Source organism: Paenibacillus sp. Soil787 (assembly GCF_001429545.1).
Lineage (GTDB): Bacteria > Bacillota > Bacilli > Paenibacillales > NBRC-103111 > Paenibacillus_E.
This window is the reverse complement of sequence record NZ_LMSP01000046.1, coordinates 170,992-228,662: the sequence shown is the minus strand read 5'-3', so window position 1 is coordinate 228,662 and position 57,671 is coordinate 170,992. Positions and strand designations below refer to the sequence as shown.

Below are 57,671 nucleotides of genomic sequence, written 5' to 3'. Positions count from 1 at the left end.
TGTGGAGCAAGCGCCGAATATGCCGAGAAACGGCATATTCAGCGTACGAACAGCGAAGGTATTGGAGATGATCTGATTCATCAGATCGCCTCCAATATAGAACTGTATGCTGCCGCTCACCAGCCCGGCCTTATCAAGTGCTCGCTGCGCAGCTTCCTCTAGCAGCGCCTTTTCGGCTTTTTCCCACGTTTTCTGACCAACGGTCAAATCACCGTGAACGATATCGAAATCTTCACTAATCGGCCCCTGTCCTTCATCAGGTCCTACCACCGTCCCCGTTGATACTATCACGGGGCGATTCTCAAAGACCCAGCTTTGATGTCCCTTCAGCATAAGGTCAACCCCCACCCGAGATGATAAGATGTACGATACCGACTAAGAAGGCAGCGACTGTTCCGAATACAATGACGGAGCCAGCTAACTTGAACATATTACCGCCTACCCCAAGCACGAGCCCTTCCGCCCGGTGCTCAATAGCCGCTGAGCATAGCGAATTTGCGAATCCAGTTACAGGAACGGCGCTACCCGCTCCGGCCCATTGGGCGATTTTATCGTATACACCAAAGCTCGTCAGGATGACGGATATGATAATCATCACGGCAACCGTTGGATTGCCTGCCGTTTTTTCGGTAAAACCAAACCAATTAACGAACATCTCCATGAAACATTCACCGATTAAACAGATTATCCCTCCAACGAGAAAGGCTCGCAAGCAATTTATTAGAACAGGTCTTTTTGGCTCTTGCCTCTTCGCTAATTTCTGATATTCTTGCTGCGTCATTGTCAAGTTCTTCTTCTTGTTGTTAGCCATGTTTTCCCTCCTGCTTCCTTTAACTTAGCATCATACGCAGATCCTGAATGACCTATCATATAGATCGACCGTTAATTCGCCATGCTTGTCTACTTGTTTGAGGATCACATTCTCTTTCGTTACTCCTAGCTTAACCAGTTCTTTATGTAGCCATCCTCTTCCTCTACCCGCTGCGGCCAAGGGTTCATCTTGAATGACGCCGTCCATGATGACCGATTGCGCCGGTTTCTCAATATTCAGCTTCATGCCCAAATGATTAGGTATCAGAGGCGAAAAACACTTCAAACCAAAGTCGTAGCGTCTTACTTTTGAGCGTTAAAATATGCGATATTTTTTTTACCAATGTCAGTACAAACAAAAAGACTAGTGCAAAAAACGATCTGACTACGATACTCACCCAATCTGCCGCAAGCTTTTCCTCCCCTTAAAGCTCGAAACAACCTCATTATGTGCTATTTAGGCAGCAAGTATGATCAATCTCATTTGGATTAAATTGTTATATATGTAAGTGAAAAGTTAGGGCATATTAAAGATCGCAATCAATTGAAAACGATCAATTTGTTTGCTATCCTACACAAATCTTAAAGAAGAGGTGCACAACATGACAGTTGCTTCTCAGGTAAAAACAACATTGGCCTCGCTTAAAAGCGCGCAAGCAAGCTTAGAAACATTTGCGCTTGGCACGCAGAATCAAGAAGCCAAACAGCTCTATGAAACGGCAGCCCTTTCTACGCAAGACATCGTGAATCAAATCGCCTCCCGTGTGCAGCAATTAGAAAATGAAGAACCCCAGTACAAAGGCTTCTAGTTAATAAACCAAAAAAGAGGCCGACTGCAAACTTATGCAGCCGACCTCTTTTTGCATTAGAACAAGCAAACGAAAATCAGAGTAAGTAAAACGAACAGAATTAATATGAGCAGTATCAGCTTTTCTTTTGGCATTTAAGCCGCCCTCGTTTCGGATGAGATTCCAAATTTACTCCAATGGTTGACCGGATGATTTCCTTAGCTCGTTGGCCAATCGATGAAATTCTTCTCTTGCCTCTGCATCCTCAGTTGCCAAATAAGCCGCAGACAAGAACGCAATGATTTTATTTGCATCTTCCACACTTAACATAGATTCAGCACCTCCCTGAAGTCGGTTTATTTACCGGTCCAATAGTCGAAGGTCATCACGTTATTTTTGAAAAAGGAATAGGGCATGTAACAATAGCCTTGATCTCCCCATGCTTTCCCCCATGAATTCCGTACGATGACTATTCCCTGGCCCTTCTGCTTACCATCCTTATATCCGACGGCCAATAAGGCATGACCGCCTAACATTTGCTCTTTTTTTCGATTCGGGTAAGGAATCCTCCCTGTTTTTGCCGCTAATGGACTTTCGAAGGATTGATAAATCCAGATTCCGAAGACAACAGGCTGGCCATCCGCTAATGCAGCTTTGATTCCTGCCAAATCATGGATCCGATGATATCCTTCGATACGGTAGGCTCCTGCAGAGGTTTCCGCCTCAGCATCAGGCTTTTCTTTAAATTTGGCTATACGATATGGCCATTCGGCTTCCGGACATACCCCTATTTGATGAAGCACCTTCATGCCATCACGTACAGTTGCTCCAGAGTCCCAATTGACCGTACCCTCTAATTTACGTTCATGCCAATAATGAAAAAGGCGAGATAGCCGTAACGTTGAATCTCGTTCTTGACGAATCCAATACTCACGCAGCCCGCTTACAATAGCATTAGATGTACAAGAGCCTAAACTTCCCTGATTTACGATTGGAGACAGCTCCTTGCGCAAATCTACTTTGCGGGGCAATTGCGATTCCCGTACATAATTAACGCTTCGGTAATAATAATCCCGAAAATCTCGTTGGTCCCGTTTAACTGTGTATTTACGCATCCCGTAGCCTCCCACGGTGTGTTTGCAGATTTGTACTGCAGTATATTCAACCATAGGCAGCAGCGTGCAAAAAGCACGCATCCCTATGGAATGCGTGCTGGTTGTTTCCAATTACTATTTCATTACTTTTTGATATATTTTTAAGTATTTTGATGTCATTTGGGAGGTTGTAAATCTACGAATGACATAACGACGAAGATCAGCCGGATGCGGATAATTCCCTCCTTTTACCTTTGCAACCATTTCAGAAACGGAACGGCAGACTAATTGCGGAAACCCCGCCATAACTTCGGGTACCGCCCCACGTTTCAAGGCGATTACTGGGGTACCGCAGGCCATAGCCTCAATCATAACGAGTCCGAAAGGCTCTTCCCACAGCGTTGGAAACAGTAAGCAACTTGCATATTTAAGCAGCTTCTGTTTCTTTTTGCCTCCAATAGGACCAACATAATGGATGTTGGGATTTCTTCTAATTCGAGGGGCAATTTCATTACGAAAAAATGTTTTATTTTTAATCGGTCCAGCAATAATAAGCTTTTTATTCGTTCTTTCCGCAATCTCAATGGCCTGCAGGACACCTTTCTCTCTCAGAATACGTCCCATAAATAACATAAAATCGCGCTTTTTATCACTGAATTCATATTCGCTAGGATTAAGTCCGTTATACACATAGTGTCCGCGATTATTGCCCATCACCTTTCTTGCTCGTTTGGAAACATACACAGGATGCTTCACTCGCTGCTTTACTGGGAGATGTACAGTGCACACCGTCGGAATACGAAGATTGAGCCGTCCAAGTGCAGATCTAAACGAATGATCATGAATAACATCAACATCCCGCGGCATTTTATTCAAGACATACCTTGCTATTTCATGGTTACGAAGCCCCTTTGGGAACGGGACAAGTCTAGCGCTTGTTCGACTCCCTAATGCAGCAAAAATAGTAACCCTATGACCTCTTCGCACGAGATTCTCAGTCAATTCATAAACGATCTTTTCTGTCCCTCCCTGATTCGTGGGCGGCAGCTTCTGTGCATTGGGGGAGTTAGAAATCACTTGCACAATGTGAAGGCGCTTCATCATCTTTCACTCCTTTTCTCTTAACATTTTTTCTATGTGCTCGTGAAGCCATGGCCTCAGATTGTCTCTCTTGTTCGCTTCAGAAAGTATCGATGTAATAAATCCTCTATGATTTCCAATGTCATGCCATTGCCCCCTTACCTCACAGGCATACATGGCTTCGATTTCGTTTAATGTAATCAGTGAGTCCGTCAACTGAATTTCTTTCCCTACGCCGGCCTTCTGAGTAGCTAATACATCGAAGATCTGAGGTGTCAAAATGTAACGACCCAGAATAGCCAAATTAGACGGCGACATGGGAAGAACTGGTTTCTCTATTAGGTTTAATACACTATGAAAACCTTCATGCAGGACTTTAGCCTCTATAATTCCGTAATCCTTTACGAATTGATCCTCTACTTCCTGAACACCAATAATTGACCTCTGATATCGATCATAGTAATGAATCAATTGTGCCAGTGCGGGCGTTTCGGTATCAAAATACGTATCTCCTAATAACACGGCAAAGGGTTCATTTCCTATGAATGAACGGGCGCACCAAATAGCATGTCCTAGTCCGAGCGGCTCGGACTGGCGAATGTAGTGAATGTTGGCTAGCTGGGTTGGCTCCTGCACACGCCCAAGAAGATCAAACTTTTCACGCGCTCTAAGATAGCTCTCCAGTTCAAAAGCGATATCGAAATGATCTTCGATCGCTTTCTTCCCTTTCCCAGTCACGATGATGATATCCTCAATGCCTGAAGTTACCGCTTCTTCTACGATAAATTGAATGGTTGGTTTATCTATGATAGGCAGCATTTCCTTGGGCATAGCTTTAGTCGCCGGTAGGAAGCGCGTGCCCAGACCTGCTGCAGGTATGATCGCTTTTCGAATCTTCAAACATATCACCGTCTCTCAAGTAAAATTACTAATCTTTATGTTCAAAATATGCAAAATAGTTTGGAATGCTACGGACATGTACCTTCTTCTCTCAAAATATATTGGTTAAAACAGGTCATAGGCACTCAGAAAACTTTCAGTTATGATGAGGGTGTGAACATGATCAATTGATAGAAAGGAACGATTACCATGACAATGACATCTTTCACGAAAGTGTTACTTGGTTGCGCCAGTCTCTTATTCATGCTGACCCTAGGGACTCAGACGACGGAAGCAAGGGAAAGTCAATTTACTAGAAATGGAACCGGGCCCCTCTATTGGAGCACTTATGAATATCAATACACACGGAATGCGCCGATGAACGAGGTGGAATGGAAGAAAAATATCGATTGGATTGCAAGCGATTACAAAACATCGGGCTATGACATGATAGCCTCCGACGGTTGGATTGAGGGTGCTCAACTCACAAATGAGAACGGTTACATTTCGTCCCACAATGATAACTGGCAGCATGACTGGGCGTATTGGTCTTCCTACATTCAAAATAAAGGGATGAAACTCGGTGTTTACTATAACCCCTTGTGGGTAACGCGGAGCGCCGCGGCAGATCCTACGAAAACAATCGTCGGAACAAACTACAAAATTAGTGAAATTGCCAGTTCCGCAGATAAATTTAACGATGATTTGTATTGGGTAGATGTAACGAAACCAGGCGCTAAGGCGTATATTCAAGGATATGTTAACTACTTTAAACAACTAGGTGTTCCTTACCTGCGAATTGATTTTCTGTCTTGGTATGAAACTGGAACAGATAAAGGCAAAACGATTGGTGTACATCATGGATCCAAGAACTATCAGACGGCCTTAAAATGGATGCAGGAAGCCGCGGGCGATGAGATGGAATTAAGTCTCGTCATGCCTCATTTGAACAATCATGCAGCTGGCGAACTGCCATATGGTGATATGGTCCGAATCAATGAGGATCTCGCCCATGGCGGTTGGGAAAACTTGAGCGGTCAACGTCAACATTGGGTGAACAGCTGGTCACAGTGGGCCAATCCGTTCCAAGGATTCACTGGATTTTCCGACATTGCTGGCCGTGGTTCCAATATGATTCTGGATGGGGATTTCATCCGCATGAATACCTTCATAACGGATGAAGAGCGGCAAAGCATCGTTCAATTATTCACCATGGCGGGTTCACCCATTGCAATCACAGATCAGTATTCTACGATTGGCAATTTCGGCAGCTTTTACAAAAACAAGAACATGCTGGAGCTCCATAATCAAGGGTTCGTAGGTAAACCCTACTATAATAATGGGCATTCATTTAGCAGCGATCCAGGGGCAAGGAATTCAGAAAAATGGCTTGGCCAATTACCAGATGGCAGCTGGGTTATCGGGTTATTTAATCGATCCGATCGGAATGCTACTCGTTCGGTCAATTATCTGAAAGATTTGGGATTGACTGAATCAGCAAATACAACCGAGCTCTGGACAGGGGCAAGCCTTGGCAAGCTTACTTCCTACAGCCCGAACCTTGTGAAACATGCATCAAACGTGGTGAAAATTGAACCTGAAGGCACGAAGGTGAATTATGCTGCTGAGGTTGCCACTTGGATGGGGGGTACGCATTTTAACAATAATTATGCGGGTTATCAAGGATTTGGTTTTGTGGATGGGTTGGGATTGACGGGAGCGAAAATCGTCTATGCCGTCCAAGCAGCTCAGGAAGGTGACTATGCACTCTCCTATCGTTATGCGAATGCATCAGGGATGAACAGCACGCTTCATGTAAGCGCAATAGACGATAAAGGAGTTGCGGTTCAGCCTTCGCGGACAGTCACGTTTGGTTCGACTTCAGCTTGGCAGACATGGATAAACCAGAATGATCGCATTCATTTGAAAAAGGGTGTGAACCTGATCACCTTAGAGCGCACGGCTTCAGATACGGGTGAGATTCACCTGGATGGGCTTCTGCTCGACAAGAATCGGTTAGGCGACATTGACGCTTCGCTCATAGAAAACGGGGGTTTTGAAAGCGATGACATTTCTGGCTGGTCGGAATGGCATCCAGCAGGTCAAACAGCAAAGTACGGCGTTGATTCCTATGATGCGTATAAAGGTAAATACAAGCTCTATTTCTGGGACACTAACGCCTATAAGCAAAGTATTCATCAGAAATTAACCGGACTTCCCAATGGATCTTATACCGTCAGCGCATGGGTCAAAGAGACGTTATATGGAAATAAGCCAACGACAATCCGGATGGAGCTTAGTGATTATGGTGCAAAGACCATATACAAGAACATTAGTCCAGCCAAAGGGTATCAACAAGTTCAAGCAACCGTTAATGTAACGAATGGCAGCTTGGATATCGGATTTTATGTGGATTCACCGGGTTTTACCTCTTTGCAAATCGATCAAGTTTCGATGGTGAAGATCGACTGATCCAAGGAAAGGAGCTCGCCAGCTATATACTGGCCTGAGCTCCTTTTAATATTGCTATTGAAACATTAGTTTTATGGAATCGTATTTTAGAATGGTCAGTTCTCCCGATTTTACACCAACACAAATTGTGGATTCAAGAACTTAAATAGGCTTATATCCGGACGATTGATAGATCATCTCTGTAAACTTCACAACTTTCAAGGCAAAGGAACCCGGCACCTTCACTTCATGGCGCCCTAGAATGGCGTCGATAAAGCTCTTATCCTGATTAGTCCTTTGCTTCGGGAGCTCTGGTACAACAGGTTTCTGTCCGAGGCGACGGATTGTAATGTTGCCATTGTCGTAAAAAATGCCCCCGTCTTCGCCGCAAAATACATAGGTTTCATGCCAGCAAGGGGCATAACCGACAATATTCAATCCGGCGACAGCGCCTTCAGCGAACCGGATCGAAGTAAAGGAGTCGATTTCAACCGGCGCACCCTGCAGATGCAGGTTGGGTTTTACTTCAACCGGTGTGAGGCCTGTTGTCCAGAGCAGCACATCGATAATATGGCTGCCGGAATCCATCAACATGCCGCCACCCGAAAGCTCCGGAACTTGTCTCCATAATCCGGTTGTTCCTTGTTTCCATTCCTGGTACAACGAAGCAGTAATCGACGTCAGCCTGCCGATTTCGCCGTTTGCGATCGCATCGCGAATGAACAGAAATTCCGGTTGGAAATGGCGTTGGTAGGATACCTGCATCACTTTACCCGCCTTCTCTGCAGTTGCGATCAATTGCTCTGCTTCCCCCGATGAGCAGGTCATCGGCTTCTCGATCAACACATGTTGGCCTTTATTCAGCACGTCGGTTGCTTGTTGAAAGTGCAGCGTATGAGGTGAGCAAATGACCACGGCATCCAATTCCACCTGATTCAGCATCTCTCGATATTCGGTAAAATGCTGCACCTCGGCAAGGCCAAACTTAGCAGCAAACTTTTCCCGGTTTGCAGCACTCGTATCGCAAAGCGCGGCAATTTCCACCTCCGCTAATTCCGACAGTTGACGGCCATGCAAGTGGGAAATACCGCCGGTTCCAATCATGCCTATGCGAATTTTGCTCATTGAATTTCTAGCCTCCTTTTTCATTTTATGCCTGAAAAAGTAATACCGCGGATAAACGCTCTTTGCACGAGGAAGTACAACAAAATGATCGGCAAAGTAATCATAACCAGCGTAGCCATCATCATCTGCCATTCAGCCCCATGTTGAGACTTAAACGCCTGCATACCGAGCATCAGCGTATACTGGCTCTCATCTGATAAATAAATGAGCGGTCCCTGATAGTCCGTCCAACTGCCCATGAACTGGAATAGGGCAATTGTCAATAATGCGGGTCGGCATAGCGGCAGCATAATTTGCCAATAGATCCGAGGCTCTGAGGCACCGTCAATCCGAGCAGCGTCTTCCAGCTCCCTCGGTAATCCCATAAAAAACTGCCGGAGCAAGAAAATGAAAAATGGTGCACCGAAAAAGGCCGGAAGCCAAAGTGGGATATTAGTTCCTACCCAGCCGAAATTTTTGAATGCGATAAAAATCGGGATCATCGTTACTTGATAAGGCAGCATCATAACGATGAGCGTAATGGCAAAAAGCGGCTTCGCCCCCTTCCACGGGATTCTGGCCAAACTATAAGCGACCAGCGGGCAGGAAAATAAAACCGCAAAAGTCGATAGGCCTGCAATCGTAAGTGTGTTCGACAAATATTTGAAAAAGGGAATATAGTCTAGAGCGGCTGGATAATTGCTCCAGGCCATAACGCTCGGAATCCACACTGGCGGCCACTGAAACAATTCGTTGTTCGCTTTGAGCGAAGTGGAAACCATCCATAAAAACGGCGATAGAAAAAAGGCGCCAACCACAATTAATACGACGTGCGAGCATATTTTTTGAAAAGTTCCAAGTCCGGTGCTTCCCATGGCAATCTCTCCCTCCTATTCTTTTCCTTGGTAATGGACCCAGCGCTTCTGAGAGACAAAGATCAGCGCCGTTAAGATGACCACGATCAAGAATAGAATCCAGGCCATGGCAGAAGCATATCCCATCTTTAGATAGCCGAAACCGTTCGTGTACAAATACATCACGTAAAACATCATAGAATTGGCCGGCGTGCCCTGACCGTTCGTGAGCGTATAGGGCAGGACAAAATTCTGCAGAGCCCCAATAGTGCCCATAATTAAGTTGAAAAAGATGACGGGCGTTAACAATGGCAGCGTAATCGTCTTCGTCCGCTGCCACGCACTGGCCCCGTCGACATTGGCCGCATCGTAGTAATCTTGGGGGATATCCTGCAATCCCGCCAAGTAAATAACGACCGCCTGCCCTGTTCCCCATAAGCTCATCAGAATCAAAGATGGCTTAGACCAAGCCTCGCTTCCAATCCATGGCGGTCCTTCGATGCCGAGCCTATCCAACCAATAGTTCACAAGCCCGAATTGCGGATTTAGCAGCCAGAGCCAAATGATCGTCGTCGCAACGGGCGGAACCAAACTAGGGATAAAAAATAATGTTCTGTATATCCCTTGACCTCGTATTTTCAAATTCAGGAGGAGGGCTAGTCCTACGCCTACCGCAATGCTGAGCGGAACGAAAATCACCGTATAGTACAAGGTATTATAAATACTGATCCAAAAGACCCTGTCCTGAAATAGAATTGCGTAATTGTTGAATCCTACGAATTCCCCTGGTTCCAGGATGCTGTAGGTGGTTAGGCTATAGTAAGCTGACATGACTAACGGGTAAGCGTGAAAGAGAAGCAAGCCGACAATCCAGGGCAGTGCGAAGATAAAGCCAAACAGGGTAATCTTTTTTTCGAATCGCGTTTTCCTTTTTTTAACCATATCTACGGAAGCCGTTATTTCCTTTATGGAAGTTTCTGTATCCATCGCAGTCAATCCTATTCCCTCCTTTTTCAACTAAAAAGATAGAGGGCAACGCTGTTCGCCTTGCCCTCTATCTTTAAAGCAACATTTAATTGCCCATCTTAGCCAATTCCCCATCTACATTCTTTTTCACTTCATCAAGGAGCGCTTGTGCGTCCCCTTTTCCATGAATTGCCAAATCTTGCACCCGCATCGCTTCGTTCCATAAGAAAGCGCCAACCGGTGTAACGGGTCTAGTGTAGGCTGTAGGCATCAAGTCCAGAAAAACTTTCAAGTTTGCATTGTCGGAAAGCTTCAACTCCTCGTTAACGCTCGGCATAGCCGTAATATCGTTACCGGCTTTCGGCCGTTTCGCCCAGAGCAATGTGCCTTCCTTATGCGCTACAAATTTTACGAATTCCCACGCTTCTTTTGGATGCTTGGAGCCTTTCGGAATGACATATGACCAACCGCCTGCCCATGTCACTGATTTATTGCCTTCAGCCGCCGGCATCGGAGCTACGCCCCAATCGAAGTTTAGCTTGTACTTCGCCAAGTCGTTCAGAATCCAGTTTCCGTCGAACTCAAATCCAACCTTTCCCGTCCAGAACGGGTTCATGCCCGTTTGTCCCATCGCGTCCGAGAAACTGGTCAGGTTGCCGATATCATACTTTTTGGCGTAGTTGGCCATCCACGCAAGCGCCTTTACATTTTGCGGATCGTTCGGTGTCAAATTATGATTGCTATCCTCCCATTTACCTCCCCAGTTCCATGCTTGGGTATAAAGAAAGCCTTGATTCATCCATGGAATAAAGCCAATTTGTGCGTATTTGTTGTTGCTGCCTTTTTTGAAAATTTTATCGGCCATTTGATCCAATTCTTGAATCGTTTGCGGCGGTTTATTCGGATCAAGTCCAGCTTCTTTCATTAACGTCTTGTTGTAAAACATACCTCGATTGTCGGTGCCCCAAGGCAAGGCGTACACCTTGTCTTTATAGACGGTTTCAGACCAAAGCCCTTTATAATAATCATTCGGAGAAATGCCGCTGCTCTTCACAAATTCCGATAAGTCCGTCAGAGAGCCTTTCGCCGCCCAGGAACCGATCAAGAATCGGTCGAACAAAGCGACATCGGGCGGATTGCCGCCAGCGATGGCTGTAAGTAATTTATCGGAGGCCTGTGTCTGGCCTGTCGTCTCCACGAATGTCATTTTCACTTTGATGTCAGGATGCTGCTTCTCGAATACGTCGACAACATTAGCTTTGAAATCTTTTTGATAGTCTCCGCCCCACGGAAACCAAAAATCGATCGTGACTGGTCCGCTTGAGGTTGTAGCAGCTTTAGGGCTGCTGCTTTCCGTACTTTTGACGTCCGTCCCTTTACTGTTTGGGCTGCTGGATGCGGTGTTCGTCGAACTGCAGCCGGCTGTAGCCAAAGCCATCGCCATCGTTGCAACCAAAGGCAGTGCAACCAACTTTTTGTTTTGCCAACCAATTCGTCCCTTTTCATTGTTCATATTTGTCCTCCTTTATGTTTGTCGCTCTTTAATGAGCTTATCCTTATTGTAGGCGCTTTCACGTCCTTCTTTTAACGAGGGGACTTTTGTTTTTAGTGTGGTATTTTTGTTTGTTATCGTAATGGGAAGACCAAGGTGACTTTCGTGCCCACATTCGTTGTACTCTCAATGAAGAGCCCGAAGTCCTTACCATAAGTTAATTTGATTTGCGAATTAATATTTCTCAGGGCAAAATTATGTTCCCCGGCTGCCTCTTCGCTTGCGATCACTTCTGTTAGTTCCGCCATTTTATCAGGTTCGATCCCAATACCGTCGTCCTCAACATCGAAATAAAGAATTTGGCCTTCCATTCTCCACCTGATGTCTAAGCGACCGCTTCCCCGCTTATTTTCTAAGCCATGATAAATCGCGTTCTCTACCAACGGTTGAAAGACGAATTTCAGAACCCGGTAGTGCAGTATCGCCGGATCTATACTCATGCTCACCGTAAATTTGTCCTGATACCTCACCTTTTGTATGGACAAATAACTTTCTAGCAAATCGGCACTTTCCTTTACGGTGACAAAATCGTTGCCCTCACTTAAACTGATCCTCAAATATTTGGATAAACCAAAGATCATCGTGCTGATCTCATCCACTTTATAAATGCGGGAAATCCAATGAATGGAATCCAGCGTATTGTATACAAAATGAGCGTTAATTTGAGACGCCATCATCTTCAATTGCGTTTCCTTTTTTAATAGTTTTTGAATATATACTTCATCAATTAAATCTTTGATTCTCGTGACCATCGTATTAAAACTATGAAATAACATACCGAATTCATCGCTTCGTCCATTCGTAATTTGTACGTCGAAGTCGCCTTCTCTCGCCATGCGCATGGACCAGAGCAGCATCCTGACAGGCTTATGCATTTGCTTGGCGACTAAGAAAGCAAGCGCGATGGCCACAACGCTGAATCCAATGACTAGATACACCGTGTAGTAACCGATTTCTCTCGAATCGTTGACGAGATTTTGGATTGGCGCCATGCCGACAAGCTTCCAATTGGTTATCTTCGATTGATCATAGACCACCATCACTTCCTTGCCATCGACCACCTCGTTTAAAAACCCGCTGTCTTCAATTGGAAGCTTCAGCCCGGAAGGTCTCATAAGCCTGGAACCATTTGAATCGGCTACAACCGTGTCATTTCCGTCGACGATAAACGTATGGCCTTGCGCCTGAAAATCAACCTCTGACAAAAATTGCTGAATGGGTTCAGGATCAAACTCCATGATCAGCACACCCAGAGATTGGTCGAGATTATCGAAGTTTTTGATGGATCTGCCGAGCACAAACACTGGTTTATTATCTTCATCGTTATTGGACTTAACAAGAGGCGAACGAATGCCATACCATACCACCTGACCGTTCGCAGCTCTGATTTGCTTGTACCAATCTTGATCTTGCTCTTCAATACTCACCATTGGAATCTCGGCAAAACCGTTATTCGTAAACCGGTAGGAAGCGCTGCGTTCACCCAAAATATATATGTTCAGCATGTCGTTCTTTACATTAACCAAATTGGACAAAAACTTAGCGATTTGCTGATTGTTGTAGCTCTGATCATAGCTTTCCCGGTATTCTCCGACGATGCCTTTTTGGATTTCCTTGTTAGCGAAAATGAGCAAAGACCGGTTGTCATACTCGTTCATTAACAGCTCGAGACGCCTGTCGGCCTGCTGCACAGTTTGCAAAGCCACTTGTGACACTTTGGAACTAATGATGTCGTTGGCTTTATGATAGGACAAATAACCCATCAACATGATAGAGACGGACATACTGGCAAAAAATAAAATGAATAATTTGTAGCCAATCGAACGCCATTTTAAATGCGCATGAAGATTCAATCAGACTCCCCCTCAATCACTTACTTGACGCCCAACTCCCGATACTGAGCAGGGGTTATCCCCTCTTGTTCCTTGAACAGCTTTACAAAATGGCGAAAATCCTGATAACCTACCCGTTCGGCTACCTCATATATTTTAAGCGTTGAATCTTTAAGAAGGTCCTTTGCCTTGTCCATCCTTAAGCGAATTAGATATTTGCTGAACGTCTCGCCTGTGTTCTCATGAAAAATTTTACTGAAATAGGATGGATTCAAAAATAAATGTTCGGCTACCTGGTTCATCATGATCGCTTCCGTATAATGCCGCTCCATATACTTGATGGCCATTTCGATGAACCTTTTTCGATTTCCCCAGGCGTTGTGGCCATATTGGAATTGGCGGACAACTGCGAGCAGCTCGTCTTTCATCTCAGACAATGCACAGTAAGGAATAAAAAGCTTTTTACTAACAGGGGGCTGCTCGGAGGAATAGCTTGACTCCAATTTCTTATCCATTTCGCTGAACAATGTTGTTAAGCCAGTTCGTAATTGATAAGGAGAATATTTCAGCCGACTCATTTGTAAATGTGCAATCAGCTCATCAATCAATTCACCGAGCGCGGCTTCATCGCCCAGTTTCACAGCATGCACGAACCGAATCCCCCAACCGTTAGGCCCTATATATGGCTGAGCTTGCATAAGTTGAAGCTGCTCCAACCATTCTGCATCGTACACCTTTCCATAACCTTCATAGAACGCATAAGCGCCAGCATGCACAGCTTCTCGAAAAGAGGCATGGATGTTGGTATACTCGCTTATTTGACTGCTTCCAATATTGATCCCGATCCCCAAATACCGTCGGCAGGCTTCAATAAGAGATTCCATAATGCCTCCGCTCCCACGGTCATCTTCATTTATAGGGGACAGCAGAACGACCAGATCTGCATCTTCATAATGATCCAAGGGGCATGTTATCATCTTCCCCCCTACTTTGCCGATTTCTTTAGCGATATTGCCAATGGCATGTCGGAGTAAATAATGCTCCTTCGGCTTATTGTCATGCGGTCCCCAATCGTACACTTTTACACTATTTACTTTCAAACGTTTGGGGTCCAAATGAATATTCAAACGATCCCATAGCGTCCTCAGATATTGATTTGAAGCGCTTTCATTTATTAGAAGAGTTTCAAGGTAGCGCTGGCGAGCTAGAGGTAAGCTTTCGCGAATACGTTCTGACATCCGGGCAAATTCATGATGATCTTCATACTCGCGCTTGATTTGAGTAACACATTTGCGCACAACGTCCAGCATCTGCGTCTCTTCGATTGGTTTAAGCACATAGTCAACTGCCCCGTATCGCATGGCCTTTTGGGCGTAACTGAAATCACTGTATCCGCTAATAATAATAATTTTCGATGGGAGATTGCGATTCTTGAGCGTTTCAATTAGAGCAAGTCCGTCCATCCGCGGCATTTTGATATCCGTGATGATGATATCCGGTGTCCGGTTTTGGATGATACTTAACGCCTCTTCTCCGTCCTCCGCATCTCCAAGCAGTTCGACTCCTTCAGCTTGCCAATCAATAGTTGAACGCAACCCTTGACGAACCCATCTTTCATCATCAACGATTAATAAAGAATACATAAGCAATCTCCTCACGTTTCATGGTAAGAGTAACATTCATTATGCATCTTTTTATCTAGTTGTCTTTTCCCATACTTTACAATAATAAACTAAATATGAAAAGAATAACCCGCTTCTTATCGATATTTTCCCAGTTAATTCTGGCGTAAGAAAAGGCTGCCGTCTGCCGGCAGCCCTACTTATGTGTCTATACAGGTTATCCCTACTACTCATTCAGCCGTTGTACCTGGTCTATCCATTGCATAAACGATTGAACATAACGCTGCAGATATTTGCGTGTCGTTTCATCAGTGAGCTTGCGAGTATCTGAATCAATCTTATCCAGAACTTGAGATATATACATTTTTTGAGACGGCATAACATAGGACTGGGTGGCATCCAACGCTTGCCTAATTTGCTGCTGCGACAGAATCGTTCCTTTTGCGCCAGGCGTAGCACCTATCACACCTGCAGGTTTATGAATTAGGACGGAGGTTTTGGTTGGTGTCGATGCCCAGTCCAGTGCATTTTTCAGTACGCCTGGTATTCCTGAGTTATACTCCGGGCTAACGATGATAATGCCATCTGTCTTTTGAATCGCCTCACGATAATGCATAACAGGATCTGGCCCTTCTCCATGATCCAGATCCGCGTTATACAAGGGAAGATTCGCAATCGATATGTATTCATATTTTGCCGAATCTATGAGTTCAGGGATCGTATTCGCAATCATTTGATTAAACGAATTTCCCCTTAAACTACCCACAATAATCCCTATCCTTTTCAACATCAGCCAACCTCCTCATATGATTTAGAAGCTATTCTCATTCAATCATATAATATTTTCCTCCGTTTGTGGAATGGTTTTTGTACAGCTTGAATTCTGTTCTGGACTGAAATCGAACCTGAGGTGTTATAAACGTGACCTCCTACCAGTCTTTGCGATTAAGCAAGGATGCTAAGAAAGTAAGCCCTAGCCCTTGTCCCCAGCCTTGAATCCTTTTGTAAGGAACCCCTTTGTAGCCGTCAATATCTCTCATTACTGCTGTCCCGGCTGAAACATGTGTGACAGTCCCATCTTCCGTGATGCGTGAAAGTATGCCTTGGATGGATTTATTCGTATATTTGTTGTAAAGAGGACCTGAACTGATAAGCGCCGCCGCGATCCCAGCAGAACCGCTTGTTTCCAAATAAGCATCCTTGTCCGTCAAGACGGTATGCCAGAGTCCACTCTCATCTTGCAAGCGGACAAGAGCGCTCAATTGATCACGCAGCGAGCCCTCGAGAATCATAAATGATGGATGCGTCACATGAACCAGTCTCAGTGCACGAGCCATCGTTATCGCTGCCCATGCATTGCCACGTGCCCAGAATATGCCTGACATATGATTTTGTGCTAGATGATCCCAACCATGGTAGTAGAGATTAGCCGCCATATCCTGCAAATAATTCTCGTGCCCGTGATACTGCTTCAACCCATCTTCGAAATAGTCGTCACGCTTTAACATAGAACCGATCCGCAGGAGGAAGTATCCTGCCATGAACATGGTATCCACCCATGCCTGCTGCGGAAAGTTATAGGTTTCCGAGTTCACCGTGTGCTGGAAAATGCCTTCTCCGAAACGCTCCGCCTCATGCTGAAGGAATTCAGCCATTTGCGAAGCAATATCGATATACCGCTCTTCACCGGTTTCTTTGTACAGTGTCAGCAAGGAATGTCCAATCGAGATGCCGTTAACGGACAGCTTTGGCAAGCCATCCTCCAGCTTCTCATCGATCCAATCTTTCAGCAGCTGCAGATATTCCTCCTTGCCCGTCGCTTCATAGGCTTCTGTTACACCATAGAAGGCTACGCCGCCCGGCCAATCCCAATTAAAGTCCATTCGGAATGTTCTATGAACAACACGGTCTATCACCTTGCGAATTTCATCTGAATCGAATTGTAAGGCTGGCATCTCTTCATTTCCTCCCTGTAGCTGGCTATTATCTATGTTTGTAATCATCTCTTCTTATCCTTTCAAACCGCTCGTCGAAATCCCGTCAACAATGTATTTCTGGAATATGATGAAAACTACGAAAATCGGGACAAGTGATAACGTCGACATAGCAAACATCCCGCCCCAGTTATTCAACGACTCACTATCCAAGAAAAGCTTCAGAGCTAAGGAAACCGGATATTGACTCGGATTGTTCAAATAAAGCAGCGGCGTGTAGAAATCATCCCATCTCCAATAGAAGGAGAATATCGCCGATGTCACGAGCGCCGGAACAATTAATGGTACGATGATTTTGTAAAAGATGCTGTATTTGCTGCAGCCATCCATCTTCGCGGCTTCATCCAATTCCGGAGGAATCGTACGAATAAACTGCATGATCAAGAAGATGAAGAACGGGATACCAAAGAACTGCGGGACGATAATCGGTTTAAAACTGGATAACCAGCCTATTTTGGCAAATAAAATATATTGAGAAATAATCGTTACGTCTTGGGGAAGCAGTAAAGTAAGCATAACCGCCGAAAACCACAATTTGCTTCCAGCGAAACGAATCCGGGCAAATCCATATCCTACTAAAGCGGAGGAAACCACCGCACCTATCGTCGAAAGAATAACGATAATAAACGAATTTTTCATGAATGTAGCAAATGTATTGCCTGCAAACCCTTTCCAACCCGTCACATAATTGTTCCATTCGAGCCGACTAGGGATCAGACTGGTAGCCGTTGTATAGATTTCATCATTCGGCTTCAGTGAGCTGGCGACCAGCCATAGGATCGGATAAATTGCTATAATCGCGATGATACAAACGATGAGATGATATAGCAGCGTTTTCACATTTTTCACTCGTAAAACCATGGTCTACCCCTCCTAGCTTTCGTAATGAACCCAATATTTCGATGTTTTGAAAATCACTAAGGTAATGAGTCCGATTAGGATCAGCATGAACCAAGCCATGGCTGATGCGTAGCCCATTTCGAAGAAAACAAATGCTCGATGGAATAAATAGAGTGAATACAGCAAGGTATTGTTCAGCGGCCCGCCCTCACCATTGGAAATGATGTAGGCCGGGGTAAAAGTTAAGAAGCCTGAAATCGTTTGCAGGATTAAATTAAAAAGGATAATCGGACTTAACAATGGCAGAGTGATGTGTAAAAATTTGCGAATCGGTCCAGCGCCATCTACACTTGCGGCCTCATAATAAGTTCCCGGTATATTCTTAAGACCGGCAAGAAAAATCAACATGGAGGAACCAAACTGCCAAACCGAAAGCAGTACTAACGTGCCAAGCGCCGTTGCCGGGTAACCAATCCAAGATGTGCTGGTGTGGATGCCAATGTTTCCTAGAAAAGCGTTAATTAGCCCTTTATCCCCGAATATTTGGCGCCACATTATGGATACCGCTACACTGCCGCCAATTAACGACGGTAAGTAATACGTGGCTCGGTATAAACCAATTCCTTTTACCGCGCGATTCAAAAGCATGGCGACGAACAAGGCAATAATGAGTCGCATGGGTACGGACGTAAGTACATAAGTCAGTGTCACTCGGATTGAGTCCATGATTTTGTCGTCATCCGTGAACATTTTCTCGTAATTGGAAAGTCCCACCCATCGTGGAGCCGATAGCAAATCGTACTCGGTAAATGAGAAGTACAATGATGAAAACATCGGAAACAGCGTGAAGATCAGAAAACCCAGGATGAAAGGTGATACAAACACATAACCGACTATGTGATCATTTTCACGTAGTTTCATAGTTCCACTCCCTTACATTCGTCAATTTCTGTTTATTTGGGGAAGGCGGCTTGTATGAAGCCACCCATTTATTTCTGGCGAGAATTGCGTTGGCATCGTTCATGAATTTGGCTGCGGCTTCTTCCACTGAGAGCTTCCTATACAAGATTTGCTCTTGCATATCCCGAAGCAGCTTGCTCACCTCAGCAGCCCCTGGGGGATCCGGCGGATCCATAACACTGCTATTCTGCTGCGCCCAAGCAACGTAATCATAGACTTTCTGATCTGCCTCCGTCAGCGTGGGTTTCAAACCTTCCTTAACGGCAGCCGAAATCGGAATCCCGCGGTCTCCATTTATGAGCTTATTCGCTTCCAAATCATTAATAAACCAAGAAATAAATTTGGCTGCTTCCGTTTTCTGCTTCGAGCTTTTCGAAATGGAGAACAGCATCGTCGGCTTCAAGTAAAGCCCTTGCTTCGCATTCGGCCCAGGCAGCCCTATCATGCTCAATGACTTCTTAGCGGCCTCCTGCAGAGTAACGAATTGATTCGACCACGCCATCGTCATGAACCCATCGCCAAGGGCAACCGGATTCTCCTCCGGTGTCAATTTGGTTAACGACTCTTTATCCCAGTTCCGCATATAGCCGGCATCATACCATTTGAGATACATCGTGAAGTAATCTATAAAATATTGAGGATCGCTATAACCAAGACTCGTACCATCCGAGCTAAAATAGTGCTGATTTCGCGTACGCAAGTAGTAGGGAAAGAACTGGTCGAATCGCATATGATCGAGCACTTTGCCTTGTCCTTTCATTCGCTTGGCGATTTGCTCCAAATCAGACCAAGTCCAGTTCACAGGAATCGAAGCGATACCAGCCTGCTTCAGCTGATCTGCATCGAAGGTTGCTCCCATCGCATTCACCCCAAGAGGAATGCCGTAAAGCTTGCTGCCAATTCGTCCAGAGTCTATCATTTCCGCTGAGGCTGAACGAACATCTAGCGTTCCGTTATTCGTAAGCTCTGTTAAATCTTCCAGCTGATTCTTCGAGCTATATTGATTTAAGTACGAGATATCCATCTGGATAATATCCGGCAGTTGGTTGGCTGCGGCTTGCGGCGCCAGCTTTTTCCAATAATCATCGAAACCAGCATATTCTGTATCAATCTTAACGCCTGGATTCTGCTGTTGGTACAACTCTATCAACTTCAAGGTGTAGTCATGTCGGGCTTGACCACCCCACCACGCGATTCGAAGCTTAACATCACTTTTGCCAGTTTCTAACGTTCTTGGTGTACCTGTTCCCCCATTCGCTGATTGTTGACTCGAGCTGCATCCGATTACGGTTAACAACAACATGACTAGGAGCACGACTGGTATTGGTATGCGTTTCATAGTTAGCTTCCCCCTATGAGTCACCTGCGCTCCACACTTCTTATTATCAGCTTGGAAGAGCGAAAGTTGAATCTAATTTACCGCGATAAATGTTCAAAAATCAGTGAAAACAAGATCTATAACGTCAACTTCCTATACTCGGAAGGGGCACAGCCTGCGATCTTTTTAAACACTTGGGAGAAGTATTGCGGATTGTCGCCAAAACCTAGCTGTTCCGCTAGTTCGAACATTTTAACATCATCATGTTGTCTAATAATCTCCATCGCTTTCTTAATCCTTACGGTGACCACATAGTTAGAGAAACGTTCTCCCGTCTCTTTCTTGAACAATTTCCCCAGATAATCCGGGTTCATATACAGCATACGATGGGCTACCCAGTTAAGAGAAAGCTCAGCGTTGGCTAGCTCCGAATTAACAATATCAATAACTTTCTGGACAACTTGCGAATGTTTATTTTTATTATTTTCAAAGTTAATCTGCGTGATTTCGGATGCAATTTGTTTCAGCATATGGATGCTCGCTTGCAGGGTTTCCAGTTGAGATATTTGACCGATTAGCCCCATATATTGATTCATTTGCTCTTGCGCACATAGTCGCGTCATGGAAATAAATATTTGAATGACATACGACTTCGTCGTCTGAATATCTAGTCGGGAATTGGCTAATTGATCGTGAAACGCATCAATGCTCACATCTGCTTCTTCCCAATTGCCTGCCCGTATCGGGAACAGCATCCCATCTTCGTCATAGACGAAATCGGCTTTGCTTAGCAGGGTGGAATCCAGAATATCACGCAGCGTAATGAGTCCGCCTTCACCGAGATAAAAGCGATGGCCCAAACAATCGAGCGCTTGCAGATAAAGACGTCTCGCCTCTACGATATTTCCCGATTCACTTAAGGCGACTGTCGTGTCAATTTTGTAATAGAGCATAAAAATTCGCCGTATCTCTTTAATTTGCTCCTGTAATCGCTCCATGTCTTCCTGATCCTCAATCATTATCAAAATTTGTTCGGCAATGGTTGAGCTCAGCAGAGGTTCATCGAGAATGTCCTCAGCAATATTTTTCACGGCAAAAAGATGCTCATATTCGAACTTGTCTTCCAGACGGAAAAGCAATAAGCGCACTTTCTTCCCGCTAACCTGCAGCCCAAATAAATCCTGATAGTAATCCCAATCCCGGCTTCCATACGACTTATTCGTCACAAACTCCTTCAGAAACTGTTCCTTCACATGGGGCAGTACCTTTCGCAAATTCGCTTTCATCGACTGAATAAAGCCTTCTTTGCTCTCTTCCTGCTTATATTCCGCAGCAATTTCGCTTAACGCCTTCAGAATGCTGTTCTCGTTGCATGGCTTTAATAAATAATGCTTCACCCCATACTGCATGGCGATTTGGGCATATTCGAATTCATCGAAACCAGATAGCATAATGAACCGGATGTGAGAATGAGTTTCTTTTACTCGGGCCACAAGCCCGAGTCCATCCATGCCAGGCATGCGAATATCACTAATAATAATGTCGGGGGTATGTTCACATACGAAGGCGTAGGCTTCAACCCCATTTCGCGCTGTTCCAACTAACTGTGTATTCACCGATTGCCAGTCCACAATGGAAGAAATACCCTCCAGAATCATCCGTTCGTCATCAACTAACAGCACTTTATACATAAGCAGTTACCCTCTTTTCGTAATAGGAATACGGACTGTAATACGAGCACCGCCGCCCGCGCGATTATCCACTCGAACACCGAATTCATCGCCAAAAGAAAGCTTGATTCGTTCATCAATATTTTTCAAACCGATACCAGTACCTCTAGATTTCCGTTCTCCTGTCAGGATCTGCTCTAAATAAGCTTCATCAATACCAGGACCATTATCTTCCACGATGAGCAAAAGGGATTCTCCTTCTTCTCGGCCGATAATTTGGATGACACATGGATCTAGCATGACTTCTACTGCATATTTAATCGCATTTTCCAAAAGCGGCTGCAGCGTCAGCTTCGGTATACGGTTCGTTCTTAATGGTTCCGGGACATCGAGTCGAAAATCGAGCCGTTCTTCAAATCTGACCCTTTGAATCGTAATATAATGCTGCACAAGCTGAATCTCTTCTTCCAAGGAGATGATATCCTGCTTCAGGCTAATCGACGAACGGAGCAAATAACCGAGGGATTCAACCATTTGGGACACTTGCTTCTGCCCATTCATTTTGGATATCCAGTTGATTGATTCCAGCGTATTGTAAAGAAAGTGCGGATTGATCTGCGCCTGCAAGGAACGAAATTCGGTTTCTTTGATGATCAACTGTTTCGTGTAGTTCTCTTTGATCAGCTCTTGAATACGCACCAGCATCATGCGATACGTACGCTGCAGCAAGCCTACCTCATCCATCTGCTGTGATAATGGTGCGAGCGTTGGCAGTTCGGAATTCTCTAGATCACTAATTTGCAGGCCGCGCATGTTGGTAATTAAGCCTTCTATCGGTCTTGTTACGCTTCTTGCAACCGTCATCCCAAACCCAACAAGGAGGAAAAAGCTAAGCAGGAATGCGGCAATCATCCAGTTTTTCATCAAAATAATATGATAAAAGATGGTTTGGAAGGGCAGGGTGTTGTAATACGTCCAGCCCAAATAACCAGAGTGAATATGGGATACGAAATATTTCTCTCCGTCCTGTTCCATAATGCGAAAGCCCTTGGATGCCGGCTCCGCTGGATTGCCCTCACTAAGCAAGGATTTCAAGCTAGCTGCGCGTGGGTAAACCAAATTCCCGTCCGATACAATGACGAGCTCGCCGTCCCTCGTTACGGCTTCTCTTGCATATTGGTTAACAATTTTGTCTAAGTTCACATGCAGTACCAAGGTGCCCAGCTTGTTTAACTCCAATTTGTCGAAGGAACGAATTTGTCTGGCAGCAATTAAACTGTAATCCTGCGCGTCCGGGTTCACCCACCCCAGGGTGCCATTGCCTCGGTCAGCCGTCGTTTGGATAAGGTCTCTCCGCTCTGATGAGAGCGTTGTCAAATTTCCGCTGGAATAGCTGCTTCCCTTCACATCGGTTATATCTGCCGCAATGATATACGTCTCAGAATTAATGTATTGAACGAGCCGATCCACAAGCTTAGCACGGGATTGGATACGATTGTAATCAGATTCATCCGCGTTCATCACGATCAAATTTTGCTGGATTTGTTCATCCGACATGATGCTAAAGGTCAATCGTTCCACTTTGTTTAACTCGTTCTCAATCAAAGTAGATGATAGATTCAGAACTTGAGATGATTTCTCATAAATTTGCTGATCATAGATCGAATAGGTAATTTGGAGCCCCACCAATGAGATGCAAGAACTGACAGCCATAGATATTGTAATTAGCAAAAATAGCTTCGCTTTAATACGCAGATTGCGTATTTCATTAAACCACTTGCTTAGGCTTGATTTCATGCAACGTCACCACTTTTCTTCGCTGAATAAGGTTCATGCTGGAGAGAGTCTTCGTGATGAAGGTTCCAATTCCCTTTAAGTGTAACAAAAAAGGATGCTGGAATTAGTAACCAGACATCCTCTTATGTTGATGAAATTAGGCACTCTCCAACGAATTTTAGCGTTTGCTTCTCTTCAGTATCCGAACTCCGTAAGGCTGGAGCTGTAAGTTAGAACCGATCTTCACAGAAGACGCTGAATCCGAGGCTAGCATGTCTGTATATGCCTGTTCATCTAGTGTAATGGCGTGTGTTTTACGGCTAAAATTCATGAGGAAGATGAACTCATTCACACCGTCCGTACGAATTTGAGCTGTTACCTCTGCAGGCAGGTCTGTTTGTAGGGCACTATCGATACCCGCTTCTTTAAGGATCTGCTTATAGAAAATGCTCTGGAAAGTTTGATCCGTACGAGATGCAATATAGTAGGCTTTGCCTTTACCAAATGCATTGACTGTCAACGCAGGTCGACCTGCATAGAAGTCATCACCATAGACGGCAAGAGTCTCTGCACCTTCTGTATGAATCAGCTCGCACAGCTCACGAACCACGTATTCACCTGTGAATTGTAGCGCGTTGCCCTCCTTGAAGAGGATACGATTCACTTCATGATCATGCAGTCCGTCGATCTCCTCCGACCAGATGCCCAATGTTTTGCGAAGTGGTCCCGGGAAGCCGCCTTGGAAGCACAGGTCATTCTCATCCACGATACCAGACCAGTAGGTAGTGACGAAGGTTCCCCCATTCGCAACAAACTGTTCGATTCGCTCTCCGAAGCCCGGACGTACCAAATATAACATTGGAGCGACAACAAGCTTATATTTGCTGAAATCACAGTCCATATCGATAACATCGACAGGAATACCTTGTTCCCAAAAGGCACGATAATGGCTTAATACCGTTTGCTCGTATTTGATTCCCATATTGCGAGGTCCTTGCGAATCCTTAACGGCCCAGCGATTTTCCCAGTCGAAAATAAGGGCTGTTTGTGCGGGCACTCGTGTCCCGATGAGATCTGTCAGCTTCTCCAGAGCAACGCCAAGCTCAGCTACATCTTGAAATACACGCGTATGCTCATGACCAACGTGATCAATCACCGCTCCATGCAGCTTCTCGCTGGCTCCTCGGCTTTTGCGCCACTGGAAATACTGAACAGAGTCAGATCCATGTGCCACTGCTTGCAAAGAAGACAGTAGATGCATGCCCGGCTTCTTCAGCTTCGAGACAGGCTGCCAATTCGTTAGGCTCGGTGTACTTTCCATTAACAGGAAAGGCTTACCGCCCCCAAGCGAGCGAAACATATCATGGTTAAGCGAGAACCATGCGGCTAGATTGCTCTGATCTGCCGCATCATGCCAAGTTGGATAAGCATCCCAAGAGATGACATCCAGAACATCGGCGAACTTCCAATAATTAAGACCCTCGTAAGCGTCCATGAGATTCGTCGTTACGGGCAGCTCGGTATTTTCCGCCTTCAGCGGAGCAATTTCATGACGGCAGAAATCAACCGTTTGATCCGTCACGAACCGTTTCCAATCCAAGTTCATCGCATGGACCAGATTCTCGCCGTGCGGTGCAGGAGACTCAATCTGGGACCAACTCGTATACGTATGGCTCCAAAATGAAGTCCACCATGCCATGTTCAGCGCATCCAGCGTTACGTATTTGCGCTTTAGCCATCCGCGGAAAGCTTCCTGACAATAGTCACAGTGGCATTCCCCTCCATATTCATTGGAGATATGCCACCCCACTACGGCAGGATGCTGCGCATAGCGCTCAGCCAACCGTTTGTTCATGATCGTAACCTTCTCCCGATAAACCGGTGACGTATAGCAATGATTATGACGCGCGCCGAATAAATTGCGCACCCGGTTAGGGCCTACCCGCAGCACCTCCGGGTATTGCTCCGCCATCCATGCCGGTCTGGCGCCACTTGGGGTAGCCAACCACGCATAAATGCCGTCGGCCGCGAACGTGTCCAATACACGGTCGAGCCAATCGAAGGTGAACACACCTTCCTCCGGCTCAAGCGCTGACCAAGCAAAGATGCCGACAGCCATCACATTACATTTGGCCAGCTTCATCATGCGAATATCTTCTTCCAGCACATGCGGATCATGCTGCCACTGATCAGGATTATAATCGGCCCCGTGCATGAAGACGGGTAATTTCGGGCTTATTGGCGGATATTTCTGTGACAAGATGATCACCTCTAGGATAAATGTATGGTCTCATTTCAGGTTCATTGCATCCAAGTGTAACAGGTTCATCAGCACAAAAATACCCGATAAATTATCGATTACCCGTCATTTTTTTCGATTTACGCTCGAACCATTTGTTCAACCAATCGCTGGAGATCGGCTATATCAACGTGTCCATCGTTATTTATGTCGGCTTTAACTGCCGCTTCCCAATTCGCTGTTCCCGCTGTCGCTTGTAAGTAATAAACAACCAAAGCCAAATCAGCAACATTTACAACTTGGTCAACAAAGAAATGTGAGCACTTTCTATTTATCACCTAAATGTTACCAACATCTGTTATTCAAAATAACCCGCTAAAATATCGATTACCTGTTCATTCTATCGACCTATATAAATGGCCTAGGCGATCCTTTTGGACGCCCTCCCAATTTGCTCCAAGCTATGTTGTATTTTGTGCAACAATAAGCTCGTTTCGCCACGTTATCCTCTCGAATGTTGCAGTAAATACAATTATTTCTCTCAAAATTAGCTCCATTGGAGGAAATAAGGCTAAATTGTTGTACAGCATACAACTTTGGCAGATTTGGTGAGAAGAAACCCATGAAATTGTTGTACTGCGTACAACAATCGCTCCTCTAAGCCAAAGAAAGGACTTTCAAACTAGACCACTAACCCCTCAACTCGCCCAAACCAGTAACCAATAACCAGAAGCAAAATCACTCAGCATAAAAATTCACTACAACTATCCAATCAAGGATAAACGACTCCGTCGTCCTTCAGGGACGAGCGCGTTTGTCAAGGTAGATGAGAAGCAAAAGTATAAAACTTATACTTTCTGGCTAAAAAACTTGGCTTTTACAAGTTTAATAGGGTTAAGCTTCGCCTCCCCTTCCGAGACGCCCCTATATGACTTCTCAGGACCCAAAACCCGCTAAATCGCCTTCTCTTAGCAACTGAGACGTCCTTTTCAGACGTTTCGCGCTCCTTTAGCTCCATTCGGTCCTCCGAGACGCCATTTTCTGCCTTCTCAGGACGCAAAACCCGCTAATCCACCATCTCTCAGAAGCTGAGAAGTCCTTTTCAGACGTTTCACGCTACTTTAGCTCCATCCGGACCTCCGAGACTATTTTCTGCCTTCTCAGGACGCAAAATGCCTACTTTACCTGAGCAGTTACGGAGGTTCCGGACGGATCCTCCCATTCTAAGCGTGTTTTCTCACTATCAAGTCACTTCCACACGTTCCCCACACTTTAGCGATGATTACATCCCTTTCCACGGCGGTCCAATAAATAAGAGGTAAGCTTCTTCTCCTACACCACACTCTAACTAAAAAAAGCCGCATGCTCCGGAAATGAATTTTCGGAGCATGCGGTGTATACTTCACGACCTGATAAATGGATAATTTACTTAAAGTTAAGCAAAATTACAATAGGATTTTTTGAAAGAAGCACTACCTTGTGCGCTAGCGTCCGGTGGCGACCGATCCGACGACCTTGCGCACAATTTTTGTGCGCTAGTGCCCGGTGGCGACCGATCCGACGACCTTGCGCACAATTTTTGTGCGCTAGCGTCCGGTCGCGACGGATCTGACTACCTTGCGCACAATTTTTGTGCGCTAGCGTCTGGTCGCGACGGATCTGACAACCTTGCGCACAATTTTTGTGCGCTAGCGTCCGGTCGCGACAGATCTGACGACCTTGCGCACAATTTTTGTGCGCTAGCGTCCGGACGCGACAGATCTGACGACCTTGCGCACAATTTTTGTGCGCTAGCGTCCGGTCGCGACGAATCCGACGACCTTGCGCACAATTTTTGTGCGCTAGTATTCCTTCTCTCCATACTACCAAATTCATAAAAATAATTAGAAAGGGAGTATCCTCATGCTCTACCTCGAAACTTATACTTTTAATGTGAAAAAAAGATCCGCCTCCTGATAACAGGAAGCGGATCCCTATTCAAATTTCGCAATCAATGATTAGCTTGGTTCAGCATGCGTTTGGTCCGACTTAATCTTCGTAAATCACGACAGACTTCGTTTCTTCTTCCCATTTAACTGTAGCCTTTAGAGCTTCGCTAATGAAACGAACCGGTACAACCGTGTTGCCTTCAACGATGGCCGCAGGAACTTCCAAAGTTACTTCTTTACCATCTACAGTAGCTTTCGTGCTATCGATAAAGAGCTTCACTGTAATTCCGCCACGAGTAACCGTTACAGAACGTTCCTCGGCGTTCCATGTTACTTCAGCTTTTAGCGATTCGGAAATCGCACGGAACGGTACCAATGTGCTGCCATCTTTAATGAAAGGATTAACTTCCAAAGTAGGCTCCTCACCATTCACATACAAGAGGACGCCTTTTTTCCCTAGTTTTTCATAAAGCTTGCCCAGTTTCTTGTAGGAATTCAAGTTCTTTAAGTTCGCTTTTACAGCTTCCTTTTGAACATAAACCGCATCGGTTACACTACCCTGCTCGTCCAATACATCGGCAACAGCAGAAAGAGCAGCATCTCGATCTTTAATCGCATCAAGCTCAGCCTTTAATTCGTCACTAATGTGAGCACCGTAGTTAGTCAAAAGTAGATCAGCAATAACAGCTCCGGCTGGCTTGTCCTTTACATTCTCGAGCGCTTTAAGAAGTCCTTTATACCCGTTTTTGCCTTCATTGCCATAAGTGTCGGTAGTTACAGTTGAATCTGCACCTCCATTAACCTTTACATTCAGTTCAACTGCAGGTTTGGACGAATCTGCTTTATCAGCATTATTGCCATTATCGGATTTTGCAAAGGCAGATCCTGTCATAAGGCTAGTTACAACAACGCATGTTGCTGTGATCATCCATGTCTTGTTCATTTTCATAATAATTACTCCTCTGTTGTGATTTATTAACTCCCTTAACATACTTCGACATCTTTCCTATTTTTGGAGGGGTCGGGTACGTTCAAAACTAATTTTTTAAAAATCCGCCCCCTGACAACAGGAAGCGGACCTCTCTACAACTTATTTTTTCGCAATCAACGGATTGGCTTGATTCTGCATTTCACCGACTACTTTATCAATACCTGCCTGCTTCAACTTATCATTAAATACTTTCAAACCATGCTTATCATCGTTCGGATCAACTAAACCGTAGAAGAGCGGCTTGCCGTAAGTCTCCATTACGTTGCTAACAGCGGCAACTTCATTTTTCACTTTGGTATCATCAAACGTAAAAGTCTCTAATGGATGGTTGACAGTCACTGTCTTTTTCCAGTTTTCTGTGAATTTTTGCGTTTCAGCAGCTACTGTGGAATCCAAACGCTCATGCAAGGAGTTCCATCCCCATGGATCTGTACCAGACGGAGGGAAATCAGCAGATGCAGGAAGTGGTTTGAACTGATCGTTGCCTACAGGCTCGTAGTGCTTGCCTTTAATCCCGTAGTTCGTCAGGTCATGAATTTCCGGATCATAACGGAGTAAGTCAATCGCCATTAAAGCGCGTTCGTAGTTTTTGGAACCTGCATGGATGGACATCCCGTTATTGATAAACGGATTGGAGAGACGTTTTTTGTCTGGACTCAGATCATACAGCTCCACTTTCCAATCTGGATGTGTGGTTAGCATTTCGGATTTTGCACGCAATAATGTTCCTAAATTCCATTCTACGGAAGCTAATTTACCATCTTTGAATGCTTGTGTTTTATCGACTTTATTGGCAATGGCATCTCGGGACCAAGCACCTGTTTTTTGGGTATCATTCATTTTCTTAGCAAAATCAGCGAACTCCTGTGTATCTACATAGTTGAACAGTTTGCCCGAACCATCCGTTACTTTATACGCAACGGGCAGTTGAGGAACGACGAAGTTCCACTCATTCGGCTGTACCAACTCAATCGCATTAAACTCACTCACACCGATACTCGGTTTGAAATCCTTCTCTTTCTCCGCAACCGTTTTCAAATAAGTCACATAGTCATCATACGTTTTCAGCTCCGACAAATTGTACTTTTGACGCAAGTCGCCTCGGATACCGACCATATGGTAACTGTACTCGAAATTGTTTTGTGGAATCATATAAATTTTACCGTTGATTTTCGCTTGCTCCCAAGCTACTTTTGGCTCTTCCGCCCATGTTTTCGGTGCAAACTTCTTAATCATATCTTCTGTCAATTCCATATAGCCGTTTTTCGTAGCTTGCTGCGCATAGTAGGACCATGTGGCCGAGAACACGAGATCGAAATCCTCGTTAGCTGCGAACATAAGCGGATATTTCTGTTGATACTCGCCCCAATCTAGGAAGCTAACATCCAGCGTCGCATTAATCTTTTGCTTCATCAATTTATTGACTTCACCATAAACCTCATCAAAAGCCTTTGGCTTGGAACCCAGCAAAACCATTTTCAGCTTTACTTCTTTACTTGTATCAATACCTGTACTAGCCGTTGCGGAAGCGCTTGCTTGAGGTGCCGCAGATGTACCCGGTGTCGGTGCTGCCTCTTTTGTTCCACAAGCTGTAAGAACTGTACCCATTACGAAAAGTGATGCTAGACTGAGTTTAGCAAATTTCTTGGTGTATGCCATTTTTTTCTCCCCTTATAAAAGATAGATAATTTATGATAACCGGGAATTTGAATTCCCGGGGTTATCCTTTTACAGCTCCAACAGTTAAGCCTTGGACGAAATAACGCTGAACGAACGGATACAAGAAGATGATCGGTCCAGTTACGAGAATGGCCAGCGCCATTTTCAAGCTTTCACCAGGCAATTCCGTAACTTGCATACCGGTAATAGCCATAACCTTGCGAACTCCTTCGAGATTTCCCAGCATTTTATAAAGTAAATATTGCAGGGTATACAGTTTCTCATTCTGTACAAACAGCAAGGAGTTAAACCAATCGTTCCAATAATTCAGTGCGGTGAACAGCCCAATCGTGGCCAGTCCTGGCTTCGCCAGAGGTAGAATTAAACGGATAAAGATCGTGAAATCCCCTGCTCCGTCAATCTTCGCAGATTCCGTAATTGCGTCCGGTATGCTTCGTAAAAACGTTCGTAAGATGATAATATAGAACACATTTAAAAGCGGTGGCAAGAGAAGCGACCAGAAGGTATTCTTCATGTGTAAATAGTTAACCATTAAGATGTACCAAGGTACAAGTCCGCCATTAAAAAGGGTTGTGAAGTAGAAAAAGAAGGAAAATCCGCCTCGCCACTCAAAATCCTGACGTTGAAGGACATACGCAGCCATCGCTGATATGAACAGTCCCACAATCGTCCCCGTTACGGTTAAAGCAATCGTCAACAGGTAAGAGCTAACAAATTGCTGAGGATGTTTGAGTGCAAAAGCATAGGCATCCCAAGAAAATTCCTTAGGCCATATTCGAAAGCCATCACTCGTAATCGAGGATTCGCTCGTTAACGAGCCGCTAATAATAAGTATAAAAGGAATTAAACAAGCTAAACTGATCAAACTGATAAATACATAGCCGATGAAATCCAGCATCCTCTGATCGATGTGACTCTTTTTAACACTCGTCGTACTCATAGGTTCACCCCGCAAATTGCATTCTGTTTAAAATAAGGCATTCTCTTTATCCGACTTACGCACAAGGAAATTTGTTACCATAATGGTCGCAAAACAGAGGATGGATTGATAGAAGCCAATCGCTGACGACATCCCGATTTCATTGTTGACCAGAAGTGAACGATACACATACGTGTCAATGACATCCGTCGTTTGATACAGCAAACCATTGTTGCCCACAAGCTGATAAAATAATCCGAAATCTCCTCGGAAAATACCGCCAATCGCTAGTAGAACAAGAATTGTTATAGTTGGACGCAAGGACGGAATCGTAATATAGCGAATCCTTTGAAACACATTGGCGCCGTCAATTTCAGCAGCTTCATACGTTTCACGGTCAATACTCAGAATGGATGCCATGTAAAACACTGCGCCATAACCAACTGCTTTCCACGCTGAGAAAAAGACGAGAATATACTTCCAATATTCAGGAGTTGTATAAATATCAAGCTCAGGAATATGTAAGGAGCGAAGCAGTGTGTTCACAGTTCCATGCTCGTAATTGAATAGATTGTACGCTACAGCACCAACCACGACCCAGGATAAGAAATACGGTAGAAACATAAGGGTTTGCGCCGTTTTGCGAAACAGTTTCGAGCCGATTTCGGCCATCAGGATCGCCACCACAATTTGCAGCACATTATTAATAAGGATAAAAGCGGCATTGTAAAGCATCGTGTTCCGCGTGACTTTAAACGCATCACCCGTCATGAAGAAGAATTTGAAGTTATCAAATCCCACCCATGGTGAGTTCATAATGCCCAAATCATAGCGGTACTGCTTGAACGCAAGCACGATACCGGCCATCGGTACATAGCTGAAAAGCAAGAAGTAAAGGACTGCCGGAGCAATCATGAACAGCAGTGTTTTCTTTGACTTGAGTCGATACAGGAGTCCTGTTCTCATCTTTATTCGTTCCCCCATCCGGTTCTAGTTGTCTCTCCTGTTACTAAATTAACAGGTTCCATGCAGCGTAGTAACCCGACAAAATATCGATTCCCTGTAACTTTTGCAGATAGCCCCTAAGATAGTGGCTTTGCTTTCTAATATGCGCTAATCTTAAGCTACACTAGGATAAACGATTCCGCCGTCCTCTAGGACGAGCTCGTTTAGGCTTACATCATAAGTTTCTTTGAAAATTCTTGGGGGCGATTTTAACTATGAAACTTCTTTTCGCAGAGGATGAAAAATTCACGAGAGAAGGCATTCGTAAGTCGATTGAATGGGAGGAGCTCGGGATTAAAGAGGTTGTTGAGGCGGTCGATGGTCTTGAAGCTGTTGCTATCGCTGAGCAATTCCAACCGGACATTGTGCTGACGGATATTCGGATGCCGCGCATGGACGGCATTGAACTTGCCACTCACCTTCGCCGCAAGTATCCACTTTGCAAAATTGTATTTATGAGCGGTTACGCAGATAAAGACTACTTAAAAGCAGCGATATCGTTGAAAGCAGTCAGCTATGTAGAGAAGCCGATTGATATCGAGGAGCTGGAAGAAGCGTTGCGAAACGCAATAGCCATATGCTTGGAAGAGCAGCGGCACTTGGCGAACGATGCGGTAGCCAGAGATAATAAGAGCTATATCAAGCAAGAAGCAGCTCTCCAGCTCATTCGCGGGGGATTTGACGAGGAATTGCTAATTAAGCGACTAATGGCCGTTGGATTCGAGGCATCGCTTCAGTCTCCGGCCGTTACGATCTTGGCCAAGTTAATCACGCCGCAACCAACCAAAGAAATCATCAGTTCCACTATTGAATCAGCATTGACCACCTTCGAAAACCCGATCTTGTATGCACTGAAAGATGACAATCATGTTATCCTTCATTTATTTTCGAGCGGCATAGAGCCTTTAGAAAGCAGTGGATTGCACCACGTTTGTTACGAGCTCTCTTCTGCCTTAAAAAAGGAATTTCATTCCTTCTCCGTTGCCGCGGGGAAAATAGTTCCTACCGCTAAACGGCTGCAGGAGTCATATACAAGTGCTGTCCTTCGTCTTCAGGAGTCATTTTTTCATAAACCATGCTCCGTCATTCTGCATGACAGTTATGGCGGCGACGTGCATTCTGAGCATTATCAAGCGCCGGCTGATTTATTCAACAGGTTTCAAGAAGCACTTGTTGAAGAGAACTTTGAAGACATTTCCCGTTTATTGTCCACGGTCGCCACAGACATTCACAAGCATCCTGGAACGCTAATTGTAAGCGTCAAAGAGCTCTATTATCGTTTTGCTTTGGAAATGGATAAATTTGCTCGCAGCCGAAATGTCATCCTGTTCGATGTCTCGGAAGAAAATAATGTGCCGTGGAAGCTTATTCTGGAATGTCACTTCCTAGATGATATCCACCAGGTAATCATTCAGAAGCTGGATGAGCTAAAGCAATCCTTCCGAGAACGCGGGAACGGAACCATGTCATCTGCCAGCTCGCGGATCATTCGTTACATTCATCAGCATTTTGCTGAGGATAACTTGTCTGTTCAAGATGTCAGTGATCATATGCAAATGACTGCCTCGCATCTGATCTCGATTTTCAAAGAAGCAACTGGCAAAACCATTAAGCAGTACGTCACCGAATACCGGATGGAAAAGGCGAAGGATTTGCTCCGAAATAATCGCTTGAAAGTACTCGACGTCGCTTCACAGGTGGGGTTTAAAGATGGGGAGCATTTCGCGAAAATATTCCGCAAATCTACGGGGATGACACCTTCCGAGTACCGGGAGCGCTGCCAGCTATGATGTTTACTTTGATTCAAACGATACGCAAATGGCTGTACAACGCGAAATTGCGGCATAAAATCATGGTTACCTATTTGCTGCTGATTATGATTCCGCTTGGCTTCTATCAATTCATTGCTTCGGATAAAATGTCAGCCATCATCATCAATCATGTGACGTATTCGGCCAAGCAGGGCTTCGACCAAACCTATTCGTTCCTCAGCTACCGCGTACAGCGAATTGCTGAAACGACGAATATTCTGGTTTCAAACACAACTATTTCTGAAATCTTAATGGACACGAGTATCACACAGAATATTAATCGTGAACTGCAAGATTATAGTAATTTGAAGCAGCTACTCCGATCCATGCAGGATAGTCTTGATATTTCACGGGTCATCCTCTATGTGCCGAAGGCGTTTATTTTCTCCAACGAATCGGAAAATTTCCTGCCTATCGAACAGACAGTTGACAGCCCTTGCTTTGCTCGCTTAAATGAACTGCATGCCAAATATTTATGGTGCTCGCCTCCGGAATTAGGTTCTAACGCTACCCATGATAACTCCTCCCTCTATGTGGTTAGGAGCATTCTGGATCCAAACAATTATTCCGTGCCCATCGGCCAGCTGCGTGTGGATGTACAGGCGGAGACACTGCGCTCCATGCTTAAAAAAGCCAACGTGGTGAAGAAAAGCGCCACCTTCTTAGTCGACCAGAATCATCAGATCGTGCTTGCATCTGAACCTATGACCCTATCCGACTTTACCCTGCCGAATAGCGCCAGCGACGCGGTTACGATGAATTGGCAAAGCAAAAATAACTATTATTTATACCGTCAGCTTCCTTCGAATTGGGGCATGGTGACGGTTATTCCACTAGATGAAGTCGTTCAGCAGAGCCATGAGCTGCGCAATGACTTGCTAGTTATTTTGCTAATTGTTAGCAGCCTTGCTTACCTGTTAGCCTATTTATTCTCCTTCTCGGTCACAAGACGTATTTCACAATTAACAAGCCGTTTGCGAGATGTACAGAAAGGTAATCTGATCGCACTGGCTCAGACGCAAGGTAAAGATGAAATTGGAGAGCTGATTCAGACCTACAACTACATGATTGAACAAATTAGCTCTATGAATAAAGAGCACTATCGATTAGGACAAGAAGTAAAAAATGCGGAGCTGAAAGCACTTCAATCGCAAATCAATCCACACTTCCTGTATAATACGCTCGACCTCATTAACTGGATGGCTGACAGCGGTCTTAACACAGACATCAAAAAGGTCGTCAAGGCGCTAGCCCGTTTCTACAAAGTCAGCTTAAGCAGCGGGAAAGATATTATTTCGCTCCGTGAGGAACTAAAGCATGTTTCTTTTTACGTACAGATTCAGAATATCCGATTTGAAAATAAGATTGATTTTCAGATCCATGTGCCGGAGGAGCTGTTAGATAACGCGATTCCGAAGATTACTTTGCAGCCCATCGTAGAAAATGCGATCCTGCATGGTATTCTTGGCCGTACTCACCGTGAAGGTACGATTATGATTAGTGGCGCTAGGATTGATGATAACATTCACCTTATTATCAAAGACGACGGAGTTGGCATGCGCGCCAACCAGGTCGAAGACATTATGACGGGCACGAGCCGCAGCAAAATTAGCGGCAGCGGATACGGCGTCAAAAACGTCATTGAGCGCATTCGCCATTATTTCGGAGAGCCGGCGAATTTGACGTATCGGAGCGTTCCCAGCGAGGGTACGGAAGTGGAAATTACGATTCCGGTTACACCGGGATCAGAGATGCCAGGATAGAAATAGAAAGAGCCATAGGAAGCTGCTGCTTTCCATGGCTCTTCTTCTATCTATTTCAAATAAAACACTTCACGCATCGGTTGGATTGGCACCGCTTCGCGGAAGTCGAAGGAACCGACGACCATCTTCGAAGTAATCGCATTCCATCGATTACAAGCTTCGCTTTCTGCTAAATAAGCGAAAGCAGCTTCTACATCATCACACAAGAAGCAATAAAAAAATTGAGCTCCATTTTGAAAAATCGAGTAATCCCTAATCCCGGCTTTCGTGTGCTCTTCCATAATTTCCGGCCATGGAGCCAGATGCATAGTCACGTATTCCTCTAAATCTTCTTCACGTATTGTCCATGTCCATGCGAATTTCCCGCTATTCGTCATATGGTCACCCTTCCCCCTTAACATGCAATCAATTGTACTTTACCGCGACAACTTCGTCTCGTCAATAACATCATCGCCTAAGCTTTTATAAAGAAAGACGACAGCCAATAAGGGCTGCCGTCTCTTGTTGCATAATGGTTATTATTCAATTTTACGGGATGCGCCAATGAACCAAACGAGAAAAGCGTAGCATATTAGTGCAATAAAGCCATAGCCGCCGAACACATCATACTTTGAAGCGAAGTAGCCGAAACCAAGACCTGCGAGCGTGTGCACGAGATTCTCTCCTAACGATTGGAAAGAATCGATCGTCGCCCGCATCGAGGAAGTGGTTCGGTGATGCAAGTAGCCAGAAGCGATTGGCTCCATCACGCCAGAGAACAAGCATATAATGAGCATTGCTGTGAGGCCGACGAAGTCCTTACTTATGGAAACATAGGTGAAGCCGACAGCCAAAATAGCCATGATAAAGAAAATCAGTGTCCTGTAGCTGAACATACGAATCAGCGCGTGTGCCATCAGATTTCCTGGGAGCTGCAGCAGCATGATCGCAGCGGATAACACGCCGAAGTATACAACCGGTATACCCAATCTGCTCACGTATAACTGCCAGAACTCTTCAATATACCCCATCGCGGCGCCTGTCACCATGGCTGAAAGCATCACTAGGGAGACACTTGGGTTCGTTCGGAAAAAGCGCAGGGACATCGCGATATATGTCTTGAAAGGAATTGCTTCCTCGACAAAAGCGCTGTCTTCGGCAGCCGGTTCAATCAATAGCAATGAGATGGCCAAGGCGATTAGCGCGCTCCCGAGTGATATCCAATAGTTCAGCTCGAGGCCGAATTTACTTGCGAGCAAGCTTCCGCACAAGGCGGCGAGTATGGCGGATACGAAGTTACAGGCATTCAATCTGCCCAGTTGTTTTTCGAACGAAGAAGCCTTGCCTTGCAGCATTAAGGAGTCATAAAGCAGAGCATTTTCTGAGCCGCTGCTGGCCGAGTGGCTCACGCCCGCCAAGAGAACAACCAAGACAAAGTGCCAGAATTCCGTCGCATAAAGTAGAATCAGAAACTCACAGCACGCCAAGAGGGCGCTTAGTACTAGCATCCTTTTTCGGCCCCACTTGTCGGCTATAATGCCGGTCGGAATCTCCAGCAGGACGATAGTCAGGGCGTAAATAATTTCGGTATAAACGACCATCTGAATGGTCATACCCCGCTCCTCCCAGAATAGCCTCTCAATGACGTAGGCAGGGATAAGGCTGGAAAAGAAGCGGAGTGCAAATAGTTTTTGAAGATTGGCTGTGTAGTCCATGAAGGAGCTCCTCTCCTAAATCTGATTGGCTGATTAGGCTCAATCAAATCAGGGGGCGCTCGCGGCGGACTAGCGGTTACGTCTTAGCAGGGAGGTCGTGCGAAAGCTATCATATTAGGGTCTCTCCTCTCATTCAACTGTAGTTACTCCCATCATAAGTTGCGAAATAGTGTGCGTCAATGATTCTCGAATCATTGTTTCTTTTTCACTTTTTTCCGCCACAAAACCCATGCAAGCATACTCATTGAAATAACCGCTCCGGTTAATCCAAGTCCCATGTCTTTTTGAGTATCAAAGGGATCACCTTGCAGCCCGACATATTCCTCTCCGTGTTGTCCAGCTACAAAAGCAGCCCCCATCTCTATGATTTCGAAACAGGCGCTGCAACTGAACACGACTGCCGCGGGAATGACATAAGACCAAAAACCACGCTGAGAGGCGGCCCGGGTTAGCAATTCACGGAACGGATATGTCCAGAACAAACCGAATGCGAAATGAACGACCCGATCGTAGTAGCTTCTCTGGGTATGAAACGAAGCCTTCAGCCAATTGTCAAACGGTGTTCCCTGATAGGTATAATGGGCCCCATAAGTATGTAAGCAAAGAAAAATAAACATGAATAAATAGGAAACGTTAGAGAAACGAAAAACTTTATAAGTGAAAGCGAGAACAAGCAGGGCGAGAATGGGAAGTATGCTTTCCATAAGCCATTGTATCCGGTCAGTCGGTGAGATGGCCGTGAATCCCCAATAGACAGCAAACACGAAGATCATCAAGTGTAGAGGCCAATTGCGGGAAAACGGAATGTCGGGATTCGTCATCATATTCGTCCGTTCCTTTGAGTTAGGATGCCAATCATGTAGAAGTCAACCTTTCATCCCTCTTATTTTTTTTCTGGATTACATACAAGGATAAACGACTCCGTCGTTCTTAAGGGACGAGCGCGTTTGTCAAGGTAGATGCGAAGCAAAAGTATAAAACTTATACTTTCTTATCTACGAACAAAATCCCGTTAGCCATTTCGGCCAAAGGGAGATTATGAATAACTTTAATCTAAGTCTGTCTTAATACATTTTAGTTTAGGACAATACTGTTTCATACCATCCCAATGGCCCCATATGCATCCTTGGCATTTTTTAGGCTGCCTAGGTTTAATATTAATTGTCAAATCTATTCCCCCAAAGAAGTTCATTTTCTTGGCCAAGTTCCGATACTTATTAGTCTTCTGGTGTACGATCCAAGTATAAACGAGTCACTGAAGTAGCATCGCCTTTTTCGATATCTTCTTCCGTTGCTTTTTTCTCAAGAGGATCATGCATGTTCATACCCGGTGCAATTGTCGGCTCATTATGGTTGGATTGGGATTTGTCTTTCAAATTGATCACCTCCATCAACTATAGTTTGGATAAATATGCCGATTTTATACTTGGGCTATAAATTCTTCAATGAATTGATAGACCTCCAATAAGCAGAACGCCGATGCATGATTTCGAGTGTTTTCGACCAAATAACGTATCGACGATGTTCTATTGGGCAAATTCGATGCAGCAAAGGGCAAAGAAACAATCAACCAATGTGGTTTTGGGCAACCCCTGTAAGATGGCTTGGGTAGGGGGTGACTCTCGACAAGCATAGATGTAAAAAGTACATTAATTTTTTTAAAAGTGACTCATTGGGCGAGTTATCATGCATTTTGTACATCAAATTTCGGAATAACCTGGCACTTTGAGCCTAAATCGGTTTATTTTGATGCAGTTTTTGCAGCTTCTGGGGAGCGAAAGCTTGTTTGAGCAGAAATTAGCTGCACTTTTTGCATTAAAGTTACAAGCATCGGAAGGCACGGAAGGTTACCTGCTACGTTATCGCTACCTCAAAATAAGGTGCACTCCAATTACCCCAGGCCAAGTCACGGTCTCCTTATATGCTCAAAACCAAAAACACTCTCCGACGAGAGTGTCCAAAAGAGAGTGTAAATATTGATAGGTCTCTGCCTATTTCCAGCGCAAAGTGAGTTGTCAACCTAATTTGCCTCAAGAGCCATCGTCGAACGACTGCCCCTTGGCGGCGAGGGCTTGACGTATCTGTTTCAGCGCCTTTGGTCCCATTCCATGCAACTTCAAGATCTCGGCTTCGGTGAGCTTGCTGAACTGCTCTAGCCGCAAGTATCCAGCACTAGCGAGTGCTCGACGAGCTGGACTGCTTAACTTCAGAAGGTCAGAATTCTGCTCGCCGTCAATTTCCCTTCTAGCAACAGCCTTGCTTAGTTTTTGGTTAATTTTTCAAGTATCTTTTGCAGCGTAGTATTAATATTCAACAAAGCCATGAAAACGAATCCAAGCATAATAAAAGTGACTATTTCTTGTGTGAACATCGATACTACCGCTAATATTACCGCATATACCACATAAAAATTATTTTTTAAAAATTTCAATTCATCACTCTCCTCTAAATAAAATCCATCTTGCTCTTTTACCATAATATGGTCGATACAATCGACATTCTTCTCATTGTACTACTATATTGGGCGCTCTAATGTTTCATTTCTATCTGATAATCAAAAAAGAGCCAAAGTCGCAGCTCCTTGTTGATGTGCATTTTGCTGAAAAGCTCCGTGTTAATCGGACCTGGTGCAAAGGGAAAGCCTCCTGATGGGTAACGTCAGAGATCTTCCCTTTGTCTTATTATCTATTCAATGCAGTATGCAGCAAAAGCTTTTCCAAGCTACAATCGCACACTCGCCACGACTGGATAATGGTCTGACGGATAACGACCATTGTACTTGCTTCGGTCGACGTTGAATGCATTCACTTGAATTTCGGGCGTCACGAAAATGTAATCTATCGGCTCTCCCGTGTCACCGCCGTTAAAGTCATGCCAGGTGCAGCCTACATCTTTGTCCTCCCCGTAAGCGTCACAAAGTCCCGCTTGTGTCAGAATTCCGATTACTTCGCTGCTTGGGCCGCAGTTAAAATCACCCGTCAAAATTGCCGGAATCCCGTCTCGGCCTTTCATGGTGCGGATTCGTTCTACAATAAGCTGGATGCCGTTCGTTCTTGCTTCCTCACTCATATGATCCAAGTGAGTATTGAACACGTACAACTCCTGTCCGTCTTGCTGCTTCAGCCGTACCCAGGTGCATATTCGCGGACAGCCAGCGTTCCAGCTCAAGTAACCGAGCTGTTCAGGAAATTCGGATAGACCGAAGTTCCCGCTTTCGACTGGTTTCAACAAACCGCGATGATAGAAGACGGCGCAATGTTCGTCTTCATTCCCTCCCTGCCGGCCATTACCGAGCCAAGCATATTCCGATAGATGCGCCTGCAGATCCTGCAGCATAGCGTGCATTCCCTCCTGCGTACATACAATCGCTGCTCCTGCTTTTTTGATAGCCTCAGCCGCTTCAGTGATCCGGTTCGGCCATGCATTGTCGCCATCCTGCTTGACATTAACCCGCAGGTTAAACGTCATCACGGTAATATCCATTGTTATCCTCCAACTATAGAATCCTTCACTATACACCATTCGTTAACTATTATGAATTCCCTGCCATCCCAAATCAGCCGATCGTGATCTTCCCTTCAGGGTAAGGCATCATAAATTATCTCTTCTTTTCATTCGAATTATGGTAAGATATCGTACGATAACTTTATAGAAGGGAGTTCCCACCGTGTCTCGTATTATTCAAGTTGATGAACGCCCCTCCATAGGCGAAAGCATTCCCCTTAGTTTGCAGCATTTATTTGCTATGTTTGGCTCCACCGTGCTGGTCCCTATTTTGTTTCATGTCGATCCAGCTACTATTCTGTTGATGAACGGGATAGGCACTTTGCTTTATATTTTCATCACAAAAGGCAAAATCCCCGCCTTTTTGGGGTCAAGCTTCGCCTTCCTCTCCCCCGTGTTTCTCGTCCTCGCTTCCAAAGGATATAGTTCGGCGTTAGGCGGATTTCTGGTCGTGGGATTGATTTTTACGATCATAGCGTTGTTGATTCGTGTCGTGGGAACACGCTGGATTGATGTCGTATTTCCACCTGCTGCGATGGGAGCGATCGTTGCCGTTATTGGTTTGGAATTGGTCCCTACAGCCGCCACGATGGCAGGCATTATTCCGCCCGCTAATTTAAAAGAAGCCTGGGTTCCCGATCCTATCGTTATATCGGTTTCTATTTTTACATTTTTGGCAGGAGTCGTAGGTTCCATTGTTTTTCGTGGACTTTTGAAGGTCATTCCGATTTTGGTAGCCATTGTTGCCGGTTACCTGCTCGCAGCATTACTAGGCTTGGTACATATTGGAGAAACATTGGGAGCTGCTCAGTGGTTCAGACTTCCAACATTCTACAGCCCTACATTCGATTTGGCGAGTATTTTAATCATCGCTCCTGCTGCTTTAGTTGTCATAGCGGAGCATATCGGCCACTTGATTGTAACCGGGAATATGGTAGGAAAAGATTTATCCAAAGACCCTGGATTAAGTAGATCCTTACTCGGAAATGGCATCTCTACCATGCTGTCTTCCTTAGTAGGCTCAACACCAAATACAACTTACGGTGAAAATATCGGTGTCATGGCGATTAGCCGCGTCTATTCTGTGTGGGTTATCGGAGGCGCAGCGATCCTGGCGATTGTGCTCTCCTTTGTCGGGAAAATCTCAGCGTTGATTCAAACCATTCCAACGCCTGTCATGGGCGGCGTTTCCTTGCTGCTCTTCGGTATCATTGCCGCTTCGGGGATCCGGATGCTGGTGGAAACGAAAGTCGATTACTCCAAACCGGTCAATCTGATTCTAACAACCGTTGTTCTGGTCATTGGCCTTAGCGGGGCAACCTTGAAATTGGGACATTTTGAACTAAAAGGTATGGCTCTGGCGACTATTGTTGCCATTCTGCTCAGCTTGTTCTTCAAGCTGCTGGAGGTTCTCAAGCTTTCTAACGACTAAAGCAAAAATAGGAATAAGAAGGGCTGCCCTAAAGTCTTAACGGACCTTAGTACAGCCCTTCTTTATTTATAAGTCTTCGCTATCTCTGGTTCAAGCTCTTAAAAACTTGAATAGCCTTATAAAAAGGCTCGCTATACCTGCCATCCTCCTGAACGGTCCAACAGGTTGATAGAACAGAATGTGCAAAACCCCACGATAACAATCTTTTTTTGTCTAAGTTCAACTCTTTTACCAAAATATCAATCCGCTTCTCAATGACATTCGTGGAATCTCCATTAGGCAATTTATTTAATAAATATTGAATGACATCGTATTCTCTGTCGCCAATCAACCCTTTAGGATCAATCGCTAACCAAGGTTCCCTAGCCGCCATCAAAATATTGTAATGGTGTAAATCGCCATGAAGTAAAAATGGTTTATCCGGCATAGCGTTCATAGATTTATAAGTGTCAACTGCTTCTTGAAGTATTTCCTTAGTTATAGGACCAAGACCTTCTGTATTTTTCTTTAAAATATGGATTAATTTCTTTTCCATCGTGAAAGTGGTTGGAATGCTAGATGAATTAGTAGGTGCAGGAATCCATAATCTCTTCATCACTTGTGAGGCAATATGTGCAGCTTCCTCCTCATTTTCTAATACGGCTAGTGTTTTACCAGGAAGTAATCGTTCAAGAATAAGAATCCCATTTTCGATATCTACATCAATGATTTTAACCATGCCATTCCCATTAAAAAGTTTAAGGGCACCCACTTCAGATGCAAATTCATCACCTGGAATGACGAGTTTCACCACAACTTCAGTTCCGTCTTTCCGTATAGCAGGAGCCACATAATTAAAAGATAAATCAAACGGAGACATCAATTTCATTTGCCAACGCTCTTCGGAATCACAAATAAGCCTATCAAAATCTCTTAACCATCCATCCGCCTTATCCTTATGGACGTCTCTTAATGTTTGAACGAATTGTTTTGGTAAGCTGCTCATTGTCTTTACCCCCACAATAGACATTACGATCGATCTCATTATAAGATATATCGTTCCGTTTAGGTACTTATCTAACTATGAGAATGGTTTCATCTAATTAAAGATTTGTTTTTACGTTCATTTTTTATTAAAATAAATAAATTCGCTAACCATTTTGCAAAGAAGGAACCCATATGCCTTTTCTCAGATTTAAAGGTTTTCAAAAGGATTTCATTTCTTCGATTTCAACTACCGTTATCCAACAATTTTCGAAGTTAACAGGCGTTGTGCAAGAAAAAATAAAAATCGAACTTCTTCTTGTGGAACAATTAAATAACTCTCCTCTATCATTAGAAATATATATGTTCCCAAGGGATCAGGAATTGCATGATAGCATTGTTAAACAACTTTATACGATTTTAAGTGAGCATGGCTATCGCGATGTTCATATCTTTTTTATCCTGCTTTCTCCTCATTTGTACTATAAAGAAGGACAACCATTGGTATCCAATCATTCAGAACCATTCTTAATAACATGACGGTATGGAGTAAAAAAAGCACAAGAAAAAGGGCTGCCCCAAAAGTAGAAAAAGTCTACTTGAGGGCAGCCCTCTTTTATTGAATTAGACTGGTTACCATCGCATTTATGCATACAGATAGGATTTAACATCTCTCCCAACATATGCTTTCCAAATAATCAGATTGTATGGATAGCTCCAATCTATTTCGTAGCCGCCGAACATCTCGTGAAGCCGATTATTGTTAAAAATGATCGAGCCCTTCTGGTCAAAAGCAACCCCATCCACCCATAGCATCCGGTCGTCCGACACAAAGTTGTGGAACCTGCGACCATTAGCATCGTAGAAGCCGATCCCTTTTCCCTCTAGCATCGTGTAGAATACATTGCCTTTATTGTCTGCGTGCATACCGTCTGTGGTAGTGCCTTTGCTGCCGATCGCTTTCACAGCATCTTTTATTTGCTCAAGAGGCGTCTGATCGTTTTTCAGAAGCACGGTATCGATAGCGTACAAATTACGGCCGGTTACCTGGCAATAGTACAACGTGCTGCGGTCTGCGGACAAGGCTATGCCGTCGGCGCCGATGCGCATTGGCTTCTCTTTAAAAACAGGCTTATAATCGATTTGAAAATGGAAATCGGGAAATTCCTGTGTGCTGTAATGCCGGTCCAATACCCGCCGGAACGTTCTCGTTCGCATATTGTAAACGATGATCCCGCCATCCAGCGGGTGATCTGGCCAACCGGACCCCGAATCCGTGATGTAAACGAATCCATTCTTGTTATCGATTACGACGTCGTTGAGGAAGGAAGTTCGAAGTGGCGCAATATCGTTCGGAATGACGATCGAGTCTAGCAGCTTATTCGTGTTCAAGTCCCATATGACCAGCTTCTGTGATCCTTCCGGAGAAGGTGCATAAGCGATTTTGCCCTGATCCAGCAGCCACATCCGGTTATATTCATCTATCTCATAGCCGAGGACGGATTGCAGCGCTTGAACGTTACCAACTTTATTCCAATCCCAGCTTGGGAAGGCTTCCAACAGCGGTTTTCCTTCCCTTACGACAATGCGGTTCATTGTAGCGGGTATACCGTGCGCCCACCGCGGGACCGAAACATAATAGTTGCCTTGATGATCGATCTTGACGCCCGCGGGCATCGCTTTTTTCCAGAATTGGTTCGTCTCGAACTCCTGTTTCATCCCAGGATTCGGGAAGTTCCAGTCCAACCGGTTCCAGTGGCATATCATTTTATACATCGGTCAAAGCCTCCTGCGACCTTATAATCAGGTTAAACACCTTCCTAAAAGGTATGCGCACAGGAATTTAGAAATTCTTATTCTTCGTTAAACTCCATATGTGTTTTTTCCTGTCTATAATATTCTAATCGGTCCTGTAAAGTACCTGTATGAAATTCGAACTTATGACCATCTGGGTCCGTGAAGTAAATAGACCGCTTATCTTTCTCGTCTCTTGGACGACCTGGAAGGATGTTCACGCGCAATTTGTTGAGTTTCTCATAGAGATTATCAAAGTCAGCTTCTTCAATTGAAAAAGCAATGTGTGTGTAGGAATGGTTTATTTCATTACGTGGAATATCTCGTTCTACATTCAGGGCAAGCCACATGCCATTCAGATCAAAATAGGCCGTATTTCTTCCCTTAACTAACAGCTTTGCATCAAAAACCTGTCGATAAAACGAAATCGAATTCTCTAAATTAGAAACTGAAAATAATAAATGATTCAAACCTTTAACAGACACCCGATCACCCCGAAATTTATTTATTTTTACTAACCATAGCTAACTCTTTAATCATCTCCGCCAAATGTACAATACCCCACTCAAGCTCATGATGTTTGGCATAGGCATAGGAAATACGCAAGTAACTACCCGCATTTCTATCATAAATCGAACCCGGGTTCAGCAATATCCTTGCTTTCAAAGCGCGCTCAAACAACATTTGCATGGGTACGTCCACTGTGAGGCGAACCCAAATGTAGAAACCGCCTGCCGGCACTGACCATGAGGCAATCTCCGTAAAATTGGTCTTCAACAACTGAGCAGTTAGATCCCGTCTTCTCTTCAGTTGTTCTCTAACATAAACAAGATGCTCTTGATATAAGCCTCTGCCCAGCCATTCGGCTGCTGCCCACTGGGATACCGAGCTCGATCCGTAATCGTTCTGCATTTTGATATCGGCTAACCGTTCAATAACAGGTTCCGGGGCGACCACCCAACCAATTCTTAGTCCTGGACTTAAGGTCTTCGACAAACTCCCCAAATAGAGAATCAGTGCATTGGGATCCCTTGCTTTTAACGGCAGAGGCGGCGGCGTTTCAAGCCAAAGCTCCCTATAGGCATCGTCTTCAATAATTGGAAGTCCCTCATCCGCGCAGATTCTCATCAGCTCTTGACGTCTAGGCTCTGACATCAGCGTGCTCGTAGGATTATGAAAAGTAGGAATGGTGTAGAGCAGAGAAGCGTTATAGCCTTCTTTGTAACGGCTAATCTGATTCGTCTGAATGCCTTCTTCATCCATGGGTAGCCCAACCAGCTTAATTGCACTAGATTGAAACACATGGACAGAATACAGATAGGATGGCTTTTCCAGAAGGATGGATGAGCCTCGCTGCAGTAGTCCGATAGATATGAGCTGCAACGCTTGGAGCGAGCCAGATACGATCAGAATGTTGGAGGGCGAAGTTTGAACGCCAATTCCCTGCAAGTAAGCAGCTATTTGTTCCCGCAAATACTGATTTCCCTTAGGTTCTTCATAGCCCAATGAGAAAGGATTCAATGAACTTTTTTCAAAAATCTGTTTCATTTGTTCAGAAGGAAGCAGCTCTGGGGAAAGCTCCCCAGTCCCCAAACGGATAATGCCAGCTTGAAATTCGGCACGATTAATGTGCTGTATCGCAGGCTGGTTTGGATAATAAGTGCCGGCTTGCACGTAAGAGCTCCAGTCTGGGGGAGGCGAGGCGGCTAAAAGGTTCCAAGAGTTATTAATGACTCTAGTCCCCCCTTTGGTGTTGCCCTCCAGTAACCCCTCGGCAATCAAATCGCTCAATGCAGTCACAACCGTACTTCGATTGACGTCAAAGCGTTCGGCCAGCGCACGCTGTGAAGGAATTTTGGTCCCAACCGCCCATTCGCCTAGCGATATTTTATTTTTTATAAAATCTTTAATTTGAATATATAAAGGGGTTTCCGACGATAAGTCCGGTTTCCAGTCCATGCTATGATCCTCTCCTTACTAACTCAAATATAACATTTGGTTGGGTGATGCGCCATCCATTTGGAGGGAGACAAAAGATAGGATTGTTCTATACTTGAGAGGAATTAGACATCGAGATAGGAGAGATTGTTTTGCTAGAAACTATTTTGCATGGGCTTATTTTGGGTTTTGGGCTCATTCTGCCTGTAGGGGTCCAAAATGTTTTCGTATTCAACCAAGGTGCCCGTGGGTCATCTTACCTTAAAGCACTACCTGTTATCCTGACAGCGTCGGTTTGTGACACGATCCTTATTTTATTGGCCGTCTTAGGCGTCTCTTTCGTCGTATTAACCTTCGCTTGGCTTCAAGCAGCGCTCTATGGATTTGGATTCTTTTTCCTGATATATATGGGGTGGGTACTCTGGAGGAGTAAGCCTGGCTCAATGCCGTCTCAACGGGAAAATGAACCAAAAAAACAAATCCTGTTTGCAGCATCTGTATCATTAATGAATCCCCACGCTATACTGGATACGATTGGAGTCATCGGTACAAATTCCTTACAATATGTTGGCGGAGAAAAATGGGTGTTCGCTGGCACCGTTATTCTAGTTTCCTGGCTCTGGTTCTTCGGTTTAGCGTTCGCAGGACGCCTGGTGGGCAAGAGTGATCCTAGAGGCCAATTCATTGCTAAATTAAACAAGGTTTCTGCTTGTATGATATGGGCTGTTGCTATTTATATGGGTATGCAATTCTTATAGAGGGAATGGAGACGTTGAACACTTTGAGAATCACACAAGGATAAACGACTCCGTCGTCCTTCTTGGACGAACGCGTTTGTCAATTCTGATGACGCGAAGTGTAATAAAAATTTATACTTTCTGCCCTGAAAATTAAAAATTTTCATTCATCATGGTGCCGCAACGCGGCATGTCGAGGAGAACTATTATTCAAGAGCCAAAATAACTGTGAAAGTGCAGGTATTTTGCTAAAAATCGTTTGAATAGAGAAAGCCTGCAAATATGCAGGAATTTTCAGCTTTACCACCCTGAAATTAAAAAAAGACCGAAAAAACCTGCACAATTGCAGGAATTTACGAATTGGAGATAATCGAAGAAAACCGTAATCACTTCTGAGTTCTTCTCGTTAAAGTTCGCTCCAACCCAAATTAATAAGGAGAGACTTTGGCCTACGACCAAAGATCCCTATTGGGGATAAAACTTATACTTTCTACACAAATAGACAGCTTACGCTGCCCTTGGGCGAGAGTTTGAGGTTGCCGGATGAATGAGTGAATGAATCCGTATTCTCGGCCGAATGATGTTGTATAAAGTGCAACAATTGCTGCCTAGATCCCGCCTCTCACCCTTCGTTGTTGTATAATGTACAACAATTCGGCCCGATACAAGCAATTTTGCAACAAATGGGCTCGAATTGTTGTACGAAATGCAACTTCAAGCTGCAAATTAGCCTTTAAGCGTGCGAATTGTTGTAGAAAATACAACATTAGTCCCTCCTATACCCATTATCCTACACAAAGCTGCTGAATTTTTCGCACACATAAAAAATACTCTCGTTCATCAAATGAGCAGGTTGTCCTCCGACACCTGTTCTTTATTTGTTTCATTTCAACCACATATCTAAAAAAACCATAAAAAAACTAAAAACAATGGCATTCCTGCCGCAAGAAAGGAGCGCTATATAGGAAAGAAAAACCAGCTGCGAGCGCAACTGGTTACCGTTTGACAAGATCCTCGCGAATCGGTGTGAAGACATCTAACAACGCGGATTCTTCTAATGCTGTAACACCATGCTTAGCGTTACTTGGTATGTATATCGTCTGACCTTGCTCGATAACGGTCGCGACGCCATCTATGGTAAACTCAATTTTTCCTTTTAAGCAATAGGACATTTGTTCATGAACATGGCTGTGTTGGTAACCAATGGCTCCTGGCTCGAAATGAACCTCCATCATCATTAAGCCAACCTCAGCTTTCAGAATGCAGCGCTGAACGCCTGGCTCGGCTGCTTCCCATACGCCAATATTAGACATCTGGCTTTCCCCTTTCGTAAACGAAAAAATAAAAGGACCGCAAGCGGTCCTTCACTTACTTTTTAATTATATCTGAAAAGCAGCCTAAATAAACATACTTGAATCCAAACAAACATTATGAGTTAACCGCTGCGCGATCCTTCCCTTTGTCCGCTTCACCTGCATTTTTATTCGCAGCTTCACGATCCTGCTGCATTTCTTCCACCGTTTTCACCTTCAAGCGCGCTGCACCTTCGTAGCTGCGCGTTGGAACGAGATTACCAGCTGCTAGCCGTTGTTTTGCTTCTGTAATAGCCGCGCCATACTGAGGCAGCCATGCCTCCTGTGCGACCAACATTTCATCAACCATCTGCCATATTTCTTTGGGATTGCAGACGGCTCCTACGAGCGGATCCATCATAAACGCTTGACGAAGCAGCTTATCATCGCCATGCACGGCCGCTTCCACAGCAAGCCGCTGCACGGAAATACTCACATTGCATACCGCTGCGGGTCCAAGCGGCAGGTCTCCAACATGAGGCATCGAGATGCCGTTGCGATCTGCATAGCCTGGCGCTTCGATAATCGCATCGTTTGGCAAATTAGAGATGACACCGTTATTGACTAAGTTGAAATGCCCGCGATACACGCGTCCTGTCTCGAGACCCTCAATAATATAGGAGCCATGCTCTTCACTGCGTTTCTCTGCTGCGTAAACAAATGCTTTATCCTTCATCCAGTTCGGAAAATCCGTCTCAAACCAATTGCGTCCCTCCGTGCAAACACGCAGATAGCCGCCTGTTTCTCCATTAATCCAGCTGCCCATGTCGATCCAATCTTGGATTTCGCTAGCACGCTTTCGGTACCAAGGCACATACTCGCTAAGATGTCCGTTGGATTCTGTACTGTAGTAACCGAAGCGGCGCAGCATGTCGATACGCACTTTCTCCGTACGCGTGAACTCCGGATGGTTCTCGAAGGCTTCAAGCAGACCCCCAGTCAAATCCTGACCGTTATGACGAATCTGTACATACCAAGTTTGGTGATTGATGCCTGCGCAAATAATGTCTACTTCCTTTTTCTCCAAGCCGTATACTTCCGCGATTTGTTGATGCCCATGCTGAACACCGTGACAGAGACCAATCGTCCGCACACCGCCGTACTTGTTGCAAGCCCAGGTCAGCATGGCCATCGGATTCGCATAATTTAGCAGCAGCACATCCGGCGCCGCCACTTCTCGAATATCTTGGCAAATGCGAAGCATTTCCGAGATGCCGCGCTGACCATACATGATGCCGCCCGCACATAGCGTGTCGCCCACACATTGGTCAACTCCGTATTTTAGCGGAATATCCACATCGGTGGCAAAGGCCTCCAGACCTCCCATACGAATCGTACATAAGACATACTTCGCATCTTTCAAAGCTTCTCTACGATTAGTAGTAGCTTGAATCTCAATGTTCAAACCATTTTCCCGAATATCCCTTTGGCACAGCTCGGTAACCATATCTAAATTATGTTGATTAATGTCTGTAAAAGCGACTTCAATATCGTGAAATTCAGGTACTGCTAACAAATCTCGTAGTAGTCCACGTGTAAATCCAATACTCCCTGCTCCAATAAAAGCTACCTTAAATGACATATTTATCGTCCTCTCTGTTGTTTACTCTACAATTCACATTGTATCAAGCGCGAAAGAGAAAACGTTATCAAATTCCTAACTTCATTGGAGCTGGTTTGTCAAAAATCCTAACTTTTTTCTGGATATTCCGACTTGTGAGTATCCATTGATTTCCGATATTCCGTAGGGGTTAAATCGGTATAGTCTTTGAAAAGCATATGAAAATACTGTCGGCTCCCTACCCCGATATAATCACAAATTTCTGAAATCGGCACATCTGTTTCCAGCAGCAGCATTTTGGCTTTTTCCATTCGAATCACGGTTAAATAAGTCATAAGGGTTTGCCCTGTTAACGATTTGAATATCCGTTGTAAATACCCGGGATGTAAATTTACGGCTCCAGCAATTTCCTTCACTTGAATGTCGCGGTCATAGTTCTGGTGCAAATAGTCAACGCTCTGTTTCACATACCACTCACTTTGCGCCATGCCGCCGCTTGCTGCTTCTTGCCTAAGTCGCGCTATTCGAATGAGCAGTTGAGCGATGAGCAATTGAACCATCGTAACACTTTTGACGGCTGCTTTATCCAGTTCAAGCACCAAGCTTTTCATAATGTGATACACCTCATCGGGGTCGCGCAGTACCAAATAAGGAGATTTGACCTCAAGTAAAGAAGCCAATAGCTTGTCTTCTGCAGCCAGTTGATGAATAGATGGAAACACACCCTTTTGCTGGGTAAAACGGAACTCTACATTTAGCATTCTACAGGGGGCAGCCTCATCAACGATCAATCGATGGGAGACATTGGCATCCATGATAATGAACTCTCCCTTTTTGAGACTAACACTTTCGGTTTGTGTAGGAAGTGTCTGGATTTCAACGTCACAGTTACCTTGGATGGTATACATGATTTCTACCGCATCATGACGATGAAAGGGCATATTGAAGCCTTGCCATTGTTTAAAATAATACGCCATCACCTGCGGATGGCAGTGATGCTCGGTCAAGAAGGCGGGGAAAAGGCAACCGCTATTCTGCATGGGAATCTCCTTTCCCCCAAGAGGAAGTCCTTATCTCTGAAGGAGTTTTACCTGTTTGCTGCTTCACCAATCGCGCGAAGTGGTAACTGGTTTGGAACCCGCTTCGCTGAGCAATTTCCGATATCGATAAACCCGTATGGGCTAGCAACTCCATAGCACGCAGTACACGATAGTGCCACACATATTTAATCGGCGTCGTTTGCTCGTATTTACGGAAAAGCCTTACCAAATGCTCATCCGAAACTCCCGCATGCGCGGCTATTAGCGGCAGACTCAAGTTTTCTTTAAATGTTTGATGAATGTATGATTTGGCAAGTAAAACAGATGGATGAATGTCACGCTGCAGCTGCGCTTTGGACAACTCGGATAGAAATAATTGAATCGCTGTGTGACCGAGACTTCGCATGACTGGCCCTGTATCTTCATGCTCGGATCGGATTGACAGCATAAGGTCTGTTATTCGGTTCAAGTGTTCAGAAATTGGGAGGCTAAATGGAACCTGCTCCAACGCTTTCACTTCATCCATAGATAATGGTTGGATGCTTACGGCTACCCAACGATGCCAACTGTCCTGTTCATCTGCAAATGTAAAATACTCGATGTGCCCAGGCTTTAGAAGTGCCACATTGCCGGGCTCCAGTCGGAAGAGAACGCCATCAATGGTCACTTCCATTGAACCAGTATGTAAGAGAACAAGCTGAATATCTTGTTGGATGCGAGGACCGTACCTACCACCCGGCGGATATACAATCGTACCGACCGTCGCGGAATCGATATGATTAAAACTAAGATGTTCTAACGGATTCGCCATGTGTTCATCTCCAGAAAAGCTGTGTCATCATTAAGGCAATTGTAACCGTCTATAGGTAAAAAGAAAATCCTTTCGATGGGAAGAGATTTCTAGCATTGAATAAATATACTTTAAAATGTATAATTATTCAATTATGATGAAAAGGATGATGTCTGAGTGGGAAAAATGGATCCTTATACGGATGAATTACTTGATGATGCGAATTCATCCATTTTATTTATTGCTAACCGACCTCAGGTAGTTATGGAGCATGGTGAAGGTATGTATGTCTGGGATACAGAAGGGAAACGTTATCTAGATTTTATTGGCGGATGGGCGGTTACTTGTTTAGGCCACTCTCCCCAGGTGATAAGTGATGCCTTGTTGAAACAGTCGGGGAAGCTAGTTAATGTGAGTCCAGCCTTCTATAATAAGCCAATGGTTGAGTTCGCCCGATTATTAACGAAGTTAACGGGATTAGAACGTGTATTTTTTGGCAGCACAGGTGCGGAAGCCAATGAGAGTGCTATTAAGCTTGCACGTAAATATGGTTCCGTCCACAAAGATGGAGCTTACGAAATTATTACAACGAACCGAAGCTTCCACGGTCGATCGTTGGCAACTATGGCTGCTACGGGAAAGGCAGGATGGGAGCAAATGTTTACCCCACAGGTGCCTGGATTCGTTAAAGTGCCGTTTAATGACATTGAGGCCATTGAACGAGCCATTAACCGGAAAACATGTGCTGTTTTAGTAGAACTCATTCAGGGTGAAGGCGGTGTTTATGAAGTTAGTTTCGCATACATACAAGAGTTACGTAAGCTCTGTAGCGAACACGGAATTCTTCTAATCTTTGATGAGATCCAGACAGGAATTGGACGAACTGGAAGCATGTTCACTTATGAGCATTATGGTGTATTGCCGGATGTGCTTACATTAGCTAAAGGGATTGGAGGCGGATTTCCGTTGTCTGCGATGTTAGCGAAAGAAGCGTATAATCTATTTGATGCAGGTGATCAGGGTGGTACATATACAGGACAACCGCTTGCCATGGCTGTGGGATATGCAGTTGTTCACGAAGTGATTAGGCGCAACCTTCCTCAGCAAGCCGCTGAACAAGGGATGTATGTGCTGAATAAACTCCATGAAATTCAAGCTTTGTATGGACTTACTCATATACGTGGAAAAGGATTGTTGCTTGCGTTTGATCTTCCCGAACCGCGCGGAACAGAGCTTGTCTCCGCTTGTTTGCAAGCAGGATTGCTTATTAATTCGCCAAATCCGAGTACAATTCGATTGATGCCTGCACTTATTGTAACGAAAGACGAGATCAACGAGATGATGACCATTTTATGCAGAACGATGGATCAATTATTCAAAAAATAACGCTTGAAAATTAAAAAAACGCCTTACGTCGACCATTGACGAGGCTGTTTGTAAAGTTTAATGCAAAGTATCCAACGCCTTAGCCGTAAATGTTTCAAACATTCGCTTGATCATCCGTGTCTTGTTGTACTTTGTACAACATTACGCAAGCTAATTCACGTTTCCCACGGAAATGTTGCAAAAAATGCAACATTTTTAGCAGAAGTAGCCCTTTTGCCTTTAAAAGGCTGACTTGTTGTATGAAATACAACATCTTTTAGCTTGCTCGATAGAAATCGAGGAAATTGTTGTACACAGTACAACTTTCCATCCCAATTTCTTAATGCGTGCGAATCCCAGGCACGCGTTGTACGCTGTATGGCGGTATGTTAAAACCCAACCATAAATAAGGGGTAAGCTTCGCTTACCCCAAACATATAAATTATGTCAAGAATATCCCTTCGTATGGAAGGAATTCGGCACTTTATTTATCGTTTAAACAAAACCGGAAAATACTCATTTGCAAAAGCCTGACCGTGATAAGGGCGCGGTCCTAGCAAACGGGAATTGTCATGACGCTGCACGCCTACGCGGTAGCTGGTGCCGCCCGGCATCAGATGCGCGACGACAGACATCCGTGGCTCATTCGTTTTATTCGCGCCGGACCCGTGGAACGTAAGAGCGTGATGAAAGCTTGCCTGACCTGCCTTCAGAATGCAGGGCTCCTCGACCCATTCCCGACCTGCCGCATATTTGTTCCTTAGCTCCTCCATGTTCGGATCGAAGAACGTGTTGCTATCAGGTATTAGTCCCCACTTGTGAGAGCCTAGAATGGTCATCATCCCGCCGTTGGTTAGGTCCGTGTCCTGAAGCGCGATCCATACGGTGATCATATTCGGATTGCTGGAGCATTGCCAGTAGCCATAATCCTGATGCCAGCCAACGTTGCCGGACAGCGTCTCCTTATCGCCAACACCTGGCTTATAAATAACCTGATCGTGCCACAGCCTAATTTCATCTGTCTCCAGCAAATCGGCTGCAAGCTCACCGATAAACGGATCCGTGACGGTGCTTCGGATTTCGTCATTGATCCACCATCCATTATCTAGCTTGCGTAATGAATCCGGATTCGAGTTCGCACGATAATGGTTCATCGGAAGCCCATCACCATCGTAATCGCTAGTCCAAACCCGTTCATGTGCATGTCGCAACCGTGCGATTTGATCATCGTCCAGCAGCTTCGGAGAAATCCAATACCCGTCGCGATTGAATGTATCCTTATCCTGAGCCGTAATTTTGTACGTTCTCTCTACTTGCAAAGTCATCGTAAATTCCTCCTTATATTGTCTTGTTTTCATCATACTTAATCCCAAGTTGATTGACGTTCATAGAGCTACAAAGTAGTATGAGAAACATATAAGACAAATAAGAACATCCCAAGGATAAACGACTCCGTCGTCCTTCAGGGACGAGCGCGTTTGTCAAGACTGATGACGCGAAGTGTAATAAAACTTATACTTATCTACGAACATAAAGGAGGCCCTCCCCTTGCCTGCGAAACAAAGTCCGCGCTGGACTTACGACATCAATACGGAAGATTGCCTACCAGGTGTACCGGAGCTGCTCCTTTTCGGCTTCGATGAGATTAGGTCGGCTCTGCCCCTTTCTTATCATCAGCATGCCGGGTACGAATTCGTTTTGGTTGAACGGGGTAAAGCTAACTGGGAGCTGGACGGGTACGTCTATGAGACAAAAGCAGGCGACGTGTTTCACACAAGTCCTGGCGAGGTTCATCGCGGCGGATTCAACGTGATAGAGCCCAGCCGTTTCTGGTGGTTCATCATCACACCGCCGCATTCGGAAGACTGGTTGCGCTTGCCGCAAGGCGAGAGTGAATGCTTCAAACATGCTCTAGAAGCACTGCCCCGAGTTACCCATACTGGACTGCAGGCCGTTGACGACATTAGAAAGTTGCGAAGTGCATTAAATTCCAACGTTCCATTACGAACCTCCGCTACCCGCCAAGCGCTGCTTGGGTTGATGCTTCGAATTCTTCAGCCTAGTCAACAAATGGTCTCTCTCGCTGACGATCTTTTACGTCAATTGGATGCACTGATAGACCGGATTGAGAAAACGCCGCAATGGCGCCCTGCCATTGAAGAGATGGCTGATTTTGTGCGGATCAGTCCCTCCCATTTCTTCCGCACCTTCCAGGAATATACGGGGCTCCCGCCAATGGTATTTATTGAACGCGCACGAATTAAGAGAGCTTGCGGACTGCTGGTTGAAGGCACGGATTCTGTCACAGAGATTGCTAATGAATTGGGTTATGCATCCAGTCAACATTTTGCCACCGTGTTTAAACGCATTACAGGCATGACCCCGATCCAATGGAGAAAGTTTCAGACTGGCCGGAATGCATTCTAGCGTATAGCCCAAATACTCCAACAGATCGTATGGAGAAAATAAAAAAAGGACCTTGGTATCTACAAATGTAGACAACAAGGTCCTTTTCAGCGCTCTCCCATCCTCGTGAGAAGCTCATCCACTTCCTAATCCCGATCATCGGGATTGCCCGCGGAGAACACCTTTTTCACATTATCCATGATTTCCTCGACAGCCTCACTCAGCATATCTGTCGGTGTTGTGGCTTCTTCCTCAGGTTGAGTGGGAATCGTATCGTTACAAACGTGATCGAAATAATGACTTTTATCCATGCGCTTTACCTCCTAGGTGTAACATAATATCGTTTGCTTGTTGTTTACTTATTCCGTATCTTTTATTCACCCTCAGAGAAACTTTTTGAAACATAGGTCCAAAAACCCTTGCCTAAACCCCCCTTTTGAAGTAAATTAAACCTATATGAACGTATATCAACGTAAATAAACCAATTTTGAGGAGAGATTAACCTATGGATATCCGCTACGCATCACACCCGAATGAAGTTAAACAATTTGACACGGAACGCCTGCAAGCTGAGTTTCAAATCAATGCTTTGTTCTCACCTAATGAAATTAAATTAGTGTACTCCCACGTTGACCGTTTCATCATTGGTGGCGTGCTTCCTATTACAGGCGCACTTCAATTGCAAGCTGACAAGAAAGAAATGGCTGCTGATTATTTCTTAGAGCGCCGCGAGATCGGTATTATTAATGTTGGCGGCAGAGGCACGATCACCGTTGATGGTACGGTTTACAACATGGATTCCAAAGATTGCATTTATATTGGTCTTGGCGCGAAGGATATTACGTTTGCTAGTGATAACGCTGCTGAGCCTGCGAAATTCTATTTTAATTCAACACCAGCTCACCAAACATATCCAACTGTTAAAGTCGCCATCAGCGAAGCTACTCCTACTCACTTAGGCAGCATCAATACTTCTAATGAGCGTACGATTTACAAATACATCCACACAGGCGGTGTAAAAAGCTGTCAACTCGTAATGGGTATGACGCTTCTGAAACCAGGCAACATGTGGAACACAATGCCATCCCATACACACAATCGTCGTTCCGAAGTTTACTTCTACTTTGACATGCCGGAAGATGCGGTTGTGTTCCACATGATGGGTGAAC

The 57,671-nt window shown here is 44.8% G+C and carries 52 protein-coding genes (2 of these 52 only partly in view); 10 read left to right on the top strand and 42 right to left on the bottom strand.

Going from position 1 to position 57,671, the window contains the following annotated elements:
- The 3 genes in view from spoVAD to ASG93_RS31030 are tightly spaced (at most 30 nt apart) and all read right to left on the bottom strand, a layout consistent with a single transcriptional unit that may run on beyond the window.
- Window positions 1-333 carry the 5' end (the start) of a stage V sporulation protein AD gene (spoVAD, locus tag ASG93_RS31040; protein WP_056838573.1) on the bottom strand. 687 nt of this gene lie to the left of the window's left edge, so only the first 333 of its 1,020 coding nucleotides appear in the window; the start codon lies at window positions 331-333; its stop codon lies beyond the left edge, outside the window.
- A gap of 4 nt (window positions 334-337) precedes the next feature.
- The gene (spoVAC, locus tag ASG93_RS31035) at window positions 338-811 is read right to left on the bottom strand and encodes a stage V sporulation protein AC (RefSeq protein WP_056838570.1); all 474 of its coding nucleotides are present in this window, start codon (window positions 809-811) and stop codon (window positions 338-340) included.
- A 30-nt stretch (window positions 812-841) separates the two neighbouring features.
- A complete protein-coding gene (locus ASG93_RS31030) occupies window positions 842-1,057 on the bottom strand; it encodes a YetF domain-containing protein (protein WP_056838568.1) in 216 nt (71 codons plus the stop codon).
- A 355-nt stretch (window positions 1,058-1,412) separates the two neighbouring features.
- Between ASG93_RS31030 and ASG93_RS31025 the strand changes: the two genes are divergently transcribed.
- Entirely contained in the window at window positions 1,413-1,619 is a 207-nt protein-coding gene (locus ASG93_RS31025; protein WP_056838566.1) for a DUF1657 domain-containing protein, read from the top strand.
- Between the two features lie 168 nt (window positions 1,620-1,787).
- On the opposite strand, the gene ASG93_RS31020 is transcribed toward ASG93_RS31025, so the two are convergent.
- From ASG93_RS31020 to galU, 4 genes are all read right to left on the bottom strand, one after another.
- Window positions 1,788-1,928: a hypothetical protein gene (locus ASG93_RS31020; protein WP_047672235.1), complete on the bottom strand. Its 141-nt coding sequence runs from the start codon at window positions 1,926-1,928 to the stop codon at window positions 1,788-1,790.
- Window positions 1,929-1,954: 26 nt separating this feature from the next.
- The gene (locus ASG93_RS31015; RefSeq protein WP_063892001.1) at window positions 1,955-2,713 is read right to left on the bottom strand and encodes a C1 family peptidase; all 759 of its coding nucleotides are present in this window, start codon (window positions 2,711-2,713) and stop codon (window positions 1,955-1,957) included.
- 114 nt (window positions 2,714-2,827) lie between these two features.
- The gene (locus ASG93_RS31010) at window positions 2,828-3,796 is read right to left on the bottom strand and encodes a glycosyltransferase family 4 protein (protein ID WP_082615201.1); all 969 of its coding nucleotides are present in this window, start codon (window positions 3,794-3,796) and stop codon (window positions 2,828-2,830) included.
- A 3-nt stretch (window positions 3,797-3,799) separates the two neighbouring features.
- The gene (galU, locus tag ASG93_RS31005) at window positions 3,800-4,672 is read right to left on the bottom strand and encodes a UTP--glucose-1-phosphate uridylyltransferase GalU (protein WP_056838562.1); all 873 of its coding nucleotides are present in this window, start codon (window positions 4,670-4,672) and stop codon (window positions 3,800-3,802) included.
- 189 nt (window positions 4,673-4,861) lie between these two features.
- Between galU and ASG93_RS31000 the strand changes: the two genes are divergently transcribed.
- Complete coding sequence (locus ASG93_RS31000; RefSeq protein ID WP_056838560.1) at window positions 4,862-7,123, top strand: carbohydrate-binding protein; 2,262 nt, start codon at window positions 4,862-4,864, stop codon at window positions 7,121-7,123.
- A gap of 141 nt (window positions 7,124-7,264) precedes the next feature.
- On the opposite strand, the gene ASG93_RS30995 is transcribed toward ASG93_RS31000, so the two are convergent.
- The 19 genes from ASG93_RS30995 to ASG93_RS30905 all read right to left on the bottom strand — a co-directional run bounded on the left by ASG93_RS30995 (window position 7,265) and on the right by ASG93_RS30905 (window position 32,313).
- Complete coding sequence (locus tag ASG93_RS30995) at window positions 7,265-8,227, bottom strand: Gfo/Idh/MocA family protein (RefSeq protein ID WP_056838558.1); 963 nt, start codon at window positions 8,225-8,227, stop codon at window positions 7,265-7,267.
- Between the two features lie 20 nt (window positions 8,228-8,247).
- The gene (locus ASG93_RS30990) at window positions 8,248-9,081 is read right to left on the bottom strand and encodes a carbohydrate ABC transporter permease (protein WP_056838557.1); all 834 of its coding nucleotides are present in this window, start codon (window positions 9,079-9,081) and stop codon (window positions 8,248-8,250) included.
- Window positions 9,082-9,096: 15 nt separating this feature from the next.
- Window positions 9,097-10,047: a carbohydrate ABC transporter permease gene (locus tag ASG93_RS30985; protein WP_082615207.1), complete on the bottom strand. Its 951-nt coding sequence runs from the start codon at window positions 10,045-10,047 to the stop codon at window positions 9,097-9,099.
- Window positions 10,048-10,132: 85 nt separating this feature from the next.
- Complete coding sequence (locus ASG93_RS30980) at window positions 10,133-11,539, bottom strand: ABC transporter substrate-binding protein (RefSeq protein WP_056838555.1); 1,407 nt, start codon at window positions 11,537-11,539, stop codon at window positions 10,133-10,135.
- Between the two features lie 113 nt (window positions 11,540-11,652).
- Window positions 11,653-13,431 carry a sensor histidine kinase gene (locus ASG93_RS30975; RefSeq protein WP_056838553.1) on the bottom strand — a complete coding sequence of 593 codons (1,779 nt, stop codon included), beginning with the start codon at window positions 13,429-13,431 and terminating at the stop codon, window positions 11,653-11,655.
- A gap of 20 nt (window positions 13,432-13,451) precedes the next feature.
- Entirely contained in the window at window positions 13,452-15,053 is a 1,602-nt protein-coding gene (locus ASG93_RS30970) for a response regulator (RefSeq protein WP_056838551.1), read from the bottom strand.
- A 205-nt stretch (window positions 15,054-15,258) separates the two neighbouring features.
- Window positions 15,259-15,822: an NADPH-dependent FMN reductase gene (locus ASG93_RS30965; RefSeq protein ID WP_056838548.1), complete on the bottom strand. Its 564-nt coding sequence runs from the start codon at window positions 15,820-15,822 to the stop codon at window positions 15,259-15,261.
- Window positions 15,823-15,961: 139 nt separating this feature from the next.
- Window positions 15,962-16,987, bottom strand: a complete 1,026-nt coding sequence (locus tag ASG93_RS30960; protein WP_056838546.1) for a glycoside hydrolase family 88 protein — start codon at window positions 16,985-16,987, stop codon at window positions 15,962-15,964.
- A gap of 54 nt (window positions 16,988-17,041) precedes the next feature.
- The gene (locus ASG93_RS30955) at window positions 17,042-17,887 is read right to left on the bottom strand and encodes a carbohydrate ABC transporter permease (protein WP_056838544.1); all 846 of its coding nucleotides are present in this window, start codon (window positions 17,885-17,887) and stop codon (window positions 17,042-17,044) included.
- A gap of 12 nt (window positions 17,888-17,899) precedes the next feature.
- Window positions 17,900-18,787, bottom strand: a complete 888-nt coding sequence (locus ASG93_RS30950) for a carbohydrate ABC transporter permease (protein WP_056838541.1) — start codon at window positions 18,785-18,787, stop codon at window positions 17,900-17,902.
- Window positions 18,774-20,165, bottom strand: coding sequence for an ABC transporter substrate-binding protein (locus tag ASG93_RS30945; RefSeq protein ID WP_063892000.1), 1,392 nt, complete (start codon window positions 20,163-20,165; stop codon window positions 18,774-18,776). The genes ASG93_RS30950 and ASG93_RS30945 overlap by 14 nt, the downstream gene beginning before the upstream one ends.
- Window positions 20,166-20,281: 116 nt before the next feature.
- On the bottom strand, window positions 20,282-21,835 hold the full coding sequence (locus ASG93_RS30940) for a response regulator transcription factor (RefSeq protein ID WP_056838540.1): 1,554 nt from the start codon (window positions 21,833-21,835) through the stop codon (window positions 20,282-20,284).
- A 6-nt stretch (window positions 21,836-21,841) separates the two neighbouring features.
- Window positions 21,842-23,611 (bottom strand): sensor histidine kinase, encoded by a 1,770-nt coding sequence (locus tag ASG93_RS30935; RefSeq protein WP_056838538.1) that lies wholly within the window; start codon window positions 23,609-23,611, stop codon window positions 21,842-21,844.
- 157 nt (window positions 23,612-23,768) lie between these two features.
- The gene (locus ASG93_RS30930; protein WP_082615206.1) at window positions 23,769-25,805 is read right to left on the bottom strand and encodes a beta-galactosidase; all 2,037 of its coding nucleotides are present in this window, start codon (window positions 25,803-25,805) and stop codon (window positions 23,769-23,771) included.
- A gap of 164 nt (window positions 25,806-25,969) precedes the next feature.
- The gene (locus ASG93_RS30925; RefSeq protein WP_056838534.1) at window positions 25,970-26,167 is read right to left on the bottom strand and encodes a dockerin type I domain-containing protein; all 198 of its coding nucleotides are present in this window, start codon (window positions 26,165-26,167) and stop codon (window positions 25,970-25,972) included.
- A 1,690-nt stretch (window positions 26,168-27,857) separates the two neighbouring features.
- On the bottom strand, window positions 27,858-28,706 hold the full coding sequence (locus ASG93_RS30920) for a copper amine oxidase N-terminal domain-containing protein (RefSeq protein WP_056838532.1): 849 nt from the start codon (window positions 28,704-28,706) through the stop codon (window positions 27,858-27,860).
- A 141-nt stretch (window positions 28,707-28,847) separates the two neighbouring features.
- The gene (locus tag ASG93_RS30915; protein ID WP_056838530.1) at window positions 28,848-30,407 is read right to left on the bottom strand and encodes an ABC transporter substrate-binding protein; all 1,560 of its coding nucleotides are present in this window, start codon (window positions 30,405-30,407) and stop codon (window positions 28,848-28,850) included.
- 61 nt (window positions 30,408-30,468) lie between these two features.
- Window positions 30,469-31,368 carry a carbohydrate ABC transporter permease gene (locus tag ASG93_RS30910; RefSeq protein ID WP_056838528.1) on the bottom strand — a complete coding sequence of 300 codons (900 nt, stop codon included), beginning with the start codon at window positions 31,366-31,368 and terminating at the stop codon, window positions 30,469-30,471.
- A 27-nt stretch (window positions 31,369-31,395) separates the two neighbouring features.
- On the bottom strand, window positions 31,396-32,313 hold the full coding sequence (locus tag ASG93_RS30905) for an ABC transporter permease (protein ID WP_056838526.1): 918 nt from the start codon (window positions 32,311-32,313) through the stop codon (window positions 31,396-31,398).
- A 254-nt stretch (window positions 32,314-32,567) separates the two neighbouring features.
- Between ASG93_RS30905 and ASG93_RS30900 the strand changes: the two genes are divergently transcribed.
- Together ASG93_RS30900 and ASG93_RS30895 are read left to right on the top strand one after the other, a co-directional pair.
- Window positions 32,568-34,142, top strand: a complete 1,575-nt coding sequence (locus tag ASG93_RS30900; RefSeq protein ID WP_056838524.1) for a response regulator — start codon at window positions 32,568-32,570, stop codon at window positions 34,140-34,142.
- Window positions 34,139-35,926: a sensor histidine kinase gene (locus ASG93_RS30895; protein WP_056838517.1), complete on the top strand. Its 1,788-nt coding sequence runs from the start codon at window positions 34,139-34,141 to the stop codon at window positions 35,924-35,926. Before ASG93_RS30900 ends, ASG93_RS30895 begins: the two co-directional genes overlap by 4 nt.
- Before the next feature lie 50 nt (window positions 35,927-35,976).
- Here the strand turns inward: ASG93_RS30895 and ASG93_RS30890 are convergent, their stop codons facing one another.
- The 6 genes from ASG93_RS30890 to ASG93_RS30870 all read right to left on the bottom strand — a co-directional run bounded on the left by ASG93_RS30890 (window position 35,977) and on the right by ASG93_RS30870 (window position 41,103).
- Window positions 35,977-36,303: an L-rhamnose mutarotase gene (locus ASG93_RS30890; protein ID WP_056838515.1), complete on the bottom strand. Its 327-nt coding sequence runs from the start codon at window positions 36,301-36,303 to the stop codon at window positions 35,977-35,979.
- A 141-nt stretch (window positions 36,304-36,444) separates the two neighbouring features.
- A complete protein-coding gene (locus ASG93_RS30885; protein ID WP_056838513.1) occupies window positions 36,445-37,620 on the bottom strand; it encodes an MFS transporter in 1,176 nt (391 codons plus the stop codon).
- A gap of 191 nt (window positions 37,621-37,811) precedes the next feature.
- Window positions 37,812-38,444 carry a DUF2238 domain-containing protein gene (locus ASG93_RS30880; RefSeq protein WP_056838511.1) on the bottom strand — a complete coding sequence of 211 codons (633 nt, stop codon included), beginning with the start codon at window positions 38,442-38,444 and terminating at the stop codon, window positions 37,812-37,814.
- Between the two features lie 393 nt (window positions 38,445-38,837).
- Window positions 38,838-38,996, bottom strand: coding sequence for a hypothetical protein (locus ASG93_RS35790; RefSeq protein ID WP_162262892.1), 159 nt, complete (start codon window positions 38,994-38,996; stop codon window positions 38,838-38,840).
- 654 nt (window positions 38,997-39,650) lie between these two features.
- Window positions 39,651-39,830: a DNA-directed RNA polymerase subunit alpha C-terminal domain-containing protein gene (locus tag ASG93_RS34650; RefSeq protein ID WP_321166714.1), complete on the bottom strand. Its 180-nt coding sequence runs from the start codon at window positions 39,828-39,830 to the stop codon at window positions 39,651-39,653.
- A 511-nt stretch (window positions 39,831-40,341) separates the two neighbouring features.
- Window positions 40,342-41,103, bottom strand: coding sequence for an endonuclease/exonuclease/phosphatase family protein (locus tag ASG93_RS30870; protein WP_056838507.1), 762 nt, complete (start codon window positions 41,101-41,103; stop codon window positions 40,342-40,344).
- Window positions 41,104-41,287: 184 nt separating this feature from the next.
- On the opposite strand from ASG93_RS30870, the gene uraA reads away from it, so the two are divergent.
- Window positions 41,288-42,556: a uracil permease gene (gene uraA / locus ASG93_RS30865; protein WP_056838505.1), complete on the top strand. Its 1,269-nt coding sequence runs from the start codon at window positions 41,288-41,290 to the stop codon at window positions 42,554-42,556.
- 79 nt (window positions 42,557-42,635) lie between these two features.
- Here the strand turns inward: uraA and ASG93_RS30860 are convergent, their stop codons facing one another.
- The gene (locus ASG93_RS30860; protein ID WP_056838502.1) at window positions 42,636-43,541 is read right to left on the bottom strand and encodes an aminoglycoside phosphotransferase family protein; all 906 of its coding nucleotides are present in this window, start codon (window positions 43,539-43,541) and stop codon (window positions 42,636-42,638) included.
- Window positions 43,542-43,714: 173 nt separating this feature from the next.
- Between ASG93_RS30860 and ASG93_RS30855 the strand changes: the two genes are divergently transcribed.
- Window positions 43,715-44,059 carry a DUF1904 family protein gene (locus ASG93_RS30855; protein WP_056838500.1) on the top strand — a complete coding sequence of 115 codons (345 nt, stop codon included), beginning with the start codon at window positions 43,715-43,717 and terminating at the stop codon, window positions 44,057-44,059.
- A 105-nt stretch (window positions 44,060-44,164) separates the two neighbouring features.
- Here ASG93_RS30855 and ASG93_RS30850 read toward each other — a convergent pair whose 3' ends face one another.
- The 3 genes from ASG93_RS30850 to ASG93_RS30840 form a co-directional block, all read right to left on the bottom strand.
- On the bottom strand, window positions 44,165-45,295 hold the full coding sequence (locus tag ASG93_RS30850; RefSeq protein ID WP_235551022.1) for a major royal jelly family protein: 1,131 nt from the start codon (window positions 45,293-45,295) through the stop codon (window positions 44,165-44,167).
- Between the two features lie 77 nt (window positions 45,296-45,372).
- Window positions 45,373-45,798 carry a FosM family fosfomycin resistance protein gene (fosM, locus tag ASG93_RS30845; RefSeq protein WP_056838499.1) on the bottom strand — a complete coding sequence of 142 codons (426 nt, stop codon included), beginning with the start codon at window positions 45,796-45,798 and terminating at the stop codon, window positions 45,373-45,375.
- Window positions 45,799-45,814: 16 nt separating this feature from the next.
- Complete coding sequence (locus ASG93_RS30840; RefSeq protein ID WP_056838496.1) at window positions 45,815-47,272, bottom strand: PLP-dependent aminotransferase family protein; 1,458 nt, start codon at window positions 47,270-47,272, stop codon at window positions 45,815-45,817.
- Between the two features lie 131 nt (window positions 47,273-47,403).
- On the opposite strand from ASG93_RS30840, the gene ASG93_RS30835 reads away from it, so the two are divergent.
- Window positions 47,404-48,009: a LysE/ArgO family amino acid transporter gene (locus ASG93_RS30835; RefSeq protein ID WP_056838494.1), complete on the top strand. Its 606-nt coding sequence runs from the start codon at window positions 47,404-47,406 to the stop codon at window positions 48,007-48,009.
- Between the two features lie 974 nt (window positions 48,010-48,983).
- Here ASG93_RS30835 and ASG93_RS30830 read toward each other — a convergent pair.
- The 4 genes from ASG93_RS30830 to ASG93_RS30815 all read right to left on the bottom strand — a co-directional run bounded on the left by ASG93_RS30830 (window position 48,984) and on the right by ASG93_RS30815 (window position 52,752).
- The gene (locus ASG93_RS30830) at window positions 48,984-49,301 is read right to left on the bottom strand and encodes a cupin domain-containing protein (RefSeq protein WP_029193605.1); all 318 of its coding nucleotides are present in this window, start codon (window positions 49,299-49,301) and stop codon (window positions 48,984-48,986) included.
- A 115-nt stretch (window positions 49,302-49,416) separates the two neighbouring features.
- Window positions 49,417-50,922, bottom strand: a complete 1,506-nt coding sequence (locus ASG93_RS30825; RefSeq protein WP_056838491.1) for an alpha-glucosidase/alpha-galactosidase — start codon at window positions 50,920-50,922, stop codon at window positions 49,417-49,419.
- A 107-nt stretch (window positions 50,923-51,029) separates the two neighbouring features.
- Window positions 51,030-51,941 (bottom strand): AraC family transcriptional regulator, encoded by a 912-nt coding sequence (locus ASG93_RS30820; protein ID WP_056838488.1) that lies wholly within the window; start codon window positions 51,939-51,941, stop codon window positions 51,030-51,032.
- Window positions 51,931-52,752, bottom strand: a complete 822-nt coding sequence (locus ASG93_RS30815) for an AraC family transcriptional regulator (protein WP_056838487.1) — start codon at window positions 52,750-52,752, stop codon at window positions 51,931-51,933. Before ASG93_RS30815 ends, ASG93_RS30820 begins: the two co-directional genes overlap by 11 nt.
- Before the next feature lie 165 nt (window positions 52,753-52,917).
- Between ASG93_RS30815 and ASG93_RS30810 the strand changes: the two genes are divergently transcribed.
- On the top strand, window positions 52,918-54,117 hold the full coding sequence (locus ASG93_RS30810; protein ID WP_056838677.1) for an aspartate aminotransferase family protein: 1,200 nt from the start codon (window positions 52,918-52,920) through the stop codon (window positions 54,115-54,117).
- Window positions 54,118-54,584: 467 nt separating this feature from the next.
- On the opposite strand, the gene ASG93_RS30805 is transcribed toward ASG93_RS30810, so the two are convergent.
- Window positions 54,585-55,421, bottom strand: coding sequence for a phytanoyl-CoA dioxygenase family protein (locus ASG93_RS30805; RefSeq protein WP_056838484.1), 837 nt, complete (start codon window positions 55,419-55,421; stop codon window positions 54,585-54,587).
- A gap of 223 nt (window positions 55,422-55,644) precedes the next feature.
- Between ASG93_RS30805 and ASG93_RS30800 the strand changes: the two genes are divergently transcribed.
- Window positions 55,645-56,523, top strand: a complete 879-nt coding sequence (locus tag ASG93_RS30800) for a helix-turn-helix domain-containing protein (RefSeq protein ID WP_056838482.1) — start codon at window positions 55,645-55,647, stop codon at window positions 56,521-56,523.
- Between the two features lie 125 nt (window positions 56,524-56,648).
- Here the strand turns inward: ASG93_RS30800 and ASG93_RS35580 are convergent, their stop codons facing one another.
- Window positions 56,649-56,813: a hypothetical protein gene (locus ASG93_RS35580; RefSeq protein WP_156411105.1), complete on the bottom strand. Its 165-nt coding sequence runs from the start codon at window positions 56,811-56,813 to the stop codon at window positions 56,649-56,651.
- Between the two features lie 194 nt (window positions 56,814-57,007).
- On the opposite strand from ASG93_RS35580, the gene kduI reads away from it, so the two are divergent.
- On the top strand, window positions 57,008-57,671 hold the 5' portion of the coding sequence (gene kduI, locus ASG93_RS30795) for a 5-dehydro-4-deoxy-D-glucuronate isomerase (RefSeq protein ID WP_056838480.1). 170 nt of this gene lie beyond the right edge of the window; only the first 664 of its 834 coding nucleotides appear in the window; the start codon lies at window positions 57,008-57,010; the stop codon falls past the right edge of the window.

Excerpts from the sequence above, each read along its gene's own strand:
- spoVAC (WP_056838570.1), bottom strand. The coding sequence starts at position 811 with ATGGCTAACAACAAGAAGAAGAACTTGACAATGACGCAGCAAGAATAT.
- ASG93_RS31030 (WP_056838568.1), bottom strand. The coding sequence starts at position 1,057 with ATGAAGCTGAATATTGAGAAACCGGCGCAATCGGTCATCATGGACGGC.
- ASG93_RS31025 (WP_056838566.1), top strand. The coding sequence starts at position 1,413 with ATGACAGTTGCTTCTCAGGTAAAAACAACATTGGCCTCGCTTAAAAGC.
- ASG93_RS31020 (WP_047672235.1), bottom strand. The coding sequence starts at position 1,928 with ATGTTAAGTGTGGAAGATGCAAATAAAATCATTGCGTTCTTGTCTGCG.
- ASG93_RS31015 (WP_063892001.1), bottom strand. The coding sequence starts at position 2,713 with ATGCGTAAATACACAGTTAAACGGGACCAACGAGATTTTCGGGATTAT.
- ASG93_RS31010 (WP_082615201.1), bottom strand. The coding sequence starts at position 3,796 with ATGATGAAGCGCCTTCACATTGTGCAAGTGATTTCTAACTCCCCCAAT.
- ASG93_RS31000 (WP_056838560.1), top strand. The coding sequence starts at position 4,862 with ATGACAATGACATCTTTCACGAAAGTGTTACTTGGTTGCGCCAGTCTC.
- ASG93_RS30995 (WP_056838558.1), bottom strand. The coding sequence starts at position 8,227 with ATGAGCAAAATTCGCATAGGCATGATTGGAACCGGCGGTATTTCCCAC.
- ASG93_RS30990 (WP_056838557.1), bottom strand. The coding sequence starts at position 9,081 with ATGGGAAGCACCGGACTTGGAACTTTTCAAAAAATATGCTCGCACGTC.
- ASG93_RS30985 (WP_082615207.1), bottom strand. The coding sequence starts at position 10,047 with ATGGATACAGAAACTTCCATAAAGGAAATAACGGCTTCCGTAGATATG.
- ASG93_RS30980 (WP_056838555.1), bottom strand. The coding sequence starts at position 11,539 with ATGAACAATGAAAAGGGACGAATTGGTTGGCAAAACAAAAAGTTGGTT.
- ASG93_RS30970 (WP_056838551.1), bottom strand. The coding sequence starts at position 15,053 with ATGTATTCTTTATTAATCGTTGATGATGAAAGATGGGTTCGTCAAGGG.
- ASG93_RS30965 (WP_056838548.1), bottom strand. The coding sequence starts at position 15,822 with ATGTTGAAAAGGATAGGGATTATTGTGGGTAGTTTAAGGGGAAATTCG.
- ASG93_RS30960 (WP_056838546.1), bottom strand. The coding sequence starts at position 16,987 with ATGCCAGCCTTACAATTCGATTCAGATGAAATTCGCAAGGTGATAGAC.
- ASG93_RS30955 (WP_056838544.1), bottom strand. The coding sequence starts at position 17,887 with ATGGTTTTACGAGTGAAAAATGTGAAAACGCTGCTATATCATCTCATC.
- ASG93_RS30950 (WP_056838541.1), bottom strand. The coding sequence starts at position 18,787 with ATGAAACTACGTGAAAATGATCACATAGTCGGTTATGTGTTTGTATCA.
- ASG93_RS30945 (WP_063892000.1), bottom strand. The coding sequence starts at position 20,165 with ATGAAACGCATACCAATACCAGTCGTGCTCCTAGTCATGTTGTTGTTA.
- ASG93_RS30940 (WP_056838540.1), bottom strand. The coding sequence starts at position 21,835 with ATGTATAAAGTGCTGTTAGTTGATGACGAACGGATGATTCTGGAGGGT.
- ASG93_RS30935 (WP_056838538.1), bottom strand. The coding sequence starts at position 23,611 with ATGAAATCAAGCCTAAGCAAGTGGTTTAATGAAATACGCAATCTGCGT.
- ASG93_RS30930 (WP_082615206.1), bottom strand. The coding sequence starts at position 25,805 with ATGCACGGGGCCGATTATAATCCTGATCAGTGGCAGCATGATCCGCAT.
- ASG93_RS30920 (WP_056838532.1), bottom strand. The coding sequence starts at position 28,706 with ATGAAAATGAACAAGACATGGATGATCACAGCAACATGCGTTGTTGTA.
- ASG93_RS30915 (WP_056838530.1), bottom strand. The coding sequence starts at position 30,407 with ATGGCATACACCAAGAAATTTGCTAAACTCAGTCTAGCATCACTTTTC.
- ASG93_RS30910 (WP_056838528.1), bottom strand. The coding sequence starts at position 31,368 with ATGAGTACGACGAGTGTTAAAAAGAGTCACATCGATCAGAGGATGCTG.
- ASG93_RS30905 (WP_056838526.1), bottom strand. The coding sequence starts at position 32,313 with ATGAGAACAGGACTCCTGTATCGACTCAAGTCAAAGAAAACACTGCTG.
- ASG93_RS30900 (WP_056838524.1), top strand. The coding sequence starts at position 32,568 with ATGAAACTTCTTTTCGCAGAGGATGAAAAATTCACGAGAGAAGGCATT.
- ASG93_RS30895 (WP_056838517.1), top strand. The coding sequence starts at position 34,139 with ATGATGTTTACTTTGATTCAAACGATACGCAAATGGCTGTACAACGCG.
- ASG93_RS30890 (WP_056838515.1), bottom strand. The coding sequence starts at position 36,303 with ATGACGAATAGCGGGAAATTCGCATGGACATGGACAATACGTGAAGAA.
- ASG93_RS30885 (WP_056838513.1), bottom strand. The coding sequence starts at position 37,620 with ATGGACTACACAGCCAATCTTCAAAAACTATTTGCACTCCGCTTCTTT.
- ASG93_RS30880 (WP_056838511.1), bottom strand. The coding sequence starts at position 38,444 with ATGATGACGAATCCCGACATTCCGTTTTCCCGCAATTGGCCTCTACAC.
- ASG93_RS30870 (WP_056838507.1), bottom strand. The coding sequence starts at position 41,103 with ATGGATATTACCGTGATGACGTTTAACCTGCGGGTTAATGTCAAGCAG.
- ASG93_RS30860 (WP_056838502.1), bottom strand. The coding sequence starts at position 43,541 with ATGAGCAGCTTACCAAAACAATTCGTTCAAACATTAAGAGACGTCCAT.
- ASG93_RS30855 (WP_056838500.1), top strand. The coding sequence starts at position 43,715 with ATGCCTTTTCTCAGATTTAAAGGTTTTCAAAAGGATTTCATTTCTTCG.
- ASG93_RS30850 (WP_235551022.1), bottom strand. The coding sequence starts at position 45,295 with ATGTATAAAATGATATGCCACTGGAACCGGTTGGACTGGAACTTCCCG.
- ASG93_RS30840 (WP_056838496.1), bottom strand. The coding sequence starts at position 47,272 with ATGGACTGGAAACCGGACTTATCGTCGGAAACCCCTTTATATATTCAA.
- ASG93_RS30830 (WP_029193605.1), bottom strand. The coding sequence starts at position 49,301 with ATGTCTAATATTGGCGTATGGGAAGCAGCCGAGCCAGGCGTTCAGCGC.
- ASG93_RS30825 (WP_056838491.1), bottom strand. The coding sequence starts at position 50,922 with ATGTCATTTAAGGTAGCTTTTATTGGAGCAGGGAGTATTGGATTTACA.
- ASG93_RS30820 (WP_056838488.1), bottom strand. The coding sequence starts at position 51,941 with ATGCAGAATAGCGGTTGCCTTTTCCCCGCCTTCTTGACCGAGCATCAC.
- ASG93_RS30815 (WP_056838487.1), bottom strand. The coding sequence starts at position 52,752 with ATGGCGAATCCGTTAGAACATCTTAGTTTTAATCATATCGATTCCGCG.
- ASG93_RS30810 (WP_056838677.1), top strand. The coding sequence starts at position 52,918 with ATGGATCCTTATACGGATGAATTACTTGATGATGCGAATTCATCCATT.
- ASG93_RS30805 (WP_056838484.1), bottom strand. The coding sequence starts at position 55,421 with ATGACTTTGCAAGTAGAGAGAACGTACAAAATTACGGCTCAGGATAAG.
- ASG93_RS35580 (WP_156411105.1), bottom strand. The coding sequence starts at position 56,813 with ATGGATAAAAGTCATTATTTCGATCACGTTTGTAACGATACGATTCCC.